Origin of the sequence: Deinococcus alpinitundrae (genome assembly GCF_009982895.1) — a bacterium.
GTDB lineage: Bacteria > Deinococcota > Deinococci > Deinococcales > Deinococcaceae > Deinococcus > Deinococcus alpinitundrae.
Genome location: NZ_WXZL01000017.1, coordinates 54680 through 95709 on the forward strand (window position 1 = coordinate 54680; position 41030 = coordinate 95709).

Annotated in this window: 34 protein-coding genes and 2 pseudogenes (1 of these 36 cut by a window edge); 22 read left to right on the top strand and 14 right to left on the bottom strand. The window is 64.9% G+C overall.

The window, feature by feature from the left end; translation table 11 throughout:
- From GUI70_RS15310 to hydA, 3 genes are all read left to right on the top strand, one after another.
- On the top strand, positions 1-368 hold the end of the coding sequence (locus GUI70_RS15310) for an ABC transporter substrate-binding protein (RefSeq protein ID WP_161883188.1). Its footprint begins 418 nt before the window's first position; 368 of the gene's 786 nt are visible here — the last part of the coding sequence; its start codon lies beyond the left edge, outside the window; the stop codon is at positions 366-368.
- A 29-nt stretch (positions 369-397) separates the two neighbouring features.
- Positions 398-1072 carry an amino acid ABC transporter permease gene (locus GUI70_RS15315; protein WP_161883189.1) on the top strand — a complete coding sequence of 225 codons (675 nt, stop codon included), beginning with the start codon at positions 398-400 and terminating at the stop codon, positions 1070-1072.
- Positions 1073-1289: 217 nt separating this feature from the next.
- The gene (gene hydA / locus GUI70_RS15320; RefSeq protein WP_161883190.1) at positions 1290-2663 is read left to right on the top strand and encodes a dihydropyrimidinase; all 1374 of its coding nucleotides are present in this window, start codon (positions 1290-1292) and stop codon (positions 2661-2663) included.
- An 85-nt stretch (positions 2664-2748) separates the two neighbouring features.
- Here the strand turns inward: hydA and GUI70_RS15325 are convergent, their stop codons facing one another.
- The 6 genes from GUI70_RS15325 to GUI70_RS25160 form a co-directional block, all read right to left on the bottom strand.
- A complete protein-coding gene (locus GUI70_RS15325; protein ID WP_161883191.1) occupies positions 2749-3627 on the bottom strand; it encodes an ABC transporter permease in 879 nt (292 codons plus the stop codon).
- 13 nt (positions 3628-3640) lie between these two features.
- On the bottom strand, positions 3641-4585 hold the full coding sequence (locus GUI70_RS15330; RefSeq protein WP_161883192.1) for an ABC transporter permease: 945 nt from the start codon (positions 4583-4585) through the stop codon (positions 3641-3643).
- Positions 4586-4814: 229 nt separating this feature from the next.
- Positions 4815-6290: an ABC transporter substrate-binding protein gene (locus GUI70_RS15335; protein WP_161883193.1), complete on the bottom strand. Its 1476-nt coding sequence runs from the start codon at positions 6288-6290 to the stop codon at positions 4815-4817.
- Complete coding sequence (locus tag GUI70_RS15340; protein ID WP_161883194.1) at positions 6283-6990, bottom strand: FadR/GntR family transcriptional regulator; 708 nt, start codon at positions 6988-6990, stop codon at positions 6283-6285. Before GUI70_RS15340 ends, GUI70_RS15335 begins: the two co-directional genes overlap by 8 nt.
- 158 nt (positions 6991-7148) lie before the next feature.
- Positions 7149-7277, bottom strand: coding sequence for a hypothetical protein (locus tag GUI70_RS25155; RefSeq protein ID WP_306468309.1), 129 nt, complete (start codon positions 7275-7277; stop codon positions 7149-7151).
- 6 nt (positions 7278-7283) lie between these two features.
- On the bottom strand, positions 7284-7466 hold the full coding sequence (locus GUI70_RS25160; RefSeq protein WP_306468310.1) for a hypothetical protein: 183 nt from the start codon (positions 7464-7466) through the stop codon (positions 7284-7286).
- Between the two features lie 1012 nt (positions 7467-8478).
- On the opposite strand from GUI70_RS25160, the gene GUI70_RS15350 reads away from it, so the two are divergent.
- The gene (locus GUI70_RS15350; RefSeq protein WP_161883195.1) at positions 8479-9630 is read left to right on the top strand and encodes an ATP-binding protein; all 1152 of its coding nucleotides are present in this window, start codon (positions 8479-8481) and stop codon (positions 9628-9630) included.
- Between the two features lie 7 nt (positions 9631-9637).
- A complete protein-coding gene (locus tag GUI70_RS15355; RefSeq protein WP_161883196.1) occupies positions 9638-11872 on the top strand; it encodes a hypothetical protein in 2235 nt (744 codons plus the stop codon).
- Between the two features lie 107 nt (positions 11873-11979).
- On the opposite strand, the gene topA is transcribed toward GUI70_RS15355, so the two are convergent.
- Entirely contained in the window at positions 11980-14019 is a 2040-nt protein-coding gene (gene topA, locus GUI70_RS15360; protein ID WP_161883197.1) for a type I DNA topoisomerase, read from the bottom strand.
- A 631-nt stretch (positions 14020-14650) separates the two neighbouring features.
- Between topA and uvrA the strand changes: the two genes are divergently transcribed.
- The 3 genes from uvrA to GUI70_RS24410 all read left to right on the top strand — a co-directional run bounded on the left by uvrA (position 14651) and on the right by GUI70_RS24410 (position 18817).
- Positions 14651-17206, top strand: a complete 2556-nt coding sequence (uvrA, locus tag GUI70_RS15365) for an excinuclease ABC subunit UvrA (protein WP_161883198.1) — start codon at positions 14651-14653, stop codon at positions 17204-17206.
- Between the two features lie 284 nt (positions 17207-17490).
- On the top strand, positions 17491-18477 hold the full coding sequence (locus tag GUI70_RS15370) for a nucleotidyltransferase family protein (RefSeq protein WP_237724962.1): 987 nt from the start codon (positions 17491-17493) through the stop codon (positions 18475-18477).
- Positions 18431-18817, top strand: coding sequence for a lasso peptide biosynthesis B2 protein (locus GUI70_RS24410; RefSeq protein WP_237724963.1), 387 nt, complete (start codon positions 18431-18433; stop codon positions 18815-18817). Before GUI70_RS15370 ends, GUI70_RS24410 begins: the two co-directional genes overlap by 47 nt.
- On the opposite strand, the gene GUI70_RS15375 is transcribed toward GUI70_RS24410, so the two are convergent.
- Genes GUI70_RS15375 through GUI70_RS15385 form a run of 3 tightly spaced genes read right to left on the bottom strand, consistent with a single transcriptional unit; the run spans position 18795 to position 22059 of the window.
- A complete protein-coding gene (locus GUI70_RS15375) occupies positions 18795-19697 on the bottom strand; it encodes a hypothetical protein (protein ID WP_161883199.1) in 903 nt (300 codons plus the stop codon). The two genes, GUI70_RS24410 and GUI70_RS15375, sit on opposite strands and share 23 nt — an antisense overlap.
- On the bottom strand, positions 19694-19945 hold the full coding sequence (locus GUI70_RS15380) for a PqqD family protein (protein WP_161883200.1): 252 nt from the start codon (positions 19943-19945) through the stop codon (positions 19694-19696). The genes GUI70_RS15375 and GUI70_RS15380 overlap by 4 nt, the downstream gene beginning before the upstream one ends.
- A gap of 53 nt (positions 19946-19998) precedes the next feature.
- On the bottom strand, positions 19999-22059 hold the full coding sequence (locus tag GUI70_RS15385) for a beta-galactosidase (RefSeq protein WP_161883201.1): 2061 nt from the start codon (positions 22057-22059) through the stop codon (positions 19999-20001).
- 307 nt (positions 22060-22366) lie between these two features.
- Between GUI70_RS15385 and GUI70_RS15390 the strand changes: the two genes are divergently transcribed.
- Positions 22367-23149 carry a hydroxypyruvate isomerase family protein gene (locus GUI70_RS15390; protein WP_202630496.1) on the top strand — a complete coding sequence of 261 codons (783 nt, stop codon included), beginning with the start codon at positions 22367-22369 and terminating at the stop codon, positions 23147-23149.
- Positions 23150-23295: 146 nt separating this feature from the next.
- Here the strand turns inward: GUI70_RS15390 and GUI70_RS15395 are convergent, their stop codons facing one another.
- The 4 genes from GUI70_RS15395 to GUI70_RS15410 are packed head-to-tail and all read right to left on the bottom strand — an operon-like array spanning position 23296 to position 28208.
- Positions 23296-24795, bottom strand: a complete 1500-nt coding sequence (locus GUI70_RS15395; protein ID WP_161883202.1) for a xylulokinase — start codon at positions 24793-24795, stop codon at positions 23296-23298.
- Positions 24792-25730 (bottom strand): ABC transporter permease, encoded by a 939-nt coding sequence (locus GUI70_RS15400; protein WP_237724964.1) that lies wholly within the window; start codon positions 25728-25730, stop codon positions 24792-24794. Before GUI70_RS15400 ends, GUI70_RS15395 begins: the two co-directional genes overlap by 4 nt.
- Positions 25731-25746: 16 nt before the next feature.
- Positions 25747-27297, bottom strand: a complete 1551-nt coding sequence (locus GUI70_RS15405; RefSeq protein ID WP_161883204.1) for a sugar ABC transporter ATP-binding protein — start codon at positions 27295-27297, stop codon at positions 25747-25749.
- Complete coding sequence (locus GUI70_RS15410; RefSeq protein ID WP_161883205.1) at positions 27294-28208, bottom strand: sugar ABC transporter substrate-binding protein; 915 nt, start codon at positions 28206-28208, stop codon at positions 27294-27296. Before GUI70_RS15410 ends, GUI70_RS15405 begins: the two co-directional genes overlap by 4 nt.
- A gap of 143 nt (positions 28209-28351) precedes the next feature.
- Between GUI70_RS15410 and GUI70_RS25035 the strand changes: the two genes are divergently transcribed.
- The 13 genes and pseudogenes from GUI70_RS25035 to GUI70_RS24425 form a co-directional block, all read left to right on the top strand.
- Positions 28352-31816: an ATP-binding protein gene (locus tag GUI70_RS25035; protein ID WP_161883206.1), complete on the top strand. Its 3465-nt coding sequence runs from the start codon at positions 28352-28354 to the stop codon at positions 31814-31816.
- Between the two features lie 100 nt (positions 31817-31916).
- Positions 31917-32147, top strand: coding sequence for a hypothetical protein (locus GUI70_RS15420; protein ID WP_161883207.1), 231 nt, complete (start codon positions 31917-31919; stop codon positions 32145-32147).
- A gap of 179 nt (positions 32148-32326) precedes the next feature.
- The gene (locus tag GUI70_RS15425; protein WP_161883208.1) at positions 32327-33118 is read left to right on the top strand and encodes a hypothetical protein; all 792 of its coding nucleotides are present in this window, start codon (positions 32327-32329) and stop codon (positions 33116-33118) included.
- A 24-nt stretch (positions 33119-33142) separates the two neighbouring features.
- Positions 33143-33502 carry an Ig-like domain-containing protein gene (locus GUI70_RS15430; RefSeq protein ID WP_161883209.1) on the top strand — a complete coding sequence of 120 codons (360 nt, stop codon included), beginning with the start codon at positions 33143-33145 and terminating at the stop codon, positions 33500-33502.
- A gap of 405 nt (positions 33503-33907) precedes the next feature.
- Positions 33908-34444 carry a TetR/AcrR family transcriptional regulator gene (locus tag GUI70_RS15435; RefSeq protein ID WP_202630497.1) on the top strand — a complete coding sequence of 179 codons (537 nt, stop codon included), beginning with the start codon at positions 33908-33910 and terminating at the stop codon, positions 34442-34444.
- Between the two features lie 131 nt (positions 34445-34575).
- A complete protein-coding gene (locus tag GUI70_RS15440) occupies positions 34576-35013 on the top strand; it encodes a VOC family protein (RefSeq protein ID WP_161883210.1) in 438 nt (145 codons plus the stop codon).
- Between the two features lie 169 nt (positions 35014-35182).
- A pseudogene (locus GUI70_RS26125) lies at positions 35183-35578 on the top strand (YdeI/OmpD-associated family protein).
- 1057 nt (positions 35579-36635) lie between these two features.
- A complete protein-coding gene (locus tag GUI70_RS15445; RefSeq protein ID WP_161883211.1) occupies positions 36636-36791 on the top strand; it encodes a hypothetical protein in 156 nt (51 codons plus the stop codon).
- Positions 36754-37197, top strand: a complete 444-nt coding sequence (locus GUI70_RS15450; protein WP_161883212.1) for a helix-turn-helix transcriptional regulator — start codon at positions 36754-36756, stop codon at positions 37195-37197. Before GUI70_RS15445 ends, GUI70_RS15450 begins: the two co-directional genes overlap by 38 nt.
- Positions 37198-37207: 10 nt before the next feature.
- Positions 37208-37618, top strand: a complete 411-nt coding sequence (locus tag GUI70_RS15455; protein WP_161883213.1) for a VOC family protein — start codon at positions 37208-37210, stop codon at positions 37616-37618.
- 38 nt (positions 37619-37656) lie between these two features.
- A complete protein-coding gene (locus tag GUI70_RS15460) occupies positions 37657-38013 on the top strand; it encodes a hypothetical protein (protein WP_161883214.1) in 357 nt (118 codons plus the stop codon).
- Between the two features lie 417 nt (positions 38014-38430).
- A complete protein-coding gene (locus GUI70_RS15465) occupies positions 38431-40161 on the top strand; it encodes an HD domain-containing phosphohydrolase (protein WP_161883215.1) in 1731 nt (576 codons plus the stop codon).
- A 486-nt stretch (positions 40162-40647) separates the two neighbouring features.
- Positions 40648-41030: pseudogene (locus GUI70_RS24425) on the top strand (hypothetical protein); the annotation flags it as partial.

Below are 41030 nucleotides of genomic sequence, written 5' to 3' on the forward strand. Positions count from 1 at the left end.
GCTCGACCGGGGCGATGTGGGCCACCACCCACCAGGCCCAGTACGGCTACAAGATCCGCGAGTACACCGGTCTGAACCCGGCCATGCTCGATCTCAAGGCCGGTCGCATCGAGGGCTACATCTCCGATATTCCGGCGCTCCAGTACTACGCCAAGATCACGGGTGGGGTCAAGGTGGCGCAGCGGCTCAAGACCGGCGAGCAGTACAGCATGATGTTTGACAAGAGCAGTCCGCTGGCCGCGCAGTTCAACACCCAGCTCGACGCTCTGAAAAAGAGCGGCTACGTCTCCAAGCTGCACCAGAAGTGGTTCGGCGTTCTGCCCGAGAAGAGCACCTCAACGGCCACCGTTTTGCCGATGCCCAAATAATTGAGCGCCACTGATTCCAGGCGGGGCCAATGAAACTCCTCGACACTTTCTTCAACACCGGCGTATTCGGTGCGGCGCTGCCGGCCCTGCTGCGCGGTCTGCTGATCACCCTCGAGCTGGGGGTGGTCAGTGCCGTTGTGGGCACCCTGCTGGGGCTGGTAGTGGCGCTGATGGGGCTGTACGGACCGCGCTGGCTGCGTGCACTGGTGCGCTTTTACATCGACGTGCTGCGTGCCATGCCGCTCCTGGTCTTTATGGTGCTGATCTACTACGCCCTGCCGTTCGTCAAGATCTTGCTGCCCGCCTTCACCTGCGCTGTTCTGGCCATTTCGCTGATCGCCTCGGCGTATGTGGCCGAGATCATCCGCTCGGGCATCGAGGCGATTCCGGTGGGGCAGTTCGAGGCCGCCCGCTCGCTGGGGCTGCGCGGTTGGGACGTCATGAGCACCGTCATTTTGCCGCAGGCCCTGAGGATCGTGGTGCCGCCGCTGACCGGCAACGCCGTCTCGATCATGAAAGACACCGCCATCGCCTCGGTGGTGGCCTTGCCCGAACTGCTTCAGCAGGCCACCTCTCAGCAGGCGTTGTCGGCCAATCCCACGCCGCTGGTCGGCGCGGCGCTGATCTATGTGCTGCTGCTCTTTCCGCTGGTGCGTCTGGTCAGCCGCTTCGAGGCCCAGGCCAGACAGCGGTCCAGCCGCTGAGGATGGAGCTGACGGTCCCGGCTGCTCAGCGAGTCCCTGCTGGGCAGCCCGTGTCGGGTCAGGCGTGCAGGCGGCAGTCCACTTCATCCATGCTGCCGATTCACGCGAGGTGGTCCCAGGCAGCAGCTCCACGCAGCCCGTCGTCAATTGTGACTTGAGTGAAGCAGTCTGCAAGCACAAGAACTCAAGCCCCAGGAGCCAAGATGAGGAGAACCGAATGAGCCTGATCATCAGCAACGGCACCGTGGTCACGGCAGAGGGCCGTTTTCAGGCCGACGTGCGCGTGGACGGTGGCAAGATCACGGCGCTGGGACGCGATTTGGCACAGTCCGGCGACGAGATCATCGACGCCAGCGGCCAGCACGTTTTGCCCGGCGGCATCGACGTTCACACCCACCTGTCGATGCCCTCAATGGGGACCGTCACGTGCGACGACTATTACAGTGGGCAGGTCGCGGCGGCGATGGGCGGCACCACCACACACCTCGACTTTTGCATCCAGCCCAAGGGGAGCAGCTTGAGGGCGGCGCTGGACACTTGGCACGCCAGGGCACAGGATCAGGCGGTCATCGACTACGGCTTCCATGTGGCCGTGACCGATCCGCAGCCGGCCGTGCTGGACGAGATTGCCACACTTCCGGATCAGGGCGTGACCTCGATCAAGCTGTTTCTGGCTTACAAGGACACCCTTCAGGTGGACGACATGGCGATGTTCCGCTGCCTGGAGCGGGCACGCGACGCCGGGGTGCTGACGCTGGTGCATGCCGAGAACGGCGACGCCATCGAGGTGCTGATGGCCGAGGCGATAGCGCGGGGCGAGACGGCGCCCAAGTACCACGCCCTGACCCGCCCGCCCGAACTGGAAGCCGAGGCCACCGGGCGGGCCATCGCGCTGGCCGAGGTGCTGGGCGCACCGCTCTACATCGTTCACCTGAGCTGCCGCCCGGCCCTGGCACAGGTGCGCGAAGCCCAGGCCCGGGGCGCGCGGGTCAGCGCCGAGACCTGCACCCAGTACTTCTTTTTTACCAAAGACGATCTGGACCGGCCCGACTTCGAGGGCGCCAAGTGGGTGTGCAGTCCGCCGCCCCGCGAGAAGGAGGATCAGGCGGCGCTGTGGGCAGCGGTGGGCGACGGCACGCTCAGCGTGATCAGCACCGATCATTGCCCCTTTCGTTTCGACACCCAGAAATCGCTGGGCAAAGACAACTTCACCCTGATTCCCAACGGCGTGCCGGGCATCGAGGAACGCCTGATGGTGCTGCATCAGGCCGGGGTACGCGGCGGCCATTTCAGCTTGGAGCGCTTCGTGGCCCTGACCGCCACCAATCCGGCCCGCCGCTTCGGCCTGAGCGGTGTGAAGGGCAGCGTCGCGCCGGGCTACGACGCCGATCTGGCACTCTGGGATCTGGAGCGCCCGCATACCATCACGGCGCAGACCAACCACAGCGCCGTCGATTACAGCTTGTACGAGGGCATGGCCGTCCGGGGCATGCCGGTGACGGTGCTGCTACGGGGTCGCCGGGTGGTCGATCAAGGCCGCTTGGCGGCGGAGCGGGGCAGCGGTCAGTTTCTGCATCGGCAACGCATCTGATCCGCAGTACAGGGTTTTGGTCTGGCGCGGTGTCTGCCGGGTCAGCTTGCTCCAGGCATGACCTCTTAAGTCACGCCCCCGCGCCTCAGGACTTATGGCCACGTGGATCGAGCGCTTCCCGCAGGCCGTCGCCGATCAGGTTGAAGGCCAGCACCGCCAGGAAAATGGCGAGGCCGGGAAACAACGCCATCCAAGGCGCGTCGGTGAGGTAGCCGCGTGCGGCGTTGAGCATTGACCCCCAGCTGGGGGTGGGCGGCTGAATCCCCAGGCCCAGAAACGACAAGCTGGCCTCCGCCAGAATGGCATTGGCAATCGCCAGCGAGGTCTGGACGATCAGTGCGCCGCTGATGTTGGGCAGCAGGTGGCGAACGATCAGGCGGCCGTCGCCCGCGCCCAGTGCCTGTGCGGCCTGAACATAATCGCGTTCGCGCTGCGACAGCACCTCGCCGCGCGTGATCCGGGCAAAAGCGGGCGCGGTCACGATGGCAATGGCGATCATGGTGTTTTGCAGACTGGGACCGAGGATGGCCGCCAGTGCAATCGCCAGCACCAGAAACGGCAGCGAGAGCAGCGCGTCGACAAAGCGCATCAGCAGGTCGTCGAGCCAGCCGCCGATGTATCCAGCGATCAGGCCAATGCTGCCGCCGAAGACCAGCGCCAGCGTCACCGAGATCAGCCCGGCGCTCAGCGACACCCGCGCGCCATACACCACCCGCGAGAAGATGTCGCGCCCCAGTTCGTCGGCCCCGAACAGGTGCGCGGCGCTGGGCGCGGCCCGCAGGTCGGCAAAGAAGATCTGCGCCGGGTCGAAAGGAGCCACTTGCCGGGCCAGCAGCGCCGCGCCCGCGAAAATCACGAGAACGACGATGCCGATGACGGCCAGTTTGTTGCCCAGAAAACGCCTCACGGGAGCAGGCAGGCGGCGCTTGGCCGGAGATGGGGGCTTGGAAAGCGTCGTGGTCATTATCTACACTCCATCAGTGGTAGCGGATGCGTGGGTCGACAGCTGCGTAGCCCAGATCCACCAGAAAGCTGACCAGAAACACCGCCACCGCCGAGACCAGCACCACGCCCTGAATCACCGGCAGGTCGCGGGTGAACACGGCGTCGACCAGCAGCCGTCCGAAGCCGGGAATACTGAAGATCTGCTCGGTGATGACGGCCCCGCCCAGCAGGCCGCCGAGTTGCAGGCCGAAAGCAGTCAGGAAAGGAATCAGCGCGTTCTTGAGGGCGTGTTTGGAGATGACCTGCCGCGCCGCCAGACCCTTGGCGTGGGCAGTTCGCACGTAATCCTGGTTCAGTGTCTCGCTCAGGCTGGAGCGCAGGTAGCGTGTCAGCACCGCTGCCGAGCCGACACCAAGCGTGACGGCGGGCAACAGCAGGAGCAGCAGATTGCGCCCCGGATCCTCTGCCAGGCTGGTGTAGCCGCTGGCTGGAATCCAGGCCAGGCGGATGCTGAAGAGGTAAATCAGCAAGATGCCCAGAAAGAAGTTCGGCAAGCTGATGCCCGACAGTGCCAGCAGCGTCAGCAGGCGGTCGATCCAGGTGCTGCGCCGCACTGCGCTGATCATCCCGGCAGGCAGCGAGATCAGCAGCGAGATCAGCATGGCAAACAGCGAGAGCTCCAGCGTGACCGGCAATTTCTGGGCAATCAAGCCGCTCACGCTGCTGTGATCGGTCAGACTGGTGCCGAAATCCAACCGCACGGCGCTGGTGAGCCAGCGCAGGTACTGCTGCGGCATTGAGCGGTTGAGGCCCAGCGAGTGCCGCAATTCGCTCAGCGCCTGCGGCGTGGCCTCCTGACCCAGGATCAGCCGGGCCGGATCGCCGGGCAGCAGCTTGACCATCGCGAACACGATGAGGGTGACGATCAGCAAGGTGGGAATGGCCGACAGCAACCGGCGCAGCGCGAAAACAGCCACTTGACCTCCTGGAACATGTGTCGAAGAAGAAGCGCTTTCTTGACTGAGCGGGCAGGCCCGGGCGGTGGCGTTGTGCCCAGAAACCAACGGGAGCGAAAGAGCGCATTTGGATGACTGTGCCAGAAGCGCACCCAGTCAATGCTCTGCACATGCTTTTTCAGAACGGCGACAAGGGCGGGAATTCGTCTGCCCCGCCCTTTCGGGATCTCCCCGCTTCCAAGCTGTTGCCTTATTTCAGATCCACGTCTTTGAAGCGCAAAATCCCATCTGGAATGGGCTTGAGACCGACCATTCCCTTGACGCTCGCCACCAGATTGCGCTGGAAATAGACCCAGGTGTAGGGCGTGTCGTTGATGATGGTGCCCAGCGCGACGTTGTAGGTGGCGACACGCGCCGACATGGCGTTCTGGGCACGGGCCTTGGCGAGCAGGCTGTCTACCGTCTTGTTGCTGTACCCGGCCTGGTTGTTGGTGCCGTCAGTCACGAAGAAGTCGTAGATGTTGCCGTCGGGATCAGGCCGCCCGCTCCAGCCGAGCATCAGGGCGTCATAGTCCTGTTTGTCGGCGCGGTCGAGCAACGTGCCGAATTCCACCTGTTCGATCTTGGCGGTGATGCCAGCCTGCGCGAACATCGCCTGATACACCTGCGCGAGCTGGATGGTGACGCTGCCGGGCGAGGTCAGCAGGGTGAAAGTCAGCGGTTTGCCGCCGAGTTTTTGCTTGGCGAGGGCAATGTCGGGCTTTTGCACCTTGATCGATGAGGACGCGGCGGCGGTGCCCGGCGGAAACGGCCCGGCGGCGGGCGTCACGGTGTCGTAGAAGATGCTCTTGGCAATCGCCTCGCGGTCGATGGTGGCCGCCACCGCCTGGCGGAAATTCTTGTTGTTAAACGGCGCGCGGGTCACGTTGAACCAGACGCCCTGAAAGCCGATGCCGGGATAGTTGAGCACACTGAATTTGGCGTTCTCCGCGAGTTTGCTGACATCTTTGGGATCAACCGGCGTGATGGCCTGCACCGCGCCCGACAGCAAGTTGGCGTAGCGCACGTCGCCGTCCGGGAAAGGCCGGTACACCAGCTTGTCGATCTTGGGCGCGCCGCCCCAGTAGTTCTTGTTGGCCGTCAGGGTGATGTTGTCCTGGCGCACCCGGCTGACGAAGGTAAACGGGCCGCTGCCCACCGGATTGTTCTGAAAATCGCTCCCGGCTTTCTTGGCCGCCGTGGGCGAGACGATCATGCCCGCCCGGTCGGTCAGCACCGCCAGCAGCGGCCCATACGGCTGCGACAAGCTGAGCTGCACCGTCTGCGCGTCGATGACCTTGACCTCCTTGACGCTGCTCAGCTCGTTCTTGCGGGCGCTGCCTTCCAGCGTGCGGTTGCGGTCCAGGCCGTATTTGACGGCGGCAGCGTCCAGCGGGGTGCCGTCGCTGAACTTCACGCCACTTTTCAACTTGAAGGTGTAGGTCAGGCCGCCGTTGGTCACTTTCCACGACGTGGCCAGCGCCGGTATCACCTTGAGGTTCACGTCCAGATCCACCAGTTTGTCGAAAATCTGGTTCATGACCTGGCGGTCGACCAGTGCGGTCGACAGCGCCGGGTCGAGTTTGGGCGGGTCGGCGTCCAGGCCCACCGTCAGGGTCTGCGCCGAGGCCAGACTGGTCAGCAGGGCAGCGCTCAGAAAAACCACCGGAAAGTGAACTCTACGCATCGTCTTCTCCTTGCTCGATCAGGGGGGCGGCGTGACGGCGAACGGACTGCATGTGCGTGTGCATGGCCTGACGGGCCGCCTGCGGCAAGGCGCTGGCAATCGCGTCGACCACCGCGCGGTGCTCCGAGATGGTCAATTCCGGTTGATCGCCCGCCACTTGGTTTCGCAACTGGGTCATCAGCGAGCGCAGGGTTTCGAGCACCAGCATCACCACCTCGTTTCCGGCGATCTGGGCGACCAGACTGTGAAAGAGCAGGTCCTCGTCACTCAGTTTGATGCGGCGCACGCGGGCGAGTTCCTGACGTTCGAGGGCGGCCCGGAGCTGGGCAATCTGGCCCGGTGTGGCGCGGGCAGCGGCCTGCGCCGCCACTTCCGGCTCGAGCATCTGGCGAAATTCGAGCAAGTGCACCAGTTTTTGCGGCGACCGGATCAGCATGCCCTGAAACGGCTGGGTCAGGTGGGCGGCAGACGGTTCGCGAACGAAAACGCCGGTGCCCTGACGCGCCTCCAGATGCCCGAGCGCTTCGAGACGGGCGATGGCGTCGCGCAGACTGGTGCGGGAAATATTCATCTGGTCGGCCAGCACCCGCTCCGGGGGAAGCCGCTGACCTGCTTCAAATGCTCCGCGCAAAATCAGGGCCAGGAGTTCTTCAGCCGCACTGGCGGTGAGTTTCTGCTGTCTGATCGGCTGCGCGGTCATCTCGCCTCCTTAGGCTCAAATTTTAGGTCCGGTGGTTGGACCAATAGGGTGTGAACCCAGCTTACGGTCCTGGCGCAGCGGCAGGTCTTCTTGTCTAGGCGGGTGGAGGGCACTGGGAAAGGCCCCCACCGTGCAGGTGAGCGGCAGGGGTAGGACGTTCAGCAGGCGCTGAAAACAAACGTATCGCTGGTGCCGCCGCACAACACGCTACCCGTCCGCTCGCCCAGGATGTCGCCCCCGTGACGGCTTCCAGCACGTCCCAGACCACCCTCAGGGTAAAGGCGCATTTGCGCTCACTGCCCAACGCAGACCGTGTCCTGGGTTTCGCCGGGGCACGGCCTTCGCCTGGCTGGCCTCGCGTCTGGGCTGAGGGTGTTCTCGACGCTGCTGATCATGGCCCTGAAGCAGACGATGGAGCTGTACTTGCCCAGTTGGTGGCGCAGGAATGCGGCGGTGGTGGGTGCAGTGGCGGCCATCACGGGAGTTCACCTCGGATAAAAGGGGGTGAGCCGGTGGGTGAGGTGGGCAGTGTGGCCATTGGCCGCCGATCTGGACGCTGCTCAGCGCCTTTGTCCGATGTGCATCCGCCGGAATTGTGCTTCCACAACTTCCCGCACTCCCCCCGGCGTCAGTCGTCCGGCAGGATTAACGGTGCGGTAACGCCCGGCAGTGCAAGCTGAGGATCAGCGTCCCTCAGGCGTCCACGTTCTTCTGCTCGGACCAAAGGAGCACCCATGCAGCATATCTTTCGTCTTATGAGCCGCTGGCCGTGAGGACCAGTATCAGGTCGCAAGCTCCCTCTCAGAAGACGGCCCTCACGTTAGGGCTGGTCACTGCATTGGGGATGACAGCGTACGAGCAGGCGTTCCCACGAGCTTCCATTACTGCCCAAGACAGTGCGTTGACCGGGGGGTGTTTCAGGCAACGTAATGGAAAAATGCTCTGGCGCTGCGCCAGCAGGGAACACGACGCAGTTGAGGAAAGCAGCTTTAGCGCCGCCTGACCAGCCCCCTCGGAGGGGTAATGGGAACAATGGCCCCCTCTTATCAGTGCAAATAGAGGTTGACTCGGAGTCTAAAAAATGAGATCGGGACGGCACATACGCACCGTCCCGATCTGACGTTGCTGCCGCTGCCTGAGACTGTCACCCCCCTCGCTGAAGGGCACGCAACACCGCGTGTCCCTACAAAATTGCTGCGCCCACACAAAAAATCACCGATGCCGAGCTGATTCCCGTATCCCTTATCCAGCTGCTGCAAACGTGCCGTACTTCAGCCGTTGGTAGCAAATGCTCAAACTCAACCGCTCACACAATTTCCGTCCGAGCCTCAGGTCCGCATTCGGCCTGCCCGTTTGACCCCACTGGTCGAGCAACGGGCAGAGGCTCTACGGCAGTAAGGGCAATGGCGGATGCGTCAACGCTGCTTCGGCCGCAGAATAAGGGGAATTGGGCACTGCCGTCACCGTCTTTGTCCCGCTTGGAGCCGCATGATTGATCTCAATAAACTTCCTGCCGTCGACCATGACAGCTTTGGCGACTTGATGCTCGACCTGGGGGATCGCCAGTCGGTGATGCTGTGGGGGCCGCCCGGCCTGGGCAAGACTGAAGTGGCCACCCGCTTCGCCCAGGACTACGGCTACCATTTCTTTAATTTGGTCGCGCCGATGATGGACGCCACCGACCTGCTGGTGCCCCGCTTTCTGCCCGGTACCAACACCACGGTGCGCTGCCCGCCACACGAACTGCTCCATCACCCACTTGCGGGCGAGGCGCAACAGCCCAGCTTCGTGCTGCTCGATGAACTCAACGCCGCCGAGGTCAGTACCATCAAGGCACTGTTCTCACTGATCAACGAGCGCCGACTCGGCAACGTGGTGCTGCCCAAACATTCCATCGTGGTGTGCATCGGCAATCCGCCCGAAACCAACTCGGGAGCCAGACCGCTGCTCGCGCCGATCATGAACCGGCTGCTGCACGTGCAGTTCCGGCTGAAGAACACCCGCAGCTGGCTGGGCTGGTTTACTGAGCGTCAGGAGCGCGAGCGTTTGGAGCCGCTGATCGCCCGCTACATTCAGCAGAGCGGCCTGAACAGACTCGTTGGGCGGCCCGGCGACGACGGCGAGATCAGCACCTCGCCGCGTGCCTGGGTGATGCTGGCCCGCGCCCTGTCGGCTCAGAGTCTTGGCTGGCCCGCCGCGCTGGAGCAGGCGGCTCTCGGCGACGCCGCCGGTTTGAGACAGGCCAGCGATACCCTGCGAACCATCGCCAGCGGGGCCGTTTCCGAGAATGACGCCGTGCTGCTGGCCAACTGGTGGATGACTCAGGCCCGCAGTATCCGGCTGGAGCCAATCTTGCGCGGCGAGTTGACCGCACCCTTCGATGCCGCTGACCGCCTGACCCTGCTGACGGTACTCAGTCAGCTGCGGGGCAAATTGGTGAGCGAGTTACCTGCTCTGGAAACCCAGCTCAATGCGGGCAGCCGCTTGCTGGCCGAGCAGGCTACGCGCGTCCTGCGGGAAACCGAACTGCGGGCACCGGAAGCCTTGCAGGCCTTTTTGGTCGGCAAGGAAAGTGAGGCGCTGCTGCCGGGTTGGTTTCTGGACGATCTGCTTCAGACCACCGCCAGCAGCGGAAACTGAGGCCCAGATGACCCGGCCGAAATTTAACTCGCCCAGGCCCTACATTCGCCAGCGCCCAGACGGAGCCACTGCACTGGGCGACGGCCAATTTCAGGTCATCATCCAGCTCCTGAGTTCCCAGTGGCCGCGTCAACGCAACGCCACCCGCCGCTTCGGTCAGCAGGCCCTCAAGCAACTCAACGCCGCAGACCGTGAACTCATGGGACTCTTGCCCATCAGCGGTCCCGTCCTCGTCTCACCTTGCGGTTGGAGTGTGGTTCCTACTGCGGGCACACAAGTGCTGCCGAAGGTAGTCGGCTTGGATATCACCGAGCTGGCCGCCTGGGGTGATTGGCTGCGTGAGGCTTATCTGACGGTGGTGCGCCGGAACCCAGCGCTGATCGTGCAGGCCAGCGACCTCTTGATGATGAGGCTGGAGGCACAGGGCTTCCAGACGCAGGAACAGGCCTTGAAAGCAGGGCGACTTCTTGAGCCGCTGCGGCTGGTGTCGGCAGCGCTCAGTCTCAGCGTGTCCGCCAGTTTTCCAGACAAGGCAGCCATTCAGGCGCTGCCTGCTCGCCTCAAGCTGACCGACAACCTCAAACGGCTCGAAGCGAGCGAAGTCATGGTGCAAGAGGTCGAACCCTGGGGGCCAGCCCTGTGGCCGTTCGCCTGGCATCCCGTCTTGAGCACCCTTGGGCACGACGAGGACGCTGCCCGCCTGCGGGCACTTCAAGGCCTGGGCGGCGCGGTATGGCACCACCCGGAGATGAAAGCGTTGGTAGACAAAGCGGCGCAGGCCCGTCAGCAGCAGACCCTGGAGCTACTCAAGTACCGCGCCGAACAGCGCCTGCAAGACACTCGACTGGCCGCTGGCCTGCTGAGAGCGGCAGACAACCCGGCCATTATCAGGCCCAACGCCCGCACCAACGCCCTGCAACTCAGCCTCCAAGACACCGCTGCTGCCATCCAGGCCGCCGTGTTGGGCCACGGGCATCCCAAGAAGACGTCGGTGGAATCCAGTGTCCAAAAATGGCTCTCGGCCTGGGGCCATCTGGACACGCTGCTGCCCGAACTGCGTCACCTGCGCTCTATGCTGCGGCTTGACCTCGATCCTCGCACGGCTGAGCGGCTGAGCATCCGGCTGGCGGCCTACGATCCCCGGCCCCATCCAGGTCGACCCTGGGGTGAGATCGTGGTCAATGTCATGAACGCCGAGCGCGGCCAGGGTGGCGACCTCGCGCGCGTGCTGTGCCGACTGGTGGTGTCGGCGGCGCTGCGGCAACCGGAACGTGGCCAGCACCGCCACGCCGTGCTGTGGTCAGCCGCCTGCACCATGATCAACGAGGCGTGGTTTGACGAACTCGGTCTGCCGCCGCTCAGCTCCCGGCTTGATCCCCAGCCCAACCGCGACGCTGAACTCGAGCGCCTGGGGAGTGCGGAGGCCATCTACGCCGAACTCCTGAAAAGGCAAGTGCGGGAACGTTCCCTGACCGGTTCGCGTGGCGCGGGGCTGAGCGACTTTCTCGCCGATGACGAGAACGCCTCGGCACTCACCGAAGACGAGGAAGAAGCGCTGAGAAAGGCCATTGGGCGTGGCTTGGAGGAGGCCACCTTTTTGCGGAACGCCGGGGAAGGTCACGGCGGGCTGGTGCGTGAACTGCGGGCGGTGGCCGCCGACCCAGTGGCCTGGCGGCCCAAGCTGTTGGAATGGACCTCGACGCATTACCCCAGACCCCAGCGCAAGGCACGCTGGGACCGGCTCTCTCGGCGCACCTCCTCTGATAGTCAGATGGCGCTGCCGAGCTTCCGTAATGAGGAGCGCAGCGGGGTGCAACTGGTGGTGATCGCCGACACCTCGGCCAGCATGGACGACGAAACGCTTCAGGAAGGCCTGGGGACCATCGTGCAGACCTGCGCAGTGCTGGAGATCGGGGCGCTCAGGCTCATCTCCTGCGACACGCTGGCCACGGACCACGGGGTAATGAGTCCCTGGCTTCTGAGGCAGGCGGTGAGGCTCAGCGGCGGGGGCGGCACTGAATTGCAGGACGGCGTGGAATTGCTCGATTCTCTTTCAAAGCCGTCCTCAGATCTGCGTTTCCCATCGGTGCCGCTCTCGACACCGCTGTTGATCTTGACCGATGGCCTTTTCTGGGAAAAAGTGGAGGTCAAGTCCGGCCGTCCGCATGCCTGGTTGCTGCCCAGGAATGCCCGCCTGCCGTTTCACACCACTGCGCCGGTGTTCACGGTCCGTAGACGCTAGCGCAAGTTCAGGTCGACCGTGGACCAACCGTCAGTTCGAAACGGTTGGACGGCCAGTCCCGGACAGAGCGACTGCTGGCACTGAACAGAGCCGATAGCGCAATGAATTCACTTCGTCCCCGTGCTCCTGCGGCGCTTGGTGGTGGACGCGGTGATTGGTTTTTTCCTGCTAGCCGCTCCGTTCGTGCGTTTGGCAGGCTGACTTACAGCGCGCTCGCTCGCGTCGGATGTTTTGGGTTTGGACGCCTTGAACGTGCCGTCCATCAGCGCCGCTACGGTCTGCGGGGTCAGATCTTCCGGCAGTACGTTGTCGGGTAAGGCGACGCCTTTGCCACTGACGACCAGTCCCGCCACGCCGCCGCGCACTTCCAGGACCGCTTCCAGATGCGGCAAGGGATACCGCGGCGAAAAAAGCTGAGCGGCGCGAATAGCCGGTGAAAGCGTGGCTTTCCAGATGCTGTCCAGATACGCCACGCGGCTGAGCGTTCCACTGGCAATCCTGTCCAGATCACCCTCCATCTGGGCCGTGAATTCAGCATTGACCAGTTGCGGCACCTGCTTCATCAGGTAACTGGCCACCAGCAAGCCGAGCGGCGTGACATGCAATTGCCGATTTCGCAACGCGACGTAGTTGCGCTTTTGCAGTGTCTCCAGGGTTGCGCCGTAGGTGCTGGGCCGCCCGATCCCGGCTTTCTCCATGACCTGCACAAATTTGCCTTCCGTAAACCGCGCCGGGGGGCTGCTTTTCTTCTCCTCCGCCTTGGCGTCTTTGAGAGAGAAACGCTCACCCACCAGCACCTTGGGCAAGGCCTGTTCCTCATCGCTGCTGTCCTGATCGTCATACAGCGCCGTGAAGCCTTTCTCGGTCAGCACGACTCCGGAAGCGTGCAGTGTGACCACACCCGCTTGAAGCATCACTGCGGTCTTCTCCCCCACGGCGTCCCGCATCTGCGAAGCCAGGGTGCGCTCGTAGACCAGACGGTAGAGCGCAAGCTCGTCTCCGCTGAGGCCCGTCTGTTCCGGGACCGCAAACGTTCCAGCCGGGCGGATGGCCTCGTGGGCTTCCTGGGCATTCTGGTTTCTGGTGGCGTACTGACGTCCCTCCTGCGGTAAAGCGGACGGCCCGAAACGGGTGGCGACCGCCTCGCGGGCCAGATGGATGGCCTCGTCCGACAGGTGCGGACTGTCGGTCCGGATATAGGTAATTCGCCCCTGCTCGTAGAGACTCTGGGCGAGTCTGGTGACCTGGGCCGCACCGAGCTTAAGTTTGGCGTTGGCCGCTTGTTGCAGTCCAGAAGTCGTCAGCGGCGGCGGTGGACGGCGCACCACTGGACTCAGCGTCACGGCACCGACGACGGCTTGCTGACGGTTCAGATACGAGATGAGCTGCGTGGCTTTTTCCTGATCGAGTTGCATGACATCCAGACCGGACTTGAGTTGGCCTGAAGCGCCAAAACTGGCGGCGGTCGCCAACGCCGTGCCCCTGATCGCCGTGACCTGGGCTTTGAAGGCAGGTTGACTTGCCACCACCACGCCTACCCGCCAGAAGGCAGAGGCAACGAAACTGAGCCGGGACTGTTCACGCTGCGAGAGGAGCATCAGGGCCGCCGACTGCACCCGGCCTGCCGACTGCGGGCCGCCGACGGCGTTCCAGAGCAGCGGTGAGACGCCGTATCCTGCCAGCCGGTCCAGGACGCGTCGGGTCTCCTGAGCGGCGACGAGATGGAAATCGATGGTTCTGGGATTGGCGACGGCCTGCCGGATGGCCCGTTCAGTGATTTCCTGGTAGGTGACTCTTTTGGCGTCTTTGCCGAGGCCGAGGAGGACGCTCAGGTGCCAGGCGATACTTTCGCCTTCGCGGTCCGGGTCAGCGGCGAGGTAGACGGCCTCAGCAGACTTGGCGAGTGCTTTCAAATCCTTGATGGTCTGGGCTTTGTCCTTGCGGGCCACGTAGATCGGCGCGTAATTGTTCTCGACATCCACACCGAGCTTGGCGAAAGTCGCGTCCTTGTAGCGCTCGGGCAGCACGTCTTTGCTGTTGGGAAGGTCGCGGACGTGGCCGAGGCAGGCACGGACTTGCCAGCCTTGACCGAGATAGCTCTGGATCTTTCTGGCCTTGGCGGGTGACTCGACAATCAGAAGTTTCATGGTGATGTATCTCGAATGATGCGCACCGGGGCCTTGGCACGCCGAGCGACATCCTGTTTGATTCCAGTTCGACTGCCGCAAACGCGGCAGATGTCAATGCTGGTGAGCGGTGACGTCCTGAGTCGCACGGACCCTACAGGAGAAGGGAGGCGTCTTGCGGAACGTCTGTTCTCGCCGAGGAAGCCGCTCGGACCAAGACTGAGCGGCTGTTCTCGACGATGCCAGATTCCGCAGTGCCCATTGGGCCAGCCGGTGATCCAGTGGGCCATACTGTCGTTCTCCTCGGAAGGGGGCGTGCGTGAGAGGCGGGTTCTCGTTGCAGTGAACAAGGTGCAGGTCCGCTTGAACCAGAAGAAGCAGGCTGACGGTAGTGGACCACTGCTCTCGTACAAACAGAACACCCGGTACATATTCTACAATGAACGAAGAGGGGTGAAGGCGGCCAGGCAACAGAGTGGGCAGAGCAGGCCATATACCCCTTTCCTCCCGAACAGGCGACTGATGTGGCCGGTGGGTTGAGATGCCGCCCAGGGCCGTACCCACTCCGGACGCCGTGTCGCTGTTCCAGAACTTCAGTGATTCTTGCGATTCGCGTGACCGGCCCAGCTGACCCGGCCATACTGCCTGGGCCATGTCGATCCCCTCCGAGTTTTCCGGTTTCGTGCAGGTGCGCGGCGCGCGGGAACACAACCTCAAAGACCTCTCGCTGCGGGTGCCGCGTGACGCGCTGGTGGTGTTCACGGGTGTATCCGGGTCAGGCAAGTCCTCGCTGGCTTTCGGGACGCTGTACGCCGAGGCGCAGCGGCGGTACCTCGAATCGGTCTCACCGTACGCCCGCCGCCTGTTCCATCAGGTGGGCGCACCCGACGTGGACGCCATCGAGGGCCTGCCCCCGGCGGTGGCCCTGCAACAGCAGCGCGGCGCGCCCACCGCCCGTTCCTCGGTGGGCAGCGTAACCACCCTGTCGAACCTGGTGCGGATGCTGTACTCGCGCGCCGGAACGTACCCACCGGGGCAGGACATCGTGTACGCAGAGGGCTTCTCGCCCAACACGCCCGAGGGGGCCTGTCCGAATTGCCATGGCCAGGGCCGGGTCTACGAGGTGACCGAGGCCTCGATGGTTCCCGAGCCGTCGCTCACCATCCGGGAGCGGGCGGTCGCGGCCTGGCCGCTGGCCTGGGGCGGGCAAAACCAGCGCGATATTCTGGTGTCGCTGGGCATCGACGTCGATGTGCCGTGGCGCGAGTTGCCACCGGAGACCCGCGAGTGGATCCTGTTCACCGAAGAGCAGCCGGTGGTGCCGGTGTATCCAGGCCTGAGTCCCGAGGAAACCCGGAAGGCGGTGAAACGCCAGCTCGAACCCAGTTACCTGGGCACCTTCAGCAGTGCCCGGCGGCACGTCCTGCACACCTTCACAAGCACCGAGAGCGCGGCGATGCGGCGGCGGGTGCAGCAGTACATGATCTCGGCGGAGTGCCCGGTCTGCCATGGCAAACGGCTGCGCCCGGAAGCGCTGGCCGTACGCTTCGCAGGCTACGACATCACGGAGTTCTCGCGCCTGCCGCTCAAACAGGTGGCCACGCTGATGCGCCCCTACGCCGCCGGGCAGGAGGAGGGGCACGCGCAGCTCGTCCAGCAGCGCCCCGAGCAGGCCCTGGCCCGGCAGCGCCTGACCGAGGACCTCGTCGCCCGGCTCAGTGTGCTGCTGGACCTCGGGCTGGGCTACCTGCAACTGGAGCGCTCGACGCCCACCCTCTCGCCCGGCGAGTTGCAGCGGCTGCGCCTGGCGACCCAGCTGTATTCCAACTTGTTCGGCGTGGTGTACGTCCTTGACGAGCCTTCCGCCGGGCTGCATCCCGCCGACACCGAGGCGCTGCTCTCGGCGCTGGGCGGCCTGAAGGCGGCGGGCAACTCGCTGTTCGTGGTGGAACACGATCTGGACGTGGTGCGCCGCGCCGACTGGCTGGTGGACGTCGGACCGGGAGCCGGGGAGCAGGGCGGTGAGGTTCTCTACAGCGGGCCACCGGAAGGGCTGCGGGACGTGGAGAATTCTAAAACCGCCGAGTACCTGTTCAGAACCGCTACCCAGGAAGCGCGGCCGCCACGCCTGCCCACCGGCTGGCTGGAACTGGGCGGCGTGACTCGCCACAACCTGCAAAATCTCAGTGTCCGGTTTCCGCTGGGCGTGCTGAGTTGTGTGACCGGTGTCTCGGGTTCAGGCAAGTCCACGCTGGTCAGTCAGGTACTGGCCGAGACGCTGGCGGCCCACCTCGGTCAGGAGAAGAACGGGCAGGTCGGTGATTCACAGGATGACGAAGACCTTGGCGATACCCAGTCGCCCGCCGCCGCTGCACATCTCGGCGGCGACGTGGCCTCACTGACGCGGCTGGTGCAGGTGGACCAGAAGCCGATCGGGCGCACGCCGCGCAGCAACATGGCGACCTACACCGGCCTGTTCGATCACGTCCGCAAGCTGTTCGCCGCGGCCCCGCTGGCCCGCGAGCGCGGGTACGGGGCGGGGCGTTTTTCCTTCAACGTCAAGGGCGGGCGCTGCGAACATTGCCAGGGCGAGGGCTGGGTGATGGTTGAACTGCTGTTCCTGCCCAGTGTGTACGCGCCCTGCCCGGTCTGCCACGGGACGCGCTACAACGACCAGACCCTGGAAGTGCAGTATCAGGGCCGCACCATCGCAGGGGTGCTGGGCATGACAGTGGACGACGCCTGGAATTTTTTCCGGAACGATCCGGCAGTGTTCCGCAGCCTGGACACCCTGCGCGAGGTGGGCCTGGGGTACCTGCGGCTGGGACAGCCCGCCACTGAACTTTCCGGTGGGGAAGCGCAGCGCATCAAACTGGCCACCGAACTGCAGCGCGCCGGACGGGGACAGACGCTCTATATCCTGGACGAACCCACCACGGGCCTGCATCCCGCCGACGTGGAACGCCTGGCCCGCCAGCTCGCCCGGCTGGTCGAGGCCGGGCACACCGTGATCGCCGTGGAGCACGACATGCAACTCGTCGTCGGCAGCGACTGGGTGATTGATATCGGCCCCGGCGCGGGCGACGAGGGGGGCCAGCTCGTGGCGCAGGGGACGCCCCAGCAGGTTGCACGGACGCAGGGCAGCCGGACCGCGCCTTACTTGGCGCTGGCCCTCGGTGAAGCGGAGCTGACTAAGAGACGGAGATGATGAGTGGGCGGTCAGGTCCGGCGCAGTGCTCCTCACCTTTGGTCGCTCTGCTTCTGGGTGACGCCGTGCTACGGAGCGCCAGACGGAATTCGGGCGGCGCGAAAAAGACAGCACCTTTGTCAGAACGGTCCTGAACGTTTCGAAGGGAGAACTTTGATGAACGATCTGACCGACGCTGACAAGACCCCTCGCCACGTGGCCTGTTCGGTCCAGTCTGCCGGTGTGCCAGGCGGGCGTCTGAAGCCGTCTCAGGGTGCAGTGTCACCCGGGCGGCGCGGATAACCATGACCTCACAGCTGAGCATCCTGGAGCGGGTGCTGGTCCAGCCGGAAACCGCCGGTCCACAGGACCTGCTCGCCATTCGGGCGGCGAATCTGGGCGGTGCGCTGCGTTCGAGGCTGCCGCACCACCATCCGCTGCGCGCGGCGCTGCACGCCGACGCCCTGAATATGGGGCTGCGGCACGCTCAGGTCCGGGCCGAGCTGAGGGCATTGCTGCGCGTCTGGGCGGGCGAGGGCATCGACGCCCTGCTCTTCAAGGGGTTTTCCCTGGCGGAATTCGATTACGCTTCAACTGGAGAGCGGATCTACGGTGACGTGGACGTCCTGCTGCCGGAGCAGCCCAGCGTCGTCTGGCGGGCCGCCCACCTGGCGATGGCGCACGGCTGGCGCAGCGATGGGCAGCACGCCGATCCCTCGATCTGGACCCACGAGACCATGCACCTCTTCAGCCCCAGCGGGCACGTGCGGTTGGACGTTCACCGCTGCGTGGTGAGCTTGCGGTCCGGCGTGACGTTGCAGCAGGCGCGGGCACTCACCACCGGTCTGTGGCGGCGGGCGCAGCGACTGGACTGGGACGGCTTTCCCGTCCGGCTGCCCCATCCGCTCGACGACGCCGTGCTGAACGTGGTGCTGGCGCGCAGCTGGGGCGGCGACAGCGGCGGCCTCAAACCTGCCGACTACCTTGACCTTCAGGTGCTGTGCGGGCGACACGGGCTGAGCATGGCCGACCTCGCCGGGCACGCGGCGAAGCTGGGCGCGGCGCAGACCTGGGCCGCGTTCCGGCAGGTGTGCGATCCCTCGGCGGGGCGGCTGATCCTCGACCCGACCCGGACCCGGCCCATCATTCTGGCCGGGCTGCGCGGCGACGGCCTTCACCCCCGCTTGGCCCGCTGGCGCGCGGCTGGCCGATCTGGAGCGGGGGTGGCCCCTGCTGCCCATTTCATTGCTCGACACGCTGGCGGCGCGCGCGGCCACGGCGCGGGGCGCTGATCCGCAAGCACATCTGCGCCGCTGGACCCCAGGCGGCCCGGCACGCCACTTGCCGCTGGGCACGCTTCAGGACCGGATCATGGTCGTCGGCTGGTGGGCCACGCTGTTCTATCCCCGCCAGAAACGCCGGGGCATCTGCGTGCCGCGTGCCTACGCCAGTTACCGCAGCCTGCGCCGCAGCGGTCACCCGGTGCGCTTCGTGAGTGGGGTGGCGGCAGGACCAAGCGGGGTGTACGGCCACGCCTGGATCGAGGACGACTGGGGCCACATTGAAGCCTACAACGAACCGGATAACCGCCGCCGCTTCCGTGAACTGTTCAGCTTTCCGCCGGCGAAGTGAATGCGAGGAGGCCGCGCACCGCAGGCTCCACCTGCTCGCGCGTCAGCGGGTGCGGCGAGAGCAGCCTCAGCAACTGAGCCACGCCGCGCTGAACCTGCTGGCGGGCCGTGAAGGTGAGCGGCACCCCGGTGGTTTCCCAGAGCACCCGCACCCGCTCCGGTGGCGTGAGGAGGTCCAGCTCAGCGGGCCGGAGCAATAGCAGCTGAACCAATCGGGTGGCCTGCGGCGAACCGGTTTGCAGCGGTATGCGGAGCTTGCCGTGCCCGTCGCGCTCCCAGGCCACAGCGCCGGGCAGCCGCTCGGGCGCGAACCTTGCCAGGCTGTCGTCGTAGACCCGCAGGTGGGTGTCGAGTCCCCGGATCTCGCCGCTCGCCGGATGCCAGAAGGCGCGGTCTTCGGCAATGACCTGCATTCCGGCGGCGGACAGCCGCAGCGCCGCCGTGCTCTTGCCCGCGCCGCTGACCCCAGTGATCGCCACGGCCCGTGACCCGGAAGCCACCACCGCCGCATGAAGCGGCAGCCAGCCGCCCGCGCGGTGAAGCTCAGTGAACATCAGCGCCCACACTTCGGGCGACGCGCCGTCCGGACGGCAGCGAACCTCGGCGTTGAGCGGCCCGGTCCGCGCCCAGAGCTGCTCGCCGAGCCAGAGTTCGTCGGCGGCCACCCGGATCTCCAGTGGCCGCTCCAGCAAGCTGACCCGCTGGGTCACGGCATCTCGGGGCGGCGGCAGCGGCCCCAACGTCAGGGAGACTTCACGGCCGGTCGCGCCTGCCCGGGTCTGCCAGAACTCGCGGAGCTGAATGTCCAGCTCAGGAGGCAGCGCCGAGGAGACCTGCAGATCGAGGCTCTGCCAGCGCAGGAAAGGCCGCGCCGTGCTCAAGTCAGGAACGCCAGCTGACGATTCTGAAGGTCCAGCAGGAGCGCGTGGACATCCTGGCCTGCCTGCTCTGGGGAAAGGTCGTATTGAGCGGTCAGCAATCCAGCGAGCGCCGCCTCGGTCCGGGGCAGGGCCTGCCAGACGAGCCGACCCGAGGGATTGAGGCTGAACATCTGATTGCTGGTGGGATGCATCAGTACCAGTTCGTCGTCCAGAGCGGTCACTAAAACTTCAGCGTTGGCCTGCCACATGCCCAGACTGTACCTGACCCGCGTCGGTTCCAGCGCAGGGCAGCGCGAGCGACTCAGTCGTGGGCCGGGTCGCTCGCCACGACGCGCACGTCGCTGGGTACAATCGGGCGGTCATAGCGCACGAACCGCGCTGCCAGCGGCGCCAGCGCCAGCGCCGAGGCCAGGCTGCCTTCGCCGCTCAGCTCGCGCCCGCCCTCGGGAAGTCGAAGGTGCAGTGTGGCGGTGCGGTGAAAATTGAGCAGGCTCAGCACCCACCCATCCTCGCCGCTCGACACGCCCACATCCAGTTCCAGCGGCAGATCGCTGACGGCCGCCCCCGCCGCCGCGAGAGCGCGGCGCAGCAGCCAGGCGATGTCCTCCCGCGCCAGATCGGCGGCCAGATAATACGACCGCCCCTTTCTAAAAACATGCTCGGAGATGGCCGCGCCGCCCGCCAGGTAATCCTCGGTGAACTGCGCCAGTGCCCGGCCACCGCTGAGATGCAGCTTCTCGGCCCAGGTGCTGGCCCGCGCTTCCCGGCCATCCTCCAGGCGCAGGCCCAGCGTCTCACCGGGGGCCAGCGGCAACCATTCCTCCACCCAGGCCCCCAGCACATCGCGCAGCAGCGCCGGGTAGCCGCCCAGCCCGATCTGCTCATGCTCGTCCACGATGCCGCTGAACGGTCCCAGCACCAAGTGGCCGCCGCGCTGCACGAACGAGCGCAGATTCCCGGCGCTCTGGGCCGTCAGGAGGTAGGCGTTCGGCGCGATCACGGCGGCGTACCCATTCAGATCGCTGCCAGGCCAGACCAGATCGACGCTCTGCCCCAGGCTCCGCAGCGCCGCGTAGTACTTCAAGACCACCGGCATCTGGCGCAGATCGGCGCTGGGCTTGCTGTCGATTTCCAGCGCCCACCAGCTCTCCCAGTCGAACAGCAGGGCCACCTTTGTAGGAACCCCCATCCGCGCCAGCCCTTTCAGGTCGCGCAGCTCCGCGCCGAGGGCCTTGACTTCCTGCCAGGTCCGCGACTGCTCGCCCACATGCGGCAGCATGCCGCTGTGGTACTTCTCGGCCCCGGCCCTGGACGCCCGCCACTGGAAATACATCACTGCGCTGGCTCCGTGCGCCACGGCCTGCAAGGAATCCAGCCGCATCAATCCAGGCCGCTTGGGCGCGTTGCGGGTTCGCCAGTTGACAGCGCTGGTGGCCTGCTCCATCAGCAGCCAGCGCCGCCCACCGCCCAGCGAGCGCACCATATCGTATTGCAGCGCGGCCTCCACATGACTGTGTGGGTCGGCGGGATCGGGGTAGGCGTCCAGACTGACCACGTCCTCACGGCTGGCCCACTGGACATAGTTGACATTCTTGAGAAAACCCAGGAAGTTGGTCGTGACCGGCACGTGCGGCGTCAGCTCGCGCAGCACGGCCACTTCCAGTTCGTAGAGGCTCAGCAGGTTGTCACTGGAAAAACGCCGCCAGTCGAGTTGTTGGGCCGGGTTGGCGTAGGTCGGAGCCTGGCGCGGCGGCTGGATCTCGGCCCACCGATGGTACTGCTGGCTCCAGAAGGCGGTGCCCCAGGCGGCATTGAGCGCGTCGATGTCGCCGTAACGTCCGCGCAGCCAGCCTCTGAACTGTTCGGCGCACAAGTCGCAGTAGCACTCGCTGATATGGCACCCGTACTCGTTGTTGACATGCCACAGCCGCAGCGCCGGGTGGTCGCCGTAACGCTGCGCCATCGCCCGCACCAATGCTCGCACCGCAGTCCGGAAGCCCTGATGACTGGGACAGTAGAGCTGCCGCCCACCGACTTCCAGGCGCACCCCGTCCCAGGTGACCGGTCTGGCATCGGGGAATTGGACGAACAGCCAGGGCGGTGGGCTGGCGGTGGCGGTGGCGAGGTTGATGCCTACGCCACCCGCGTGCAGCAGGGCCATGACCTCGTCAAGCCAGCCGAAATTGAAGGCGGCCTCAGGCCCGGCTTGCAGCTTGGCCCACGAGAAGATACCCAGCGAGACGAAGTTGACGCCCGCTTCCTGCATCAGCCGCACATCCTCGCGCCAGATCTCGGGGGGCCACTGCTCAGGGTTGTAGTCGCCGCCGTAAAGGAGCTGGTCGGGGTTGAACAGGTTGGTCATCGGATTCTCCTGAAGAAGGATTCATGGCTACAGCACCGTTTGTCTTCAGACCGCGCGGAACAGTCAGGCGTTCTCAGGGAAACCTGCAGCACTGCAAAGCAGATGAGGCCCTTATCCAGCAAGTGAACTCTCAGTCACCCGTCACCCTTCAGGGCTGACCGACGGGAGAGATGGAGGTGCAGCAGCCTGTCGTTCCTGGTCAAGACGCGCGGGAGGATAATTTTTCAGAGAGTAGGTCAAGGCGGTGACCGTGTCAATTCGGGGCGGGCGACCTGCCGGAGATCCGTGCCGGGCTAGAGTGGGAGCCGTGAGTATTTTGCAGTCGTTCGCCTGGTGGAGCTTTCACCGGCCCCACACAGACCCCGCCGCCCTGCTGCGCGCCGCCGCCGACACCGGCTATGCGGGTGTCGATCTCATCGACGAGGCCCTCTGGCCGCTGGCCCAGTCGTTCGGCCTTCAGATCGCCGCCGTGAATGGCCACGCCTCGATCACCCACGGCCTCAACGACCCCACGCAGCACCGCCGCATCGAGCGAGAACTCCTCGCCAATCTGCGCCTCGCCGAGCAGTACGCCATTCCCAACCTGATCGTCTTCAGCGGCAACCGCCACAGCCCGAACCGCTCCGGCACAGACGAATCGTCCGGCCACGACGCTGCGGTGGAGGCGCTGCAAACCCTGGCACCGCACGCCGAGAACGCGGGGGTGACGCTGGTGCTCGAACTGCTCAACAGCCGCGTCGACCATCCCGGCTATCAGGCCGACCGCACCGACTGGGGCGTCGGCGTCGTAGAGGCGGTGGCCTCGCCGCGCGTCAAGCTGCTCTACGACGTCTACCACATGCAGATCATGGAAGGCGATCTGATCCGGACCATCGGGCGTCAGCAGGACCACATCGCGCATTACCACACCGCCGGAAATCCTGGGCGTGGCGACCTGGACGATCAGCAGGAGATCCAGTACGCTCCGGTGCTGCGGGCCATCCGTGACACGGGCTTCGGCGGCTTCGTCGCGCACGAATTCATTCCCGGCGGTGATCCGGCCACGGCGCTGCGGCAGACCTTCGAGTTGTGTCAGGCACACCTCGGCTGAGGGACGCGGGGGCAGCACGTTTTTTGGGAAGTCTGTCTTTGATGTGGTTCAGGCGACTTCTGGGAAGTTGTCGAGGTGAGTCGGCCCGGTGTTGGCCGACTCCAGGCGGCCCGGCCAGCGGTTCCCAAGCGCACAACCGAATGGATTCAGAGCGTGCGGTGAAACAGCGGCCGAGTCACGGGATACAGCTGCTGGAAGCGCCCGAACTCGGCTGTGTAGAGGTCACGACGCGCGGCGTCGACGTGGAAGCGCCGAGCAGGTTGGCGACCGAGGACCTGCTGGCGGTAGGCGGCCAGCGAGTCGCTCCAGCCCAGGGAGGCAAACGCCGGATAGGCGCTGCCCAGCACCGGCAGCAGCGAGGCCTGCTGCGGCACCAGCACGTCCGTCCCCAGTACATCGGCGACGATCTGGCACCACACCGGGCTGCGGCTCCCGCCGCCCAGCAGCGTGAGGGCCTCGCCGCCACCGGGTCGCGCGGTGGCCCGCAGCGGCTCGGCGGTGGCCCGCAGCGCGTAAGCCACGCCCTCCAGCGCCGCCCGCGCCAGATCGCCGGGGCCAGTCTCGCTGCCGATGCCGAGGTAGACCCCGCGCGCTTGCGGGTCGTCGACCGGTGAGCGCTCACCGGCCAGATAAGGCAAGCACAGCAAGCGGGCGGGCGCAGCGCGGCCCACCAGATCTTCGAGCGCCGCATCATCACCGCCCGCAAAGACCTGCGCCGCCCAGCGCCAGACCGACCCGGCATTGGTGAGCGGGGCGACCGCCAGAACGGCCGAGGCGCTCAGCAGCGGCAGCCGGAACACCCCAGGGCGGGCCGCTTCAGGCCGCGTCACCACCCCGATGAAGCCGCTGGTGCCGAGGTAGACGTGGCGCTCGCCGAGCTGGGCCTGGCCCGCGCCCAGCGCCGTGGCCCCCGCGTCACCGATGCCGGTCAGCACCGGCAGGTTCAGCGGCAAGCCCAGCTCAGCCGCCGCCGCCGCGTGGACCCGTCCGGCCAGGGCGGTAGGCCAGCACAGTGCAGGCAACTGAAGATCAAGGCCCAGCTGGGGGAGCCACGCCGCCATCCAGCTTGAGCTTTCCAGGTGATACAGCCCGGTGGTGGCCGCCGCCGTGTGGTCGGTAACGTGAGCGCCGCACAGCCGCTCGATCACAACGTCCTTGGCCCCGATGTGCAGCCGGGGCCGTTCCAGCAGCACTTGCGGACGGTGGCGTTTGAGCCACAGCAGTTTGGGCAGGATGGACGCGCCGCCGTGCGGATTGCCCGTCACCTGCGCCGGATCAGCGCCCAGCAGCGCCGTCAACTCATCGGCTTCCAGCTCGGCGCGGGTATCCGAGTACAGGATGGCGGGGCCGGTCTGCGTGCCCCGGCGGGTCAGCACCAAGTCCTGCATCTGGCCGCTGAGACTCAGGGCGCACAGTGCGCCCAGCTGCACGCCGCTGTCCTGCCAGGCCCGCACCACTTCGCGGCAGGCCTGCCACCACGCCTGTGGGTCCTGCTCGACCTGGCTCGGCGCGGGGCGCTGCGTGACGAGGGCCACCTGATGCTCGGCCAGCACCTCCCCGCTGCGGCTGAGGACCACGCCCTTGACGGCGCTGCTGCCCACGTCGAGCGCCGCCACTGCCTGCTCACGCCCTGCGGGATTGCTCACTGCCGCGCGCCCGTGCCGAGCCGCTGCACGGTGACGGCCAGAATGACGATCAGGCCGGTGATCACGTCTTGCAGGTAGGTCGGAACCTGCAAGATGGTCAGGCCGTTGGCCAGCACGCCGATGATCACCGCTCCCACCAGCGTGCCGAACACGTTGGGAATGCCGTCCTTGAAGGCCGTCATGCCCAGAAAGGCCGCCGCGTAGGCGGGCAAAAAGAGGCCGTTGCCGCCGGTGGGCTGGGCCGATCCCAGCCGCGAGGCCAGCAGCGCTCCGGTAAAGGCCGCCAGCAGGCCCGACAGCGCAAAGGCCAGCGTCTTGGAGCGCCCGGTGTTGATCCCGGCGATTCGGGCGGCGCTCTCGTTGCCGCCCACCGCGTAGATGCGGCGGCCCGGCGGGGTGTGCGTCAGCAAAAACCACACGGCGACGATGACCGCCAGCGTCACCAGCGACAGGGCCGGGATGCCCAGCAGCGTTGCCCGGCCCAGCGCCGGAAAGGCAGGCGGAATGTTCTCGAAAACGGTGGAGCCGCCGGTCAACCAGAAGGTCAGGCCGCCCAGGACCGTGCCCACCGCCAGCGTCGTGATAAACGAGAGCAGCCGAAACGAGGTGATCAGCAGGCCGCTCACCAGACCGGTGCCCAGCCCGGCCAGCCCGGCCAGGGCGAAACACAGCGCAACCGGCACGCCCCGCACCGCCAGTTGCGCCGCCACCACCCCACCGAGGCTGGCCAGCGCCCCTACCGACAGATCGAACTCGCCCGCCGCCATCACGACGGTGGCCGCCGTCGCCACGATCACCAGAAAGGCGATCTGGCGGGAGATGTTGAGCGCGTTTTCTACGCTGAAAAAAGCCGTGGGACTGAGCGCGCTGAAGCCGGCGATGATCAACGCGGCGGCCACCAGCGTGCCGTAGCGGCGCAGCCAGCGCGTGAACATCACGCTCCTAGACGTTTCAGGAAGCATTCGCCACCGCCCCGGAACCGCCAGATCCCCCGGACTCCGCCACCGCCGGGCCGTAGCAGGCCCGCAAGACAGCGTCCTGGGTCAGCGCCGCGCCTTCCAGCAAAGCCACGCTGCGCCCGGCGCTGAGCACCAGAACCCGCTGCGCCACCTCCAGCAGTTCGCCCAGATCGGAACTGACCAACATCACGCCCGCGCCGCGTGCCGCCTGGTCGCGCAGCAGGGCGTGAATGGCCCGGCGGGTCAACACGTCCACCGCCTGGGTCGGCTCGTCGCACAGCCACAGGCCGGGTTGCTGTGCCAGGGCACGGGCCAGCACCACCTTCTGCTGATTGCCGCCGCTGAGTTCGCTGGCGCGCTGCTCGACGCTCGCCGCGCGAATGTGCAGGTGCTCCACCGCCTGCTGGCTGGCTTGGTGCTCACTGGCCCGGCTCAACACGCCGCGCCGGGTGTGCTGAGCGAGGGTGGCCAGGGTGACATTCTCGCGCAGGCTCATCTGCCCCACTAGCCCGTGGGCGCGGCGGTCTTCGGGAATCAGCACGGCGCTCGGCCTGGGCGCGGCCCACTGCAACGTGCCCGCCGAGGACTTGCGCAGGCCCGCCAGGGTTTCGAGCAGTTCGCTGCGGCCCGCTCCGGCCAGCCCGTAGACGCCCAGAATCTCGCCGCTGTGCAGGGTAAACGAGACGTCTTGCACCCGCCCGTCACGGCTGGCGAGGTGGTGGGCGCTTAGCAAGGCTGCGCCGGGGGGCCGGGGCGGTTGACCGATCGGAGTCGGCTGGTCTGCCAGCGGGCCGCCCTCCGGGGCCACACCCGACATGGCGCTCACCAGCTGCTCGGCGCTGGCTTCCCGGCGTCCAAACGCCGCCGCCACCTGACCGCCGCGCAGCACCGTGACCCGGTCGGCCAGATCGAGGACCTCGTCCAGCCGGTGAGAGACATACAGCGCGGCACAGCCCTCGGCACTCAGACGGCGGATCAGCGCGAACAGCAGCTGGGCGTCATGGTCGGTGAGCGAGGCGGTCGGCTCGTCGAGAATCAGCAGTCGGCCAGGCCGCATCACCGCCCGCAGCAACTCGGTGAGGGTGCGCTGGGTCGGCGTCAGGTCCTGAACCAGCACCGAGAGCGGCAGATCCAGGCCCAGCTCCGCTTGCCGCCGCTGCGCCGCTGCGCGCATGGCCCGCCAGTCGATTCGCCCGGCCCGCTGCGGATAAGGCCGCCCCAGGTACAGATTTTCCAGAGCGCTGAAGCCTGCCACCAGTTGCCGCTCCTGGTGAACCGCCCGGATGCCGAGGGCCTGCGCCTGCGCCGGACCAGCAAACCGCACCGGCTGGCCGTTCCAGCGCAGCTCGCCACCGCTGGGCGCAGTCACGCCGGTCAGCACCTTGATGAGCGTGCTCTTGCCCGCGCCGTTCTCGCCCACCAGCGCGTGAATTTCACCGGCCCGCAGGCTCAGGTCCACGCTTTGCAGCGCCGCCTGATCCCCGAGCGACTTGCTGAGGCTCCTCAGCATCAGCAGCGGCGGCGCTCCGTCGGGCGGGGTCAAGGTTTGCGGGTGACCAATGACGCCGGGGCGTAGAGTTCGGTGGCGATGACCGGCTGGCCCTTGAAGACCCGGTCGATTTGCTGCGCGACCAGCACCGCCATCTGCGGAAAGTTCTGCTTGAGGGTCGCGATGATCGGCGAGCCTTTCTGGATCATGTCGGTGGCCTGACTGGTGCCGTCGATGCCGGTGACTTTGATGCCGGTGCGCCCCGCAGCCTGAATGGCCTGCGCCGCACCGATGGCCGGTTCGTCCCAGCCGGTCCAGACGGCGGTGATGGCTCCCTTGCCGGGGTTGGCCAGCAGGATATTCTCCATCTGCTGACGTGAATTCTCGATGGGGCCGGGAACCTGAACCTGCTGCTCGGTGACGACGTGAATGCCCGGATAATTTTTCAGCGCCGCGTCGAGCGCCTGGGTGCGCTTGAGCACGCCGGGGTGGGGGCGGTAGGTCAGCACCACCAGATTGCCCTTGCCGTTCATGGCCTTGAACAGCAGATTGGTGATGCTCTTGCCCATCGCGGCGTTGTCACTGGTGGCGTTCATGGCCATGCCGGGGATGTAGCCGCTATCCAAGCCGAACACCGGAATTTTGGCCGCATTGGCCGACTGAATCTGGGTTTTGAGCGGGTTAGGGTCGGTACTGACAATGACGATGGCGCTGACCTTTGACGAGATCACGTCCTCCATCCGGCTGGCGAGCTGACCCATGTCGCCCTTGGTGTCCACGACGTTGGTCTTCCAGCCGCGCTGCTTGGCCTGATCTTGCAGAGAAGCGATCATGGCGTTGGTCGTCACCGACTGCTGAAAGGGCGTGAGGATGGCGACCGTTTTGGGATCGGCGGCCAGGGCGCTGGGCAGCAGCAGGCTCAAGGTCAGGGCGGCGGTCAGATGGCGGGCACGGCGATTGGGCATGGCTTCTCCTGTGGGTCAGTACAGCATACGCAAAATCGCTCCCCGGGCAGCTCGGCACGGGTCCAGTCGAGACGTCGGGCCGCCGCGGCCGCACAACCCGGAGGATTTCACCGGGCCGAAGTGTCATACTGCTCTCAATCTATATGCCTCCTTCGGATGTCCTAGAGTTCAAGTTGTTGGGTGTTGCGGCGCTCAACCTGGGCCCGCTGGAGTTGACGCCCTCGGTGCGCAAGGGCCTGGGCCTGCTGGCTTACCTGGCACTGGAAGGCCCCACCGACCGCTCCCAGTTGGCCGATCTGCTGTGGACGGAACTCAGCGAGAGTGACGCCCGGCGGAATTTGCGTCAGGAACTGTGGCGGCTGCAGCGCTCAGCGCTCTCCGGCTGGCTGGACATCAAATCCGAGAGCGTGGGCCTCACGGCTGGCGTGCACACCGACGTCGCCGCCTTTCACGACGCACTGGCCGCCCACGACCTCAGCCGCGCGCTTGCCGCGTACGGGGGGCCGCTGCTGAGCCGTTTCGAGCTGCAAGGCGCAGGCGGGTTCGAGGGGTGGCTCTCCGAACGTCGGGACAGCCTGACGGCGCTGTGGAAAGACGCGGCGCAGCGCCACGCCGCCGCGCTGGAAAGCGCGGGCGATCTGCGCGGCGCACTGGGGTTGCAAGTTCAGCTACTGCAAGACGACGAGTTTCAGGAAGTTCACCAGCGCGAGGTCATCCGGCTGCAACTGGCGCTGGGCGAACGCGCCGCCGCGCTGGGACGCTACGAGCGCTACGCAACCCTGCTCAAAAGCGAACTGGGTCTGGAGCCGCTGCCGGAAACGCGGGCGCTGGTCACCGCCCTGAATACGCCCCAGCCGCTGGTCCCCAGCCCTGACCCGGGTCCGGTCTCCGTGCCGCGCCTGGAACTGCCCCTGGTGGGCCGCCGCGCCGAGTGGGCCGCCCTGCAAGATGACCCCGCCGCCCTGACCATTCTGGTGGGCGAAGCGGGCATCGGCAAAACCCGGCTGGCAGAGGCGTTCGCGGCCACCTTCGGCGCCGCGCTGCACCTGCGGGCCTTTGAAGTGTCGCTGCACACCCCGCTTTATCCGGCGGCGGAGGCGCTCCGTGCGGCGCTGGGTCAAGCGAGGTACCGCGAACGGCTGGACTCGCTGGAAGCCGTCTGGCGCAGCGAAGCCGCCCGCCTGGTGCCGGAACTTGATTCTGCCGTGTCGGCGGCCATGCAGCCCGATGGACGCGCACGCTTTCTGGACGGGGTGGCGCGGGCGCTGACCTGCGCCGCCAGCGTGGACGGCGTGCTGGTCTTCGACGACCTTCACTGGGCCGACCCGATGACCCTGGAACTGCTGCTGCATCTGGTACGGCGACCCCCGGCGCAGCGCCCGCGCTTGATCGCCACGGTGCGGGCACAAGAACTCCAGGACCACCCGGCGCTCAGCGCGGCCCTCGGCAGCCTGGAGCGCGCAGGACAGCTGCGCCGCTTGCCGTTGTCCGGGCTGAGTGGGCCAGAGGTGCTGAATCTGGTGCAGGTGCTGTCCGGCAGCGCGGCCCAGCGCTTCTCGGCGCGGCTGTTCGAGGCCACCGGTGGCCACCCGCTCTACTTGCTGGAAAGCCTGCGGCATCTGTTTGAACTCGGCATTCTGCACCAGGGCGCAGGCGGCGAGTGGAACACACCGTTCGACGGCTCGACGCGCGATTACGCCGAGCTGCCCTTGCCGCACAGCGTCCGTGGGGCCATCGTGCAGCGGGTCGATCACCACGGTCCCGCCGCACGGCGGCTGCTGGAAGCGGCCAGCTTGTCGGAGGGCGGCTTTCAGCTCGACGATCTGGTTCCGGCCCTGTCCCTGTCCGAGTGGGAAGCGCTGGAAGCGCTGGAGCGGCTGCTGAGCGCCGGACTGCTTGAGCGCACCCAGGAGGCTTACGGCTTCTCGCACGATCTGGTGCGGCGGGTGCTGCAAGAAAGCCTGATGCCCGAGCGCCGCCGTCTGATTCACCGCAAGCTGGCCGAGCGCCTGCAACACACGGGTGGCCCCGCCCACCGGGTGGCCCGTCACCTCGAAGAAGCCGGGCAGGTGGCGCAGGCGTCGCCCTGGCGCGTGCGGGCCGCCCAGGATGCGGCGCGGCTCTACGCCCACCGTGAGGCGCTCAGTCAGTACCAGCTGGCGCTGCACGACGGCCTGACGGCGCAGGAGACCTTCGTTGTGCGGCTGGCCCGCGCCGAGCTGTTCAGGCTGCTGGGCGAATTGCCTGCCCGTGAAGCCGAACTCAGCGCCCTGCAAGTGCTGACGGCTGAGCTGGAGACCACCGATTTGCAAGCCGAACTCGGCCTGAAGTGGGTTGTTTTTTTTCTGGACGCCGGACGGTACCCGCAGGCCCACACGGCGGCCCATGCACTGCTCAGCCTTCCGCTGCCGCCCGAACAGCGGGCCGCAGCCCTGCGGGTGGCGGGCTTTACCCTCGGCAGACTCGGACGGCCCCGGGAAGGTGAGGCCCTCCTGACGCAGGCCCTGGCCCTGCCCGGTGAGCGCTCGGCCCTATTGCTGGCCCAGATTCACAACGACCTGAGCAATTTCACCTTGGAGCGCGGTGATCTGGCCCTGGCCCGCCAGCACAATGAGGCCGCCCTCAGCGGCTTCGGGGCCGACGGCAACACCCGCGCCTGCGCCATCGCGCTCAATTCCAGCGCCCGCATCGCCCACGCCAGCGGCGACGAGGCGCTGGCCCTGGGCCGCCTGGAAGACGCGCTCAGGGCGGCCCGCACCACCGGGGACCTGCACCTGCAAGTGATGTTTCTCAACAACATGGTGCGTCTCCAGGTGGATCAAGGCCACTTGGATCAGGCCCTCAGCGCCCTGCACGAAGGGCTGGCCGTCTTGCCCGAACCGCGTGATCCGGTGCATGAAGGGATGCTGCGTAGCCGCACGGCTGACGTGCAGCGCCTCAGGGGCGAGCTGGGTCAGGCGCTGGACAACGACGTGTCGGCCATCGCACTCGCCGATCAGATTGGCGCGGTTGCGGTGCAGCTCACCCGCCGCCTGCATCTGACGCGGTTCTTGCTGCACCTCGGTGATCTGGACGGCGCTGGGCGCTGGCTGGCACAGGCCCAGCAGCTCTATGCAAACGATCAGGAACCGCACCTCCTCCTGGAAGTCGCCCACGCCGAATTCGGGTTGCGCCAGCAGCAAGCCGCAGCGGTGCTGGCACGCCTGGAGCCCGTTCTGGCCCAGCAGGGCGACAAGCAGGGCGACGAGTGGGACTGGCTGACCCTCCTGCGCGGCGCGGCGTATCTGGCGCTTGGGCAGCCTGCCCTGGCGCTGGCGGTCTTGCCCGCCTCTCTTCAGCGCCCTGCGCTGCGGGCGCTTGGCGTCGGCATCCGGCTTCACGTCGATGCCAATCCGGACACCCAGCTTGAGAGCCGCGTCCTGCTGTCTTCAAACCAGCTCGCGCCCCTTGAGAAGCTGGCCCTGATCCAGGTGCTCCTCAAGGCAGCTCCCGAGCACCAAGCGCTTCAGCAGGAGTATCAGCGTCTTCACCTCCGATTGGCCGCCAGTTTGCCGCCTGTCCTTCGGCCCCAGTTCGCCGGGAAGCCGCTGCTGAGCAGGCCAGGTTGATCAAACCTCCCATTCTCTCCAGTTACGCAGCGGTGACGGTCTAATTTTTAAGCTCTGTTCAGCTTCGGGGCCGAGCCTGAAGCCTGATAAGGAGAACACCATGAACCGTCCCCTGATGAATACCGTTTTGATCATAAGCCTCAGCTTCGCCGCTGGCAGTTTGCCCCTCGCCGCTCCGGCGGTTCTGCCTGATTCCGTGCTCGTGATGGCACCCGTTCCCTCAGCCGACGTCAGCTCCAGTCTCATGCCCACTCAGGGCTTCACTGCTCAGCTCAGCAGCACTCTGGTGGGCGCAGTCAAGCGCATCCTCCATAATCCGCCCACCTACTGAGCGCCCCAGCACCCACCCAGAAAACCCTGACTCATATGGGATCAGGGTTTTCTGCTGTCTGCCTCCAGCGTCACCGCCTCCTGTGGCGGCTCCGAACGCCCGGTGACGCAGCGGTGACGGGCTGATTTCTAAGTTCCCTTCAGCTTCGGGGCCGAGCCCGAAAACGCAAGGAGTCACACATGAATCGTAACCTGATTGGTGCCGCCCTGATCCTGAGTCTGAGCCTCGCCGCTTGCAGCGCCTCCACCCCCCCGGTGGTCACGCCCGTTCCCGTCGTCGATCCCGTGCCGGTTCCCCAGGCCGATTTCAATTTCACCTTGACGCCCGCTGTGGTCAATGTCCAGGTCAATGGCGCAGCGGAACTGAGCGCCACCCTTCAAGGCAGCGGCGGCTTCGCCGGGGCCGTGACCCTGACACTGCTCAATCCGCCGGTGGGAATCAGCGCGGCCGCCGTGACGGTTCCGGCTGGAGCCACCACGGCCAAGCTCGACCTCAAGGCCAGCAGCGCCAGCATAGCCGGAGACGACACCCTGACCTTTGCCGCCGATGCCGGCACGCTGCACAAAACCGTGCAGGTCAAGATCAACGTGGCCGCCGCCCCCGTGCCGGTGGGCCAGGCCGCCCTCACGCTGGTCGCCACACCTGAGAGCCTCAAGCTCAAGGCCGGACAGCCCACCAGCTTGACGGTCAAGGTGACGCGCAGCAACGTCACCGGACCGGTGACGTTGCACCTGGGCAACCTGCCCATCAACGTCACGGCAGCGGACGTGGTGATTCCTGACGGGCAGGACAGCGCCCAGATGACACTGACCCAGAGCAGCAAGAGTCCGGCGGGCAGTAGCACCATTCAGCTGCAGGCCAGCTCGGACGCGGTCAAGACCTCGCTGAACATCCCGCTGACGGTGGAAAGCGCCGGGAGCCTGCCCACTGCGCCGACGGTGAGTGCCACCAGCCCCGCCTCGAATGCCTAGGCCGTCAACAGCGCCGGGTTGAGTGTGGGCGTGACCTTCTCGCAAGGCATGAAGAGTGACGCGGCCAAAGCCATCAGCATCTCGCCGAATGTGCCGAATTTCTTCTGTGCGGTGAACGACAGCAATGCCGAGCTTAAGGACGTGAGTTGGAGTTGCAGCGGCGACTTTCAACCGGGCCTGACCTACACCGTGACAGTGGCCACGACGGCTCAGAACATGGCGGGCGTGGCACTGGCCCAGCCGTACAGCTTCAGCTTCAAGACCGCAACGCAGGCCATCCCCGATCCACTGCGTCACCGCTGGAGACTGGCGTCCGGAGGGAGATCTTGCCAATGGGATCCAATCCAACGTCAAGCGATTAGAGTACGTCTGAAAACCTGCTGACGCAAATTTCCCCTGCGTAAAAGATGGCGAACGATCCGTCGAGAGGTGATCTGGCGATGATTCGGTCCGCGTATCCAAACGGCCCCACCAATGCTGAGTGGAATGTCCTCGTAGCACTCTTCGCTCTTGAAACTCCAGTCAGCCATCCCTGCAGATGGTTTTTACAGGAGGTTCTGGACGGCATCTTCCCTATCCTATGTAGGACCTCTCCTGACTGGCGACCTCACAATTTCTCCCTTGGCATTAGCGAGGCAGCTGTGGGATCAGGCAGTATCGGAACTTGACAGTTCCGATACTGTTTGGTATCGTATCTACGAGGGGGAATTGCATGTTATGGCTACAAACGTTACCGCTGAGCCTGCCGCACTCGGTCGTAAGCGGGACCACTCACTCGACGCCAAGATCATGGATGCCACCCTGGAGATCCTCGCCGAAGTTGGTCTGACCGGCCTGACCATGGATCTGGTGGCGGCACGGGCAGGTGCTGGGAAGGCGACGATCTATCGCCGCTGGACCTCGAAGAACGACCTGGTCATCGATGCCGTCGAGCACCTGAAACGCATTCAGGTGGATCTCGAGGATTTGCCTGACACAGGCACGCTCCGCAGTGATCTGCTTGGTCTGGGCAAGCCCCTGTCGCTTGAAGAAACTGAGCAACGGCTCAAGAGCATGGCGGGCCTCGCCTCACTACTTTCACAGGGCCAGACTTTCGCCGACGCCGTCAACGCCGCCGTAATTCAACCGTGGGCCGAGGCACACTTGACCCTGATGCAGCGTGCCGCCGGGCGCGGCGAAATCGCCGCCGACGCCGACCTCGGCACACTCTGCCAGATTCTGCCAGCGATGGCCGCTTACCGCTCGCTCGTCCAGCGCCAACCATTCAACCAGGAATTCCTCTTGTCGATGGTCGACGGTGTTCTTTTGCCTGCACTGCGGCGGTAACTGGGCGCACAACCAATACCGCCTGGATAATCACCGGCTGTGTTCACCCGTTGTCCTTGTGTGGCCTCGTGGCTCCCTCACTCTGGCGGATGCCGATTGACACTTCAGCACCTGAATCCTCAAAGGAGAACATGATGATCAATGTGACCCCTCACCTGAACTTTCGTGGTGACGCCCGCTCAGCCCTCGCGTTCTATCAATCCGTTTTCGGCGGCCAGATCGCCTCGATCAGCTTCGCCGACGCCCACAATGTGCAGAGCGAGGGCGGCCTTGCCACCTTAGAAGAGGCGAACCAGATCATGTGGGGCCAAGTTCTGAGCGACAAAGGCTTCCACGTGATGACCTACGATGTGCCGTCCGCCTTGTCTTACGACGCAGGTGACAAGCCGGTGTTTGTCTCTGTGCGCGGCGATTCGGCGGAGGAAATCACGACCTACTGGAATGGACTCAAGGCAAGCTCGACTGTGATAGCGGATCTGGGTCCGGCGGCCTGGGGTGCGCCGCTGTACGGGATGCTCAAGGACAAGTTTGGCGTGACCTGGGTGCTGGATCTCCAAGTCAGTTACTGACCAATTGAATCTCATCCTCAGACTGAACTCGGTGCCTACCAGCCAATGGAACGGTGACCCCATACCCAGCGGTGTAGTGCAATATCAACAGTGGCCCACGCCTTCTCTGATCGCGCCCTCATTCGCTCAGGCGTCCTGATTTACCAGACTCGTTCCCAGAAAGTTGATCATGCAGGCAACCGAGACGCATTCATTTGAAATCGCTGACCAGCTCACCGCTTGGCTGAACACGAATCACGCGTCACGCACAGAACTCTGGGCACGGGTCTTCAAGAAAGGGTCGGGCATACCGACGGTCGACTGGAACGATTGCGTCGCCGCCCTCACCTGGGGCTGAATCGACGGTCAGCTCAAGGCACTCGATGAAGTCTCGTTCGTGCAGCGCCCGACGCCGCGCCGTCCTAGATCAGCTTGGTCGATCCGGAACTACGAACACGCTGAGCGCCTGATCGTCGAAGGACTGATGCAGCCGCCCGGCCTGTCGCAGGTCGAGGCGGCCCGTCAGGATGGGTGCTGTAGGCGTACGCGGGTTCGGCCACTATGGTCATCCCAGATGATTTCCTAGACGCGCTGCGGGCCGACGCGGCGGCGCACACGATGTTCGCGACGCTGAACCGCCGCAACCTCTGCATGATTGTCACCTTCTTCAGACCGCCAAATGCCCGGAGATGCACACAAAGCGAATTGCAGAAATGATTCGGGAAGTAGCGCGGTGAAACGTTTTACTGAGAATCAAGAAGGATAGCAGTGGCGTTTTAAAATTGCCTGCTGACCTTTCAGAGTAATTGATAGGCTTAAGGAAGGCGGCATAGCCACTCTCTTGCTCAGGTCTTATCCATTTATGGAGCCGCAACACTGACGCTCAGGTCGCGGGGGGTACTGGAGCCGTTGCTATTTGTTCGGGCAAGTCACACGGGGTCTTGCTTGAAGTCAGCACTGCGGGTTCTGCGAGTTGTCATGATGGGTCTCCCATTGTCGAAGCTCATCTCCACCTACGCAAAACTGAATCACCCTTACTTTATTATTGCTCTATTCACCTGAGCTGCAACCCGCTGATCGCCTGTGGCAACTGACTGACGCGGCGCTCACGAACCGTTACTTTGAGATGCTGGCGCGGCTTCAAGAGGCACCCTCCCTATAGTGCCACTGGCTCAATAAACAACGCGACCTGACCGAAGCGTTGACCAGCTTCAATGGATGGCGAAAATAATGAATTGATCGGAATTGGTATCAGTTCTCTTAGGCGAAGAAGCAGGCAGCCCCATACGGCAGGATAGGAGTCCGTCCAAGACGGGGGGCCTTTCTGCCTGAGACAGGTCAACGCTTTTCGCGAAATGCCGTGTTCCTGATGGGTCATTTTGAGTTCTCGTTCGAGCTTCTTGACCCGCGCTTCATGTCCACTGAGCGCTGCGAACCTCGTCCAGTAAATTGAAGGCGGGCCGCCATTCCATGCTGCTCGTAATGCCGTCTTCAGCGCACCACGAGATGGGGAGAAAACCCTGAATTTCAGGCGATCTCTGTACAGCTCTTCCTGCTTCTGAGCACCAAGCGCACAGCTTCTTCCCTGAACTCTTCTACATCATCGGAGCAAGATCACGGCAGAGAAGCTGCCTGCCGGTTTCATGTTGCTGCTTTACACCCAGTGGGGATTCCTGACCTGGCTGGACGCCAGCGGCAATACCGAGCGGCTTCTGGACCGAGTGGCTTCCGTCTTGCCAGAAGCGTGGAACAATCACAAGCATGACCAGGCCACCCGCCGTACCGCCGTCTCTCCGTGACCTCGTGCGGCTGCGGCGCGTGCGTGACCGGATCGACCGGGACTACGCCCAGCCGCTGAACGTCGAGGCGCTCGCCCACAGTGTGAATATGTCCGCTGGGCATCTGAGCCGCCAGTTTCGGCTGGCGTACGGCGAATCGCCCTACAGCTACCTGATGACCCGGCGCATTGAGCGTGCCATGGCCCTGCTGCGCCTGGGGCAGCTCAGTGTCACCGAGGTCTGCTTCGAGGTCGGTTGCTCGTCGCTGGGCACCTTCAGCACCCGCTTCACCGAGCTGGTCGGCATGCCTCCCAGCACCTACCGCCACCAGGCGAAGGGCGGAATGGCCGGCATTCCACCGTGCATCGCCAAGCAGGTAACCCGGCCCATCAGGAATCGAGAAGCAACCAGGTCGTTACGCCAGTAACATAAGCAGCATGAACCTGACCATTCACCAGACGTTCTTACCGCACACCGACCCGGACGCCTCCCTGGCCTTCTACCGCGACACCCTCGGCTTCGAGGTCCGGGGCGATGTCGAGTACGGCGGCCTGCACTGGATCACGGTCGGCTCCGCCGACCAGCCTGGGACGTCCATCGTCCTGTACCCGCCGACGGCGACGCCCGGCGTCACCGACGACGAGCGCCGGACCATCGCCGAGATGATGGCCAAGGGCAGCTACGCCACCCTGATCCTGGCCACCCCGGATCTCGATGCCACCTTCGAGCGGGTGCAGGCCAGTGATGCCGAAGTGGTTCAGGAACCGACCGCCCAGCCGTATGGTGTGCGCGACTGCGCTTTGCGTGATCCGGCCGGCAACCTGATCCGCATTCAGGAGCGGTCCTGAGCGCGCTCGACCGATTGCTCGGGCGCTGGGCGTTCACCATGCACCACACGTCCCGCACCGAACCCATCAGCGGCCAGCTGCGCTACGAACGGGTGCTTGGCGGGGCGTTTGTGATGCAGCACTGGAGCGACGACCATCCCGACTTTCCCGATGCCCTGTCGCTGCTCTCGGAGACGCAGTCTCATTATTTCGACGTGCGGGGCATCGTCCGGATGTTCGACCTCAGGCTCGATGATGCCGGTTGGACGATGGTGCATCTGGATCAGGACTTCTCTCAGCGCTTCGAGACACGCTTTGAGGGTGCAGATGCTCTGCAGGGCACGGGGGAAGCCTCGTCCGACGGTGGAATCACCTGGCGGCCCGACTTCACGATCACCTCCCGACGGCTACTCTAAAGGAGGCGTTATCGAGAGGTGTCAGTCATCAAAAACCCCAACTGATTCACGAACGGCGCCGAGTTGACTGTACTATTTAATACTATGCCGAAAATCAACTGCGTCTTTCAGATTGAGTCCGCATACTGACGATGTGAGGGTCACATTCACGTTGAAGGCTCAGTTCTGATGCGACGTGGAGAGCGTGACTCTAATCAGCTCTCCCCGACCGTTTTCCGGTGGTGGCCGACCATTCTCTTCTGGGTTTCCATGCATCTGTTGCTGGGCTTCTGGCTCTTCGGCAGAGCCGAGCAACCTGTCTGGTCCCTCCTCCCAAACAGCGCGTTCCTGCTCGTGGCTGCCGGCCTCATCTTCTTTATCTCCTGGGTGCTGGGTGCCTTCCGGTTGCCGCGTCAAATCGTGCCCCCACTCATTTTGATGACGGTCGGTCTCGTCCTGGCCATGATTCAGCAGGGTTTTTTTCCGCCCACTGCGTCTTCCACGCTCCTGTGGCCTCACGTCGTCCCACTTCTGGTGGTGGCCGGATTCGTGTGGGTCATGGTCGTCAATTTGCGGATGATCGTCCACCGCCTCAAGCTCCAGCAGCGTCTGGCGAACCAGGACAACCTGACGGGCCTGCTCAACCGTGCGGGAATGCAGCGGGCCTTGCACCATCTCACCGCGCAGCAACAGGCTGTGCTGTTGATGATGGATTTGAACGACCTCAAGTCCATCAACGATCTCAGCGGCCACGATGCGGGCGACCAGCATATCCAGGCGGTTGCTCAGGCCATTCTGGAAGCCCTCCCGAAAGACGCCGTGGCCAGCCGGTGGGGAGGCGATGAATTTCTGGTGCTGCTGCTCCACTCCAGTGAGGCACAGGCCGATCACGTCGCGCAAACGGTCATCGAGGCCGCCCCGAAGGTTCGCCTGACTTTACCCGCGCTGGCTTTCGGCACTGCGCAGGTTCACTCCTGCGAGGATGTTCAGCGGGCGATTGCTGTGGCAGATCAGCGAATGTATGAGCACAAGGAACTCACCAAAAGCACCCACCTGAACACCGCCGACCAGCAGGTGCCGAGCGCAGAGGAGTTCATGCGGCTGATCGAGGGCCTCAATTCTCCCCACGAGCTGCTCGAGCGCGGCCTGAATTCTCTACGGCTGATGCTCAGCTTCGATGCCAGCGCCTATGATTCGGTGAAGGGAACGTCACTTCAGGTGTCGTATGTTTCCAGCAATGATCAACAGCGTGACGCCGCACTTTACAATCTCAAACGCGACGTCTCCAGCGGCCTGCTGGGTCAGGCCATGCTCACCAACAGCACCATTGGCACCGCCGATTATGCCTCGGAAGTCGGGGCGATGCCAGAATGGGTCTCGGCTGGTCTGCGCAGCCTGCTGGTCACGCCGGTGCGCGACGCCGGGTCAATTGTGGGCGTGCTCGTCCTGATGAGCTATCGCAACTGGCGGCCCGTCACACCACATGCCCGCCGCCTGCTCGAAGCCGTCGCGCTGCGGCTGGGCCACATCCTGGAGCGCGAGCGTGTCATCAGACAAGTCGAACTGACACTGGAAGGCGGCCTGATGGCGTTGAGCGCGGCGCTGGAAGCGCGCGATATGGAATCGTTCGGGCACACCCAGCGGGTGGTGACTTACGCCAAGAAGCTCGGCACAGCGCTCGGGCTGTCTCGAATCGCTTTGATCGAACTCAAGCAGGGCGCGTATCTGCACGACATTGGCAAACTGATGGTGCCCGACGCGCTGCTGCGCAAACCTGGACAATTGACCCCCGAAGAGTTCAGGGTGATGCAGCAGCATGCCCAGCAGGGCTTCGCGCTGGCCTCCAGACTCCCGAATCTGCCGCAGGGATCTCTGGACGTCATTTTGTATCACCATGAAGACTGGAACGGTGGCGGCTACCCTTCTGGACGGTCGGGCGTGCAGATTCCGTTACTCGCCCGTATCTTCACGGTATGCGACGTCTACGAGGCATTGACCAGTGTGCGGCCCTACAAACCGGCCTGGCTAGTGGCGGTGGCGTTGAGCGAGATTGAGGCGCAGGCCGGGAAGAAGTTCGACCCGGAGGTCGTCGCAACCTTTCTCAAGTTGATGCGCGGTCACCTTCAAGCGGTGGGCACAGACCGACAATCCATCCCACCTCAAGCGTGATGGTGGAAAACGAGAACACGGCTGCCTGCTGCTGTGTTGGCAGCGAGATCGAGCTTCAGGGTGATGGCATTGGCGTCAAGCCTGCTCAGGCTGCTCGCCTTGCGGCCCGACTCGAACGTCAGTTGAGTCCAGAGATCTCTCTTCGGTAATGTTGGCCAGTTCTATGAGACTACGTCCCAGGACAGCATCAAGGTAAGCGCATTGGGGATTAGCGGCGAACCGTGGCGGGCATGCCAGCGCACTGTCGAGATTGGCAGATGCCCGGTCGTACAAACCGTCCAAGACTGTCTGCCCGTTTTCCTGAGGAGCGCTCAACGTCACGGGGCCTTCAAATGAGGCACTCAGCATGCGGCCCAATCCTCGCAGCTCATGGGCCATTGACTGGGTCGGGGAGCTGAGCTCTCTGCGCGGTCGGCGTTGGATAGCTGAGATATTGCGGTTTGCGAAAAAGCTGTCCAGCACGGCTTTGCACCTCAGAATGAGGGTGTGAACGCAAAGGAAACTCGTGCTGGACAGCTTTATACTGACATTCTTGCGACGTGTACCCGCAAGCAGCATCTGGACAACGTCCAGGTGCTGCTCAATCTTTTCCTGGCGGCGATGGGGAAGCCGCTGCCAGCATATGCAACGGTCAAATCGCCCACGGCCCTGAGCCGCTTCCTGAATCATGCTCCCTGGAGCGTGACGGCCATGATTCGGGTCATGCGACATCATGCACGCTCCCAACTGAAGGCGTACCGGAAACGCTGTGTTGGACGGCCACCACGGCTTGGAGTGAACCCAAAACGCAGGACCAGCAGGCAAGTCACTTCTAGGTTGGATGATAGCGGGCAGCGAACTCGGCAGGGGGGACATAGCCAAGACTGGAA

Coding starts and splice junctions, on each gene's coding strand:
- uvrA (WP_161883198.1), top strand. CDS start 14,651: ATGTCGATCCCCTCCGAGTTTTCCGGTTTCGTGCAGGTGCGCGGCGCG.
- GUI70_RS15455 (WP_161883213.1), top strand. CDS start 37,208: ATGAACCTGACCATTCACCAGACGTTCTTACCGCACACCGACCCGGAC.
- GUI70_RS15350 (WP_161883195.1), top strand. CDS start 8,479: ATGATTGATCTCAATAAACTTCCTGCCGTCGACCATGACAGCTTTGGC.
- GUI70_RS15335 (WP_161883193.1), bottom strand. CDS start 6,290: ATGCGTAGAGTTCACTTTCCGGTGGTTTTTCTGAGCGCTGCCCTGCTG.
- GUI70_RS15445 (WP_161883211.1), top strand. CDS start 36,636: ATGTTGCTGCTTTACACCCAGTGGGGATTCCTGACCTGGCTGGACGCC.
- GUI70_RS15460 (WP_161883214.1), top strand. CDS start 37,657: ATGCACCACACGTCCCGCACCGAACCCATCAGCGGCCAGCTGCGCTAC.
- GUI70_RS25155 (WP_306468309.1), bottom strand. CDS start 7,277: ATGCGCCTTTACCCTGAGGGTGGTCTGGGACGTGCTGGAAGCCGTCAC.
- GUI70_RS15370 (WP_237724962.1), top strand. CDS start 17,491: ATGACCTCACAGCTGAGCATCCTGGAGCGGGTGCTGGTCCAGCCGGAA.
- GUI70_RS25160 (WP_306468310.1), bottom strand. CDS start 7,466: ATGGCCGCCACTGCACCCACCACCGCCGCATTCCTGCGCCACCAACTG.
- GUI70_RS15440 (WP_161883210.1), top strand. CDS start 34,576: ATGATGATCAATGTGACCCCTCACCTGAACTTTCGTGGTGACGCCCGC.
- GUI70_RS15355 (WP_161883196.1), top strand. CDS start 9,638: ATGACCCGGCCGAAATTTAACTCGCCCAGGCCCTACATTCGCCAGCGC.
- GUI70_RS25035 (WP_161883206.1), top strand. CDS start 28,352: ATGCCTCCTTCGGATGTCCTAGAGTTCAAGTTGTTGGGTGTTGCGGCG.
- GUI70_RS15450 (WP_161883212.1), top strand. CDS start 36,754: ATGACCAGGCCACCCGCCGTACCGCCGTCTCTCCGTGACCTCGTGCGG.
- GUI70_RS15380 (WP_161883200.1), bottom strand. CDS start 19,945: ATGTGGCAGGCCAACGCTGAAGTTTTAGTGACCGCTCTGGACGACGAA.
- GUI70_RS15420 (WP_161883207.1), top strand. CDS start 31,917: ATGAACCGTCCCCTGATGAATACCGTTTTGATCATAAGCCTCAGCTTC.
- GUI70_RS15435 (WP_202630497.1), top strand. CDS start 33,908: ATGGATGCCACCCTGGAGATCCTCGCCGAAGTTGGTCTGACCGGCCTG.
- GUI70_RS15410 (WP_161883205.1), bottom strand. CDS start 28,208: ATGCCCAATCGCCGTGCCCGCCATCTGACCGCCGCCCTGACCTTGAGC.
- GUI70_RS15425 (WP_161883208.1), top strand. CDS start 32,327: ATGAATCGTAACCTGATTGGTGCCGCCCTGATCCTGAGTCTGAGCCTC.
- GUI70_RS15465 (WP_161883215.1), top strand. CDS start 38,431: ATGACGGTCGGTCTCGTCCTGGCCATGATTCAGCAGGGTTTTTTTCCG.
- hydA (WP_161883190.1), top strand. CDS start 1,290: ATGAGCCTGATCATCAGCAACGGCACCGTGGTCACGGCAGAGGGCCGT.
- GUI70_RS15340 (WP_161883194.1), bottom strand. CDS start 6,990: ATGACCGCGCAGCCGATCAGACAGCAGAAACTCACCGCCAGTGCGGCT.
- topA (WP_161883197.1), bottom strand. CDS start 14,019: ATGAAACTTCTGATTGTCGAGTCACCCGCCAAGGCCAGAAAGATCCAG.
- GUI70_RS15400 (WP_237724964.1), bottom strand. CDS start 25,730: ATGTTCACGCGCTGGCTGCGCCGCTACGGCACGCTGGTGGCCGCCGCG.
- GUI70_RS15315 (WP_161883189.1), top strand. CDS start 398: ATGAAACTCCTCGACACTTTCTTCAACACCGGCGTATTCGGTGCGGCG.
- GUI70_RS15385 (WP_161883201.1), bottom strand. CDS start 22,059: ATGACCAACCTGTTCAACCCCGACCAGCTCCTTTACGGCGGCGACTAC.
- GUI70_RS15325 (WP_161883191.1), bottom strand. CDS start 3,627: ATGACCACGACGCTTTCCAAGCCCCCATCTCCGGCCAAGCGCCGCCTG.